Below are 40,717 nucleotides of genomic sequence, written 5' to 3' on the forward strand. Positions count from 1 at the left end.
ACGTCTGTCTTTGACAGGCTTATATAGATGCGCCTAAAAATCACTTCCCTTCATGGTTCTTAGAACTCGAAAGAGTGCTTGACATTAGATAGCTGGTCTCTTTGGGGCTATTGAATCGACATGAGCGACGCGCAACAAAGCTTTCGTCACGGCGACGTCGCCTCAAGAAACCACTCCGTCGGAACCTCGTGACCAAGCCCACGCGCCTCAGCGAGTTCGAGCACACGCGCCCCGACGGCGGCAAATTGCAGCCCCATACCTGTGTTATTCGCAAAAATCGTAATGTCTTCAGGACTCGTCCTTCCGCCAATCCTACCCAACAACAATTCTCCGATTTCACCGATATCCTCATAGTTTTTGAGACCGCGCTCGACGGGACCCAAAATGTCAATCTGATTGTCATGATGAATCTGCTCGCGCGAAAAGACGACAATTTTGTCTGCCCTGTCGAACGTGGTATCGTCCAACTCCCGCCGATTGGCCGTGCCGTCTGGGCTCGTAATAGATGTAACGTGCGTGCCTGGCTCCAACCAGCGGCCATCAAAACATGGGTCGTAGGCGGCAGTGGCGCACGTCACAATTTGACATCCTTGAACTGCGTCCCGCGGATGGTCCACAGCGATAATCCGCTTACCCGTTCGCTCGCTCCATTCTTTTGCAAACCGTTCCCGGTTGTCCTTCGTGGGGCTGTATACCCGCACCTCTTCGATACTCGGGCGCACGAGCAACATATACTCGAGGTGTGAGGAGGCCTGCCAGCCTGACCCGAACAGCCCCGCCACCCGAGCATCCGGGTTTGCAAGCGCCCGAATCCCAAGTGCGGAAGTGGCGCCAACCCGCATTTTTTGCATATAACTATCATGAATGATGGCAAGGGGCTCCAAATGATGGAGCGAGTACAGCGTCACCAGACCGCAGTATCGGTTGCCACTGGCCACCGGCAACAATCGCCGCCGCTTCACGCCACCTGCAAGCGTCTCGGTTCCCACCATATCGGACGTGATGCGCAGCGCCCACACGCCACTCGTGATGTTGCCGCCTTCTTGAGACTTAAAACGGAATTGAAACCCTGGAAACCGTTCATCCATCACCGGAAAATAGGTGTGATTGCGCGGCCGGTTTGCCGCCTTTCCCAATGTGTACTCCTTATAAGCGACCTCCAGTGCCTCTATGCACTCCTCCAGCGTCAGCACTTGTTGCACATCTTCGTTACTTAAAATTCGCATGATTCACACTCCATTCTTTGGAAGATATCACAGCAAATTGAGCTTATTTTTCATTGGGTTGATATCGCACAATCGGCAAATCGCCTGTCAAACGGGTTGCGCCATGTTCTTCGACTGCAAACGTATCCGCCATCACAGCTTCTGTGCCATCGGCAAACGTACAAACGAGGCGCAATCCGACGACGGACCCCGCTGGGATAGGTCGAGCCAGTTCGTCTGGTAGGCGATAATCGCCTTGTGTTTCAAGATCTGTGTGATGAATCAAATCTACTTTCCAAGACAGGTTGTTTTCTTCGGGAATCACGGCACCCAATTGCGCGTACAGGCGATTTAGGTCCGTGCCCGCACGAAGTTCCTGAACAAGCACGCCATACATCACGTCCATCAGATTCGCCCAATCCGCAGATTCGCTCGCAATCACCCGCGCGGCAGTGGTCCAATAGCCGCGATATTCTGAAATCACCTCCACCGTGTCTGCCTGCGCCCCACTTTCATAGCAATACACGAAGACATCCTCTACCCCCGCCATACGGGCAACTCGCTCTGCGGCGCCAGCCCGCGCTGGATTGGACAAGGCACCATCTAATCCGGCCTCCACCGCTCTGGCACTCACTTTTGCGCTCTCCAAGAGCAGCTTCTGCTCGGACGCAGATGGAACTTGCCGCTTTTCGCGAATGGCACTCTGCAAATCACGCAGTTCCCATCCAGGAAGCTTTGCACGCAACGCTTCAACCACCGAAGCAGGCCACCAGTTCATCTCGGAGAGTCCAATCACACCAGCCGGTTGCGCTTTGACGTAATCCGCGACCAACTGAGCTAAGTCGGGGCCGCTTCGAAGGTCCTCGATGATGGAATTTGCGCGCATCCACGGGTGTACACGCCGCGACAACTTCGTTAAAAATACAGGGTCTTGCTTGGCAGGTACCAGAAGCACCCCTTCATTCCAGTAGATACACAAATTCGAAAGATACGTAATATCGCCGGAACGATAGACATCCCCATAAATGAGCGCGAAATCAATCCCTTGCTCCTGCAATAATCGTTGACAATCGGCTACTCGCGCCTTCAACTCCTCGGTCGTGGTCTCCGTCGGATCTAGTAAAACCAGTCCGCGTTTCATGGCCATCCCTCCATACCTTATACAGCTGCCGTAAACAACACGCGTTCTGTACTCGTCAACAATTCGTATCCATCGCCTTTCACGACGACAGGGTCTCCCAATACGTGATACCCTGCCAACGGTGTATACGTGTTCGGGTGGACAATGACGACAGAATTTTCCTCCAATTCAGTCTCGTCACCTTCGACAATCATCGGCACCTCGTCTAAATACAATCCGTGCCCATGACCACGAACACGGGTATATTGGCTGGTGCAATATTCGCCATAACCATATTTTCGAAACACGTCATTCTCCGCGCGGGCGATATCGTGACCTGTCGCACCAACGCGCACGGCAGCCAAACCGGCCTCCAATGCCTCCTTGAACAACTCAAACGAGCGCAGTTGGCCTTCATTCGGCGGTCCAATCACAGCTGACCTACACAGTTGAGCCCAATAACCATTTCGTTGCGGCGTCAGTTCGGTGCGTACCATATCGCCCAACTGCAGGCGGCGATTCCCCGGCGGTGTCATCCCCATGACCTCGGTTTTTCCGGAGGCAAACAACATAAAGTTGTCCTCAGCACCGAGGCTCTTCATCTCTGCCTCCACCGCTGCAACAACCTCGTATTCCATGACGCCAGGCTTGAGCGCCTCGACAAACGTCTTCCATCCTGCTGAGCAAATGACACCCGCGCGACGAATTTGCTCTAATTCCCAGTCGCTCTTAGCCAATCGAACTTTGGTCATCAATTTTGTCGCAGAGACGATTTCCGTGTGCGGTAAGGCCTGTTGAATCGCAGTCAGTAACAAACTTGGCATCAGTTCTAGGTAGGCAACCCCTAACTTGGCCGGTGGACCAGCTTCCGTTAAGCGATGGACAATTTCTTGACAATCCGGAAAGGAGAGTGGCCGGACATCCTCAACCCATCCTTGTTCGGTAATAGATTGAGTGTCCTGTAAATTTTGCGTAAACGCTGTCGCCATTCCGCTGTAGGGCAAATAAGCGACCGTCAAGCTACCTCGTAAGCGAGCGCCCGTCAGATAGCGAACGTTCTCACGGCGCCAACCGGGTGCATAAGCGAGCAACCCCTCCATCTCGCTTGCTTCCATTGCCTTGCGAATGCGCGCCAGACGCCAATCTCGTTCTTTCAGCACATATATCACCTGCCAAATAATTTATGAATACTGATAGAGCATTAAGATTATAAATTTGGAAATCCGAGTGAAACACATCGAGCACGGGCGCAGTGACTATCCAGCGACCACGCTTGAATATGTTCATCGATTGCGACGAGTATCCCCCATCACCCCCTCTCCGATGAACCGACGTTATTGAGCTAACTCCTGGTCAATCTGTTCGAGCGATTTTCCAACGAGCTCGCGCGTCATGACCAAAGACACGAGTCCACCGATTAGCCACAATATCCCCAGGACGATGAAGAAGGCGAAGTTTGGCACGTGTAACCCAATCAAGATGCCAATCGCGCTCGGCGCGATAATCCCACCCACGCGCTGCCAAAGACCGCCCCAGGCGACGCCCGTCGCACGTACCGAAGTCGGGTACAAGGAACTTAAATAAGCAAACACGACACCCCCGGCCCCTACCCCGAACAGCGCAGAAAACGCACCAACGACAACGATAACTGTTGGGTTTGTGGCAAGCGCCCAGACAATCAGCAAAATTCCACCCACCGTAAAGCCGAGAACCAACAGCCACCGATAGCCCACTCGTTCGATTAGCAGAGCGCCAACGAGACTGCCGATTGCACCAGAACCTGTGATGACCGCACTAAACAAAAAGCTGTGCACCATGCCAAACCCCATGTTTTCAAAGATGCTTGGCAGCCACGTGGAGAGCCCATACAGCACAATGCCGCTGATAATCTCCATAATCCATACGCCGGCCGTTAAACGGGCGTATTTCCCTGAAAAGATTTTCGCCACAGATACATGTTTGGCTGGCTCATCGTCAAGCCGCGTCGTACGAACGTCCCCGAAGGCGACATCTTCGCGTTTCGCCACAGTGGAAAGTCTATCGACCACCTGCTCTGCGGCCTCCCACTTTCCCCGCTTGATAAGATAGCGCACACTCTCCGGCATAAAAAACCAGAGGAGAAACACGATAAACGCTGGCACGGCGGCGACAATAAACATCGCCCGCCAACCAAAGTTGGGAACCAATGCGGCGCCGACACCTCCAGCCAATAGCGTCGCGCCCGACCAGAAGAAAGTCGACAACGTGAGCGCCCGACCCCGTTGCTTGACTGGCATAAACTCGCTGACGTAAGTTCCAGTTATCGGCACATACATACCAAGGCCGACACCTTGGAATGCCCGAAACCAAACCAAACTCGAATAACTCGGAGCCATGGCGCATAGCGCACTAAACACCGTAAACAAACCAATCGCTAGCATGAATCCTCGTTTGCGCCCAATCTTATCTGTCAACGGTCCAATGACAAATGCACCGACAGCCATGCCAATTGATCCGCCCGACGCAAGAAATCCCGATTGCGAGGGGTGCAAGGAAAAAGTCATCGTAATGCTGGCCAATACATAACCAATCATGCTAATGCCAAAACCATCGAACATGTGGCCCAGGATAACAATGACATACAGTCCGCCGTGACGTGGTGTCATCGACGAGTGATCTAATCTGCCAGTGAGCCCAACTGCGTGGTTCTGAGACGTCGTGACAATCTCACTCAATGATTTCGCCTCCTCGAAAACCGCTGATATGATTGCGCTTTCAAACACAACGAGTATCTGCTATCGTTCGTAGTCCCAGATTATCTATGAATGCGTTTACAAACAATCTGCGTTTCAGATACACTCTATAAGTAAAAGTGATAGCCCACCATCCACCATCCGCCATCGTTGTTACCGGAGGGATTTATTCATGGAAATCCACCAGTTGGAATACTTTCTCGCAATCGACAAGTACGGGAGTTTTTCGAAGGCCGCATTGGAATTGTGTGTATCACAATCATCCATTTCGCAGCAAATTCAGAAATTAGAGGCTGAAATGGGTACGAGGCTATTTATACGCGAACCACGCAAGGTGAGGTTGAGCCCAGCCGGCGAGGAATTCCGGCACTACGCCCAGAAGATCATAACCGATTTAGAACACTGTGCTGACGCCATGCAACAATTTAAACAATGCGCAGCCGACCGAATCCGAATTGGCGCTATCGCGACGATGGCTTATCTCGGATTTGACAGAATCATCAAGGATTTTTTAGAGCGATATCCTGCCGTCTCCGCCGAAGTCGAGGAAGGCACGACGGACGACCTTATCCATTGGCTCCGCGAATCTCGAATCGACGCAGCATTTATCTCCGCACCCACGACCAATGAGCAAAGCGTGAGCTTTCACCCACTCGTCAACGATGAAGTCGTGGCACTCCTGCCCGCCCGCCACGCGTTAGCAAACAAACCCTCGATTCAGTTAAAGGACCTTGCGGACGAAAAATTCTTATTGGCCAAATCCAGCACCGGTTTTAAGCGCGACATGGTGCAAGCCTGTCACGAATCTGGCTTTAATCCGAATGTCATTCTCAACAGTAATCATGAAATCTTGCGCCACTTTGTTGAAGAAGAGATGGGTGTCAGCTTGATGGGCAGGCGAATCGCACGCCTCCTGTGTAGTCCAAACACCGCCATCGTCTCGATTCATCCTCCATTAAAGCGAGTGAGCGGCTTAGCCATACCATCCAAACGCACCATCTCACCGACTGTCAAACGGTTCCGCGACTTTGTCATCAATTACAAGCCCCGTAGTAAGCGGTGATTGTCCATTGCAACCGACCAAAATACCCAAAGTAATCGGAATAAAACATCCCTGTCCCGTCACCGCCTCGACAACATAATCGCGACACCGACCAAACAAATTGCTGCTCCAACCCATTCATTGACATCCGGAAATCGTTTATCGACAATCCATCCCCACAACACGGCCATCGCGATAAAAATCCCGCCGTACGCCGCATACGTCTTGCCGAAGGAAAACTCCTGCCGCGTCGCAATGACACCATACAACACCATGACGATGGCACCTACAATGCCGACCCAGATGGGGCGGCCATTTCTGATGCACTGCCAAATCAGGTATCCGCCTGTGATTTCAGCAAGGCCTGCCGCCACAAAGAAACCTATGGCCTTCACCATCGTCGCGACCTCCTATAAAGCGCACTGATGTAACTACGCGTTGAAATACATCTTCACACAAAACACGTAAAAGGGCATCCTGCCGTATGTAACACAGCAGGATGCCCTTTCAATTCGAATTCGTTTTTACTTATTGAGCGCAGACTTCGTGATGTTGTATACGTTATCCACAGTAAAACCATATTCTTCGATGACGCGGTCGCCCGGTGCAGACGCGCCAAACTTGTCAATGCCGATAACTTCTCCATCGAGACCAACGTACTTGTACCAGCTCATCGGATGTGCCATTTCTACCGCAACGCGCTTTTTCACGCTCTTTGGCAGAACAGATTCCTTGTATGCTGCGTCCTGCTCTTCGAAGACTTCGAGCGACGGGAAGCTAATGACACGCACTTTGACACCTTCGTTCGCCAATTTCTTAGCGACTTCAAGCACCAAGTGAACTTCTGAACCAGCGGACAACAGGGCCAAATCCATACCGTCGCCGTTCTGGTAGATGACGTACCCGCCTTTTTCGAAGTTGTTCTTGTTGTCCTTGATTTCTTTAAGCGTCGGCAGTTTTTGCCGCGTCAGCGCCAAGGCGACCGGCGCATCGCGGTGCGTCAAGGCAAACTTCACAGACAACGCCGTTTCCGTCGCATCTGCTGGACGCAGCACCCGCAGACCCGGAATAGCGCGCAACGAAGCCAATTGTTCTACAGGTTCATGCGTCGGGCCGTCCTCACCGACTGCGATACTATCGTGCGTGAGAACGTAAAGCACAGGTTGCTTCATCAGCGCGGACAAACGAACAGCCGGGCGCAGGTAGTCGACAAACACGAGGAACGTACCAGCGTATGGGAAAACGCCGCCATGCAGTGCCAAACCGTTGAGCGCTGCACCCATCGCGTGTTCGCGTACGCCGTAGTCGACGTTCTTGCCGGAGTAATCCGGTTGCTGAAAGTGTTCGGAGCTCTTGATAAAGGTCTTGTTCGAACTGGACAAATCAGCTGATCCGCCCAAGAGCGTCGGCATGTGCGGCGCAATGGCGTTGATGACGGTGCCAAACGCGTCACGCGTTGCCGTCGCGTCCGTGAACTCTGGCAGCACGGCATCAAAATCGACACCCACCTTGCCAGCGACGACGTCCTGGAACAGCTTCGCATCTTGTGCATAAGCGCGCTCGTACGCCTTAAACTTCTCGTTCCACTCTGCCGCTTCAGCCTGGCGCTTCGCCTTCAAATCAGCAAACAACTGGCGCACTTCGTCTGGGACGAAGAATGGCTCGTACTTCCAGCCGTAAGCTTCCTTCGCCAACTTGGCCTCTTCTGCGCCGAGCGGGCTGCCGTGTACGCCGTGCGTGCCCTGTTTGTTCGGTGCGCCATACCCGATGATGGTCTTGACCTCAATCAGTGTTGGGCCATCCGTAAACGTCTTCGCCTCAGCGATTGCGCGTTCGATTTCATCCAAATTGTTTCCGTCTTCGACGCGCAGTACGTTCCAGCCGTACGAGCGGTAGCGCATTTTGACGTCCTCGGTAAACGCCTGTTTCGTCGGACCGTCGAGGGAAATATCGTTGGAGTCGTAAAGCACAATCAACTTGTTCAAGCCAAGGTGACCTGCCAGGGAACTAGCTTCCGCCGCAACGCCTTCCATCAAATCGCCATCACCGCAAATCACGTATGTATAGTGATCAATCAAATCGTGACCTTCGCGGTTAAAGGTAGCCGCCATGAAACGTTCCGCCATAGCAAAACCAACGGCCATTGCAACACCTTGTCCCAAAGGACCGGTGGTCGTGTCAACACCTGGCGTGTGGCCGAATTCTGGATGTCCTGGCGTTTTTGAACCCCATTGACGGAATGACTTCAAATCATCCATCGAGACATCGTAGCCTGTCAAATGCAACATGCTGTACAACAACATGGAACCGTGACCAGCTGACAAAATAAAACGATCTCGGTTGATCCACGATGGGTTTTCCGGATTAAACTTCATGAAACGGCTCCACAGGACATAAGCCATCGGCGCCGCACCCATCGGCAATCCAGGGTGACCCGAATTTGCCTTCTCAATCGCGTCAATGGAAAGCGTGCGTAGGGTCTTCACTGCCAATTGATCTTGTTCTGTAAATGGCATAATTCCACTCCCGTTTTCTACAGATTTCATTCGTTATAATACCACATCAAATCATTTTCACTTACATCCAATCAAAGAAAACGTACAAAGGCGGAGCATTCACGCAGTTTCAACAGATTTGAGGTTGCGCCAACGGCTCGTCAGGCCGCCCGACATACGATAGGATAGTAGCGTACGAAAGGAGTATCGCGATGTCTGCCAAGACAACAGCTACACCCGCCAAACACTGGATTTGGGATATTTTGGCGCTCAATCTGATTTTCCGGGGTGTCTGGCTGCTCTACATGCACCCGCCCCAGAAAGCGGATTTCCTCTGGTATTTTCAACATGCGCAACTGTTAGCGACCGGTCAAGGGTACGTATGGAACGGCCACCCGACTGCGTACTGGCCGATTGGCTGGCCGTTTTTCCTATCACTCATCTTTCGCGTCACCGGCGCGCACGTGATGGTGGGTTTGGCGGTCAACGTCATGCTCAGTACGTGTATTGTCGGTCTCATCTACCTTATCAGCATGCAACTGTTCCATCGCAAGTCGATGGCATTCGCGGCTGCCGTCGTCTATTCACTGTTGCCGAGCCAAATCGTCTGGAACGCAGTCCTTGGCTCCGAAGAATTGTTTTCGGCACTACTGTTGGTGTCATTATACCTGTACCTCTTGGCGCGCAATGGCGTTGGTCGCATCGCCCTGCGATGGATTACTGCGTCCGGACTCGTGCTGGGCCTCGCTGCTGACGTTCGGCCAATTCCGCTACTATTCCCGGTCTTCGTCCTGTTGTACGAACTTTTCATTCAGCGGCGGCGCGTGGCAACTGGATTCGGGCGGGCCATCACGTTGTCCATCGCGATGTTTATCACCATTCTACCAGTGACCATCCGCAACAAAATCGCCATGCATCACTTCGTCCTCGTCTCGACCAACGGCGGCACGAATCTATGGCAAGGAACCCATACCAACGGCGGCTATTATTGGTCATGGAATCCGAACATCAACCCGTTGCTCCATATCAATAATGAAATCGTCAAAAACCAAGTGGGTGAACACGCCGCGCTCGACCATATCATTCACCACATTCCAACGACGATTCTCAACGGATTCATCAAGATGTACGACCTGTACAAGAATGACGTGAACGCAAACTGGTACACATTTCACGCCGTGCCCAGTCTACAACATCTGACGAACCTAATGGATACCATTAGTAACGCAGGGTACTACTTATTTATCGCTGCCACTTTCATCGGCATCGGCGTCGTGGTAGTGCGCCGCTTTGACGGGTTCAAAGCAAGCTTGTTCCTGTTGACGTTTGCCTTGTACAACACCTGTTTCTTCTTCTTCTTCCCGGCCTGGGATAGATTCCGCTACCCAGTGATGCCGCTGTTCGCCGTCTTCGCCGGCGTCGCCATCGTATGGCTGTGGCACAAGATGCGCGAGCGCCATCCAGAGGACCCATAACGTTCACAAGTTCAATCGCAAAAAGCGCCGCCGACGGGAATTCCCACCTGCGGCGCTTTTATGCTAAAGATGCGCTCCCTCTTTAACGCGAGGATACAGCAATAAACACTCCTATCACCACAACTGCACACAGACCTGCGAACAGAAAATCCCACAGGCGAAAAGGAATACGTCGAAAATACGTGCGGCCGTTCCAATGATTCGCAGGTTTACCATAAAAACCTCGCGCTTCCATCGCTGTAGCGAGGCGCTCACTGAGGCGAATCGACTGGCTGAGCATGGGTAACGCGTAACTGACTGGTCGCGTCACCCACCACCCTTGCCGGCCACGCACACGTCGAGCCATGCGAAACGTGCGCAACTCATGATTCACTCGCTGCAAAAATCCGGTTCCAGCCATGACGCCGTACGCAAGTTTGGGCGGCAAGTGAAACGATTGGCTGAGACTGACGACAAAATCCGTCCCATCTGTCGTCTCCACGAAGGCATACGCCAGTACCACCGTCGAAAACGTACGCAGCGCGATGATAAGCCCCTGCCATAAGCCATACAAGCTCAAGTGGAACCAAAGGACGTTTTCATAGTGATAACCAGGCGGTGTCGCCGCATTCGCCGCAAACGTCCACAAGTAAATCACATACATTGCCAGCACAACCGAGAGTCGTTTCAACGCGCGCCACGGATTACACCAACCCAGGCCAAATGTCACGACGAGCGTCACCACCCACATCACGGCAAGCTCCCGAAACGAATTCGTGAAAAGCGTGAATACCGCAATATACACCAGCGTGAGTAACTTCACACCTGGATGAATCGCCGCGAGCGGTGAACGCGCTGCCGCTTTGCGGTCGCGCGGATGCATCTCATCATTTCGCTCTACACGCACAGGTCTCGCCGTCGCTGCCACAGATTGGCGCACGAGGGCGCCATCTTCCTTCACACCTACGTGAAGCGGACGCACGTCATCGAGCAAATGGGCGCGTTGGAGGATGTCTTCACGCGCATATAAATCTTTCACCGTACCGTCAAATAGCAATTGCCCATCCGCCAGCACCAAGACGCGCGTCGCATAACGTTTGACTAACGCCATGTCGTGCGTGATGGTCACCACGGTTTTTCCAGCCGCCTGCAGTTGTTGAAGACGACAAAGAATCGTCTCCTCCGACGCCTTGTCCTGTCCATACGTTGGTTCGTCAAACAAAAACAAATCGTGATCATCACGCAACATCACGCCAACGGCAAGACGCCGCTTTTGCCCTTGACTGAGTGCATAAGGAGACGCTGTGGCGTGATTTTCCAAACCAAATTCAGCCAACTGGGCCAACACCTTAGACGGAACGTCATCCCCGACCACTCTGCCCGCCATCTCATCCGCCACGCGTTCAAACAAAAATTGATACTCGGGATTTTGAAATCCATAAGCAATCGTTTGATAGCGCGTTGCTTCGCGAATTCGTCCGACCGGCGTATCCCACAAGCGCACTTCACCAGAAGTCACAGGCAAAAGCCCGCCCATCACCTCGAGTAAACTCGACTTGCCAGCCCCGTTCGGCCCGACAATCGCCACGAACTCCCCCTTGTGCAAAGTAAAGGAAACCCCAGACCAAATGGTTTTATCGCCATAACAAAGTGCGGCATCCGCCACCGCCAAGAGCGGCTTGCCAGCGGGCCGTGGCATCGCCAGCGCGCCCATCTCAGCACCCCATGCGATAGCCAAATGATTCTTGCCAATCTCTACCGCCATCTCACCGTTAGTTGAAGGGCGTCCCAAAGTGCGCGACAGTTCGCCTGGCCGCAACGACGTCACCCGTCCGTCCGCGTCCACCCGAAGCACCTTGTCGACAAACGGTAGAAGCGGAGAATACTTGTGCTCCACAATCAGCAAGGTCCGCCCCATGCGCCTGAGTGCGACAATTTGTTCGAATATTTGGCGGGTTGCCAGCGGATCGAGATTCGCAGTCGGCTCGTCGAGAATCAGGAATTCACAATCCATCGCAAGCGCCGAAGCAATGGCAAGTTTCTGCTTCATTCCCCCGGAAAAGTTGGCATGATGGTCGCTTGGCGCGACATCTAAGTCGACGCGGCGCAAAGACGCCTCGGTTTTGGCAGGCATCTCTTCGCGAGGTATCTGCAGGTTTTCCAGACCAAAAGCGATTTCATCCGCCACGGTCAGCATACAAAACTGCGCGTCAGGATCTTGAAACACGTAACCGATTTTGCCCGGTTGCTGGAGTGACGATTGCCAAATCATCTCACCGGAGACCTCTGCCTCAATGGACCGCGGAATGATGCCCGCAAGCGCCATCGCAAGGGTACTTTTGCCACTGCCGCTCGGACCTGTAACCAAAACACATTCTCCTGGGAATACGTCAAACGTGCAGTCGACGATGGTTGGCGTCGCATCATCCCCATACGTCACTGACAAATTGTGTACAGATAGAACCGGTAGCACATCTGCCACCGGTCCTTGCTGATGCCGATTCATCGGGCCATCGCTCGCTGCCGGGCGATAGCGAAGTTCCGCAAGACCCCCGCTTTATAGAGCGCGTCCGCGACAAGTTTCGGCAGAATGCCTCCGAGGACGGCGCCACTGCAAAGCGCAATGACGATATACGCCACTTCTGTGCCCGCTGTAAGCTCATTGCCACCGTACTGAAAGTACCACTGCAGAACAGCTGCGGCGCTCGCCAGGACGCCTGATAATATGCAAGAGACGATATGGTAGCCGCGATAGAAAAATAGACAAAATGCCAGTTCTGCGCCGATGCCTTGAATCAGGCCGGCCACCAAATTAGACAAACCCCACTGCCCGCCGAGCAACAATTCGACCGACGCCGCAATGAGTTCGGCCAAGAGTGCGGCACCCGGGCGGCGAATGATATAGGCCACCAACACCGAGGCAATCAGCCACAGCCCTGTCATCGTCGCTTGACCGGCGTACGCGGTGGTCGGAATGACCGCATAAAGAATGTCCCACACCTTGTACAATGCGCCGGTCACAATCGCCAAGACGACCATGACGATGACGTCTCTCAATTTCCAAGCCGTCATACTTCAATCCTCCTCCAGTGCGAGAGTGGACTCATGTGCGCGCCAGAACCGAGGGTGCCTTAGACACATCAAAACAGCACCCTCGTCACGACGTGCGCGTGAAAAGGGTGCTGCTGTATCGTCGAATGGGCACTTCCTCCCGCTGGTATGACCCAGATCGAGTCCCAGGGTTAGCGACACAACTGTCGCTTCTCAGCCAATACGCGGCACCCCTAGCGCCCCTCTTCACATCGTTCAATTGTCAGGGACAGTGTAACACCACCAAAGTCCCACCGCAAGCGCAAACACGTTGCTATTCGAGCGCCTGTGCACAAAATGAAAATGGGACCTTAACGCTCCCAACCCATTTTCAGATTCAAGTTGTGATACGCCTCCACAAAGCGGACTGTGCCGGTCTTTGCCCGCATCACGAGCGTTTGCGTGCGCGCGCGGTTGTTTCCAAGAAAACGCACACCGTCGAGCAATTCGCCATCGGTAATCCCCGTCGCCGAGAAGATGGCATCGTCGCCGCGAACGAGGTCGTCCAATTCGAGGACGTGATCAACATCGCCGATACCCATTTCCTCACACCGCCGGCGCTGTTCGTCGTTTTCAGGGAGCAAGCGGCCAATCAATTCCCCACCCAAACACTTCAGGGCGCATGCGGCAAGTACCCCTTCTGGTGCCCCGCCGGAACCTAATAGAATATCGACGCCCTTCTCCGGAAATGCGGTATACAGCGCACCTGCGACGTCACCTGCTGGTATCAACTTGATGCGTGCACCTGCTTCGCGTACCTCCTGAATAAGTTTCGCATGCCGCTCCCGATCTAAAATCACCGCGACGACATCCTTGATGTCTTTGCCGTTAGCCTCGGCAACGGCCTGCAAATTCTCGCGAACAGTCTTGCGAAAACTGACTCGTCCCTTGGCGTTCCGTCCCACGGCAATCTTGTCCATATACATGTCTGGCGCATGTAACAAGGAACCTTTTGGCGCAATCGCGACAACCGCCATGGAATTGGCCGCACCAGCTGCCACAGTCTCTGTTCCCTCAATCGGATCTACCGCGACATCGACTTCTGGCTGAACCCCTGTGCCCAGTCGCTCACCAATGTAGAGCATCGGGGCCTCGTCCATCTCCCCCTCGCCGATGACGACGGTGCCGTCCATCGAGACGGTATCAAACATTTTGCGCATGGCTTCTGTCGCCGCGGCATCGGCAGCCATTTTGTCGCCGCGCCCCATCCACGTCGCACTCTTCAGTGCTGCAAATTCAGTCACGCGCACGAGTTCCATCGCTAATTCTCTTTCCATTGATCCACTTCCTAACATCGTATAGTAAAAATCCCGGTTCAGGTTTGATGGTTTTATATTTAGAATGCATGCATACCTGCAAACCGACCCACGCTTGTTAGGTTACGCCAAGCAATGAATAATGTCCAAATTGTGTCCACCCACACGCGAAAAATCCATCCTTTCCAACGCCCATGACCAGCTACCTTCCACTCAGCCCGAAGTTTTTGGCGCAGTCGCCTCTTCTAATGCGGTCAAGATAGCAAAAGCCGCCTCGTTTGAATCGCCACACATCTCCCTGGATGCCTGTAGCGACTGGCAGACCAATGGGCGCTCTGGTTTCCCAAACAATCGGCACCGATTGTCCTCGGTGAGTTGGACACAGCGCACACCTGCGGGTTTGCCGTGCTCCATGCCAGGGATTGGCGAAGAGATGGATATCGCAATACAACAAGCCGCGCAACCAATCCGGCACTCCATCTTGAGACAACTCCTTTTATCGGGATGAAACATCTATCGACTGCTTCGACTGTACGACTTCCTTATGCCGGCCAAGGTATAATGCGACCAGTATCATGAAAGCGCCAATGTAAAAATAGAGCGTAGGGTGCGTCTTCAAAATGAGAATGGACAACAACACGCCAAAAATCGGTTGTAGGTACAGTGTAATCGCCGCACGGGCGATATCCTGGTCTTGCAGTACAAACAACCAAATCAAGTAAGCGCCAGCCGTGGCCAAGAGCGCAAGAAACACCAACGCCAATAGCGGCCCAGGTGACAAACGATGAGGCCAGGCGCCACCACTGAGAAGCCACAGTGGCACACACCCCAGAAACCCCGTCAGGAGCATGATGGACATCGCCGCAGATGCGGGCAAATCGTCGGTCAGCCTCGATGACATCGCATTGTAACAGGCATAACACAGGACGGCCAACAGTAAGAGGGCATCGCCGAGCGCGTAACCTTGCACGCCTGGCCGCGGACACCCTGCAACCACGTAGGCACCGATAGCCGCGAGGGCCATGGCGAATTTTCGCTTACCGCTAAGCGTTTGCTGTAAAAAAAGCGCGGCGACAAGCACCGTGAACAACGGTTCCAGCGCGATGGATACGGCGCCAAGTGCCGCAGTCGAAGCATGAATACCAATCGTCTCCAACGTCACCGGAAACGTAAATCCAATCAGCCCCAACAACGCACTTTTTGTCAACGCGCTCCGCGAAAACGCCGCACGATTGCGGCGAAACGCAATCAGTACGAACGGAAACAAAACGACGCCGCCGACGAACATCCGGGTCATCGTAAGAAAGGTCGGGCTCATTTGACGAGTGGCAATGCTCGTTGCGACAAAACTCCCAGACCAAACGAGGTTTGCGAGAATTAATAATCCAAACAAGATGGTACGCGGCGGTTTCAAACATTCATCATCCTTAAGCGCTTTTGTAAGTAGCCTACGAATTTGCATTGATGCAGACGCACCCCTACAATCGAAGTACACGTCCAGCGAACGGACGCCATCAAGGGAGGGTTACCATGGAAAAACGCAAACTGGGTCAACAGGGCCTCGAAGTCTCGGCAATTGGGCTCGGATGTATGGGCATGTCCGACTTTTACAGTAACCGCGACGACGAAGAATCCATTCGTACGATTGAACGTGCACTTGAATTAGGTGTGACTTTTTTTGACACAGCCGATATGTATGGCGTCGGCGAGAACGAACGGCTCGTCGGTCGCGCGCTGAAGCCACATCGTGACAAAGTCATCATCGCGACCAAGTTCGGCAATGTTCGCTCCGAGAAAGATGGCAGTTTCCTTGGTATCAACGGCCGACCAGAGTACGTCCGCGAAGCGGTCGACAAGAGCCTGTCCCGACTCGGTATCGACTATATCGACTTGTACTACCAACATCGGGTTGATCCGTCCGTGCCCATTGAAGAAACGGTCGGCGCGATGGCAGAACTCGTACAAGCCGGCAAAGTGAAATACTTGGGCCTTTCCGAAGCGGCCCCAGACACCATCCGCCGCGCGCACAAAGTCCACCCAATCACGGCACTCCAAACCGAGTACTCCTTGTGGAGCCGCGACGTTGAGGATGAAATCCTGCCAACCGTTCGCGAACTAGGTATCGGCTTTGTCGCGTACAGTCCACTAGGCCGTGGCTTTCTCACGGGCCAAATCAAGCGCTTTGAAGACCTCGCTGAAGACGATTATCGCCGCTTCTCTCCACGGTTCCAAGGTGAAAACTTCGCAAAGAACTTGCAACTGGTCACGAAAATCGAAGAATTGGCGCGCGAGAAATCATGCACGCCAGCTCAGCTCGCCATCGCCTGGCTACTTGCGAAGGGGGACGACATCGTGCCTATCCCTGGTACCAAACGGCGTAAATACCTCGAGGACAACCTCGGTGGCGTCAATGTCAAACTTTCTGCAGAGGAACTGCGTGCCATTGACGAAATCGCGCCAAAAGGCATCGCTGCAGGAACACGCTATCCCGAGTCGAGCATGTCAACCATCAATCGCTAACCAACGACATCAACCAACGAACAAACGACACGAGGGCCGGCTGCCAGTCGCGCCCTCGACTATGTTCGCTGTACCGACCGATAAATCCGCTCTGGGCGCCCGACGACGCCATAAGCAAAATCAAGCTTGTACCTGATCTTGCGCGACCAAATACTCTAAATATCTCCGGGCCGTCGTACGACTGCAGCCAATTTTTTGGCTCAATACTTTGCATCAATTCATCGATAGCCTGCTGGTCTACCTTGGGATTCTCCTTCATCAATGCATCCAACCGCTTGCGAAAAGAGCGATATCTCGATAACGTCTCTGGAAATTGCAATAGCTCAAATCCATCCATATCCGGAAAGTAAATATCGAGAAGTACCAAATCCGGATGTAGGATAGCCAAGTGTTCCTTCGCTTCCGGTTCATTCGTCGCAATCCCCACGACTTGATAGCCATCGACGCGTTCTACGAATCTGCGATTGATTTCAGCAATCCTTACATCGTCTTCAATGACAAGAACCTGTATCGCAGTGTCCTGTTTCATCCATCGTACCCCATCTTGCCAGCGTAGCCCTTCGGAATCACGACTGTAAAAATTGTCCCGCACCCGGGCTTCCCTGTAAACGTAAGTCTATCCACTGCCTGCGGCACGTCGCGAAAACTGCTTTCCCGAATCAATTCAAACGTTACTTTGAGTTCCTGTGCCCGATGAAATTTGCCGAGAATCAACCCGCCAATCATCGGATCTGGGATCCCGTCCATCACAAAGCGAATCAAAATTTATGGTATAAAGCTTATTGGAATATTCATGCGTCTGGGCTCTAAGTGCATCCGCATACGTCCGAACTTGAGAAAGTTTGAAGACGGAATTGATAAAACAAGCGCAGTCGTCGCAGATGACCAGTTGATTGTCATTCGCGAAAACTACCGATTTCCACACTCTTTAAACGGGCATTCGCCAAACGAACGACAATGCTCTGCGTATTTCATATTCTTCAATCTATCAGATACTACGGCTTTGGTACGCTCGTTCCTATCGTTTTAGCGGCAAAAAGTTACACCGTGACCCACTCCCTAGAGTACACGGCCATTTCGTTCATCGGCTGCCCTATCGGATCGCTCATTTCACTGCCAATTATTGAACGCATCGAGCGTAAGTGGTTAATTATTGGCGCCGCGTTCTGCATGGCGCTATTCGGGATACTGTTCGGCATGTCTACGTCGTCTGCGACGATTATGTTGTGCGGATTTTTGTACACATTGGTCAGCAATGTGTTCTCGAACGCATACCACGTCTTTCAAGCCGAGATCTTCCCAACCTCCATTCGGGCGACCGCGACTGGAAGCGCATACAGCCTAAGTCGTCTGATGAGTGGGTTAATGCCGTTCATCCTGTTGCCTATCCTCAAACAAGATGGCGCAACCGCAATGTTTTGTATCGTAGCCGTTGTCATGGTCGTCATTATGTTGAACCTCGGGCTGCTCGGCCCCAAAACCACGAGTGTGGCCATGGAACGCGTAAACGAGAGCCAGCTTGCGGAATCATCTGACGTCCGCCAAAACACCCCACCGCTCCAATTGAATTCTTGAACATTCACGAAGTTTTAGGCTGTAATTTCGCTACACCAACGGCGCGGTGCCCCCAGAGAATGCGCTCAACCTCGCTAGACATCGATTGATGGCAGTCCACGATTAAGATGACCTCACTCAATCCGATGGTGTTTTGATTCCTTTTAATCAAAAACAGATCTAACCAATAGCCCAATACGCCTCCCGTCAGGATACCAATCATCCCCCAAAGAACAGGTCCCCACTTAAAGACAAACCCGTAAATTACGCCAAGAAGCATAAAAACAGTTCCAAAAATAAATCCAAATTGAATCCCGATGGGATCACCACGATGAGTGAGAACAATATCATGGGATTTCGTATACTGATTATCAAGGGGTATGACGAGAATATTTTGCTGCTCAATTCCGCGTTGTTCCAGTTCGATAATCGCCATTTCCAGATACATAGAATGTCTAAATGTCGCAAACACATTCATGGTCATTTGACCTCTTTCCTCTGCAGCGTGGACAATTGGATAGCACGATGCTGATAGTTCTCGGAAAGGAATCTGGATTGCTCAGACTTAAACATCTTCGACAATTCTACGGCCTGCAAATAGGCATCATGGGCTGCGAACCCATAAATAGAGGGGAAAAATAATAGCCATTCCGGCTTCAATAAGGTCGTTGCCAGTGCAAAGTGACCTTGAAATGTCGCAAGGATGGCGCGCGAAAGATTCGACTGGTAAAAAACGAGGAGATACCACCCAAGAATGAAGAATCCAGTTGGAATGCGATTGACGTATAAGTGTCCCGCCCCTGGACACAGAAAGGACCATAGGACTACATCGCGCCAATTGCGAAGCGAAAGATAATTGAGTTCCAGAGCACTGATTTTAACCGGTATGATGGGCGCGTCTCCCCGGTCGGAGAGGGTATACAACTGATTTACTTCAATCGCGACGCGATAACTGTCTCGAATTGCGAATCCATACATTCCAACATATAAAAGAATCCACCGTAAGTCGATTGTGATCTTAGCCTGATGAAATTCTCCGAGCATTGTATAAAGTATGGCTGAATTTAAGTGCGCCTTCACATTGATGACCAGTTCCATCCCCATGAGGAGAAAACCAGTGGCATACTTACACATCATGATGTGCCCAAACCCTGGCAGCGCGGCGGACCACCAGGCCACGACGTAGGGGCGACGCAGAACAAGTTGATTCATTAGGTATGAAGATGTAAACGCCCGAGGGCGGCGTATGGCTTGTGACACCCTGCTTCCCAAGTGTGCTTTCACCTCATCGCGTATGCATTCATCGCTATTGTGCGAAAAAGATGAGCATTACATTCTCGTGCTGCTAGAGGCCGACAAATGGTGGGGCTAAAATTGGCGGCACTCGTCAGGAGCGCCGCTTATCCAATTCGAGAAGCACATCCGCAGGGGAGACCTGACTGTAGCGCCAGAGGGCGAACAGATGGTAGAGGAGGTCTGCCGATTCGGATGCGAGCGTCCCGGGGGCGTCTGTGATTTCAGCCCGTAGGGCAGCCAAGGCGACCTCGACGGCCTCTTCCCCCACCTTCTTGCCAATTTTCTCGGCGCCGTGTGTGAACAGGTATGTGGTGTACGAACCTTCTGGGCGAGACTGGAAGCGATGGTCAATCAGCGCCCAAAGTCGTGCGAGCGTCGCAAAGGTATCCGCATCCACTGGCGCCAGTTCGCGCAACGCGCCCTGCGCAGTCGACATCGTCGCCAGCGGCGCATTGCCTGTCTGCGCTTCGCCTTCATCCGCCGCCATTGCAGGAGCCTTGTCTGGTGCAGTAATCGTTTCCGCGTGCGTGACGCGTCGAAAGAAACAAGTCGTTTCACCCGTGTGACACGCTGGCCCCTGCGGCTGTACGAGATATAAAACCGCATCGCCATCACAGTCGACGCGAACGTCTACGACCTTCTGCGTGTGACCCGAAGTCTCGCCCTTGTGCCAATATTCCTGACGAGACCTACTGTAGAACCAGGTCTCGCCCGTCGCCAACGTGCGCTTAATGGCCTCGCGGTCAGCGTAAGCAAGTGTCAGCACGTGGCCTGTGTCGACATCCTGAACGACGACCGGAACCAGCCCTGTAACACTGTCATAACGGACAATCGAGAGATTCACCGTTTCCGTCATTGATAAATCCATCGAACAGGTACCCCCCTCTGCCGAACGTGTGCCTTGACATCGCGAATACTCGTCTCGGCAAAGTGAAAGACACTCGCTGCCAGCGCCGCATCCGCCCGCCCTTCCGTCAAAACCGTGTAAAAGTGCTCTTTACGTCCTGCGCCCCCACTGGCGATGACTGGGACGTTTACGGCAGTCGCAACGCTTCGCGTGAGCTGGATGTCGTAGCCATCCCGGGTGCCATCCTGATGGAAACTGGTCAAAAGAATTTCGCCAGCGCCCAATTTCTCGACGCGGCGGGCCCACGCGATGACATCCATGCCCGTTCCCACCTTGCCACCTTGAATCATTACTTCGTACTCACCCATGGTTTGATTCAAATTCGCGTCAATGGCGACGACCACACACTGTTCGCCAAAGCGGTGCGCCGCCTCTTTGACAAGCGACGGATTGCGCACCGCGCTCGTGTTCATCGACACTTTATCCGCTCCGGCGAGGAGCAGGTTGCGCACATCGTCGACCGACGAAACGCCGCCACCAACCGTCAGGGGAATGTTCGTCTGCGCCGCGACCTCTTCGACGATACGGCGAGTCGCCAACCGCCCCTGCTCGGACGCCGAGATATCAAGTAAGACCAGTTCGTCGGCTCCTGCGTCCGAGTAGATTTTGGCGAGTTCAACCGGATCACCTGCATCCCGGCGATCATGCAAGAACCCGACATGCTTCACGACGCGGCCGTCGAGGACGTCAAAACACGGGATAATGCGCTTGGTCAGCACGCCGACTCCTCCTCTTGCAGGCGTGCCAAAGCCTGCGTCAAATGAAACTTGCCGTCGTACAGCGACTTGCCGACGACAGCACCGGCAAGTCCCGCACGCATCGCCGCGACGACGTCCGCCTCGTCGCGGATGCCGCCAGAAGCGATTGCGCCAAGACCTGTCGCCTGAACTTCGCCGGCGAGAGCCAAATTGGCGCCTGCGAGCGTTCCGTCGCGATTCACATCGGTCACCAACGCGTGGCGAACGCCTGCCTCATACAGTTGTTGAGCCAAGTCGACAATCGGTGTCGCCGTCTGCTCCAGCCAACCGTCTACGGCAAGTTTTCCACCGCGCCCATCAAGACCTGCAACCAATTTGTCAGCGCCAAATGTATCAATCCACGACGCCATTTGCGCGACATCGCGCGAGGCGGTACCCAGCACCACGCGGGAGACGCCTCTGTCAAGCCAATGGGCGATATCCGCCGTCGTGCGAATGCCCCCGCCGACTTCGACGGCTGCACCGTACGTCGCGGCCACCCGCACAATGTCGCAAATCACTGGCGCGTTGACGCTGTGGCCGTCTTTGGCGCCGTCGAGATCGACCACGTGAAGAAAAGTCGCGCCTTGCTCGCACCAGTGCCGTGCCATGGCAGCTGGATTGTCGCTGTACTCCGTCTTCGCCGCGTAATCCCCTTTGTGGAGGCGCACGCAACGCCCGCCAAGCACGTCAATCGCGGGCAGTAACGTGAATGTCATCGGTCGCCACCCCCTGCTTTGTCGTCCTGCTTCGCTGCCAATTGGCACAGATGGCGACAAAGTTATGCAAAATGCGTTCGCCGACATCGCCGCTCTTCTCCGGGTGAAACTGTGCGCCCAAGACGTTACCTTGCCCGACGACGCCCGGCACCGAAACTGAGCCATACGTGGCAGCGGCCAACACACAGTCGCGCTGTTTCGCCTCGACGTAATACGAGTGGACAAAGTACACATAGTCCCCAACTCGGATGTCCCGCAGCAGCGGGTGCGGGCGGACGACGTCTAAATCGTTCCAACCCATATGCGGCACCTTGACATCGTCCCGGAAGCGCACGACTTCGCCCGGCAAAAGCCCAAGGCCCATGTGGCGCCCGTGTTCCTGACTACTGCCAAACAACAACTGCATCCCTAGGCAAATGCCGAAAAGTGGACGCCCTTCGCGCGCGACCTGACGGAGAATTGGGATGAGGCCAGCGGCGCGCAGTTGAAACATTGCATCGCCAAAGGCGCCCACACCCGGCAAGACAACGCCTTGGACCGCATCCCCGTCCCCCGCAGCAATGAGTGCCTTCCAGGCGGCTGCGTCCGGCACGACGACCGTCTGTGCACCGACGCGCTGAAATCCCTTCGTGACACTTTTCAAATTCCCGACGCCAGGGTCCAAGATGGCTATCATTCCAACACCCCCTTGCTGCTTGGCACGCCGCCGTCCACGCGGCTCACGGCTTCGCGTAACGCCGCGCCAAACGCCTTAAACAACCCCTCGACCATATGGTGATTGTTCTCGCCATACAGTACAGCGAGGTGTAACGCCATCCGCCCTTCGTTGGCGACAGACTTGAAGAACTCCGCAACCAGCTCGGTTGGGAACGCCCCGATGCGCTCATTGGTGAACTGCGCCTGAAAGACAAACGCCGGCCTGCCAGACAAGTCGAGAACCGCGCGCGCCAGCGTCTCGTCCATCGGCGTGTGCCGCTCGCCGTAGCGGCGAATTCCCACCTTGTTGCCGAGTGCCTCGGCAATCGCCTTACCAAGGCATAAGCCGATGTCCTCGACGAGGTGGTGGTCGTCTACATCGATATCGCCGTCGGCTTCAATGGTGAGATTAAACTGGCCGTGAACGGCAAACAGATGCAACATATGGCGCAAGAAAGGCACCGGAAAATCGAGTTTCACCTCACCTGTTCCGTGCAGCGCCAAGGAAAGTCGAATGTCGGTCTCACCGGTTTTGCGCTCGACGTCCGCCACAAAGCTCGGTACCGCAACCACCCTTTCAGTTGCCATTTGTGCGCTCCTCCTCCTCGCGGATTAAAACCGCGCGCGCGTGTGCCTCCAGGGATTCCGCACGCGCCAGCGTGACAATGTGCTGTGCGTGTAAAGACAACGTCTCCCGGTTGTACGCGACGACGCTCATGCGCCGCAGAAAGTCGTGTACGCCAAGCCCACTCGCGTATCGAGCACTGCCATGCGTCGGCAACACGTGATTGCTGCCTGCATAGTAGTCGCCAACCGGCTCCGGCGTGTCATGACCAAGAAACACGGCCCCGGCTCGGCTGATAGCCGGCAGCCATTCTGCCGCATCATCCAGCAACAGTTCCACGTGCTCCGGTGCCACATCGTTCAAAAGGTCCATCGCCTGCTCCAGGTCATCGACATGCACCAATGCGCCCCACCGCGCCAGTGCCGCCTTGGCAATGCCAAATCTCGGCAAATCAGCGAGCTGCCGCTCCAATTCGCCCTGTACCGCCTGCAGCAACTTTTCCGACGTACTCACGCAAACAGCCCCCGCCTCCGTATCATGTTCTGCCTGCGCCAGCATGTCGGCGGCGACAAACTTCGGATTGGCCTCCTCGCCTGCGACGATGAAGACTTCGCTCGGCCCAGCGATGCTATCAATGCCGACGTCCCCCATCACTTGCCGTTTGGCAAGTGCGACATAAAGGTTCCCCGGCCCGACAATCTTGTCCACGCGTTCGACGCTCTCTGTTCCATACGCAAGGGCGGCAATGGCCTGCGCGCCCCCCACGCGATACACTTCGTCAATGCCCAAGAGATAAGCAGCCGCCAACACATCCCGATGCGGCAGTCCATCCGGCCCTGGCGGGGAGCAGAGCGCGATGGAGGCAACACCTGCCACTTGCGCCGGAATCACGTCCATCAGCACCGTCGACGGGTACGCGCCCCGTCCCCCCGGCGCATAAACGCCGACGCGGCGCAATGAGCGCCAGACCATGCCCATCTGCTCGCCGTTCTCGCCATAGAGCGTAAAGTCCTCCGGCCATTGCGCCTCATGAAACGTCCGTATCCGATCCGCCGCCGCCCTTAGCGCCTCCAAAGTCTCAGCGGGCGTCGCCTGGTATGCGGCCTCCAGCGCCGCAACAGGCACCCGCAGCGAAAACGCGTCCTCTGCGGCAGACGCTAAGCCATCCAACTGAGCGGTCCAAGCCCGCAACGCAGCGTCTCCTCGCGCGCGAACGTCCGCCACGATATCCGCTACGCGCCGCGCTTCATCCGGTGCGGCAGACGCCGTTCGCTGCCACGAAAACGCTGTACCTTCCACAATTTTTACGGTCATTGCCGCACTGCCCCCCTCTTCGCCATCGCCTCGTTCAACCGCCGCACAACTTCAGAAATCTCCCGCTGTTTCATTCGATAACTCGAACGGTTGGCCACCAAGCGCGCCGAAATGTCGTGCACCGTGTCATAGACCACGAGGCCGTTGGCCTTGAGTGTCGACCCGGTCTGCACCAAATCGTATATCCGATCCGCCAACCCAATAACACTCGCCAACTCAATCGATCCCGACAACGGCACAATTTCCACCGACTGCCCTTGGCTGCGGAAATACGCGTCAGCCAATTTCGGATACTTGGTCGCCACCCGCTCGGGTCGCCTGTCAAAATCCTTCGGCAGGCCCGCGACGCAGAGGCGGCATTTGCTGACGGCGAGATCGATTAACTCATACAACTCCTTCTGCTGCTCCAACAACACATCTTTGCCGACGACGCCGAGATCTGCCACGCCAAAACTCACGTAGGTGGGCACATCGGCGGGCTTGGCGAGTAGATAGCGAATGGGCGAGTACCCGTCCCACGCCACTTCGAAGACGAGCGCGCGCGTATCGTCGAGATCTGCCGGGAGCGGCAATTGCGCCTCCTGCCACAACGGCAGCAAGTCGTCCACTGTACGCCCTTTGGCAAGCGCCACGGTCAGCATCACAATCCCCCTCCCGCGTGATTCACAGCCGCGCCGAGCGAACCTGCCGAAAAAGTATCCGCTGCCGTCATCGGCGCACCGAGCACGGCCAGTACGCGCTCGACTTCAAACGCCAGCCCAACTGCCGGCGCTGCCGAGCCAAATTGCGCCAACAGGTCGTCGTAGCGCCCACCAAGCGCAATCGGCGCGCCCACACCTGGCGCAAACACCTCGAACACGAGCCCCGTGTAATAGGTGATGTCGCGATGCAGCGTCAAGTCAAACATCACCTGCTCCTTGAGCCCGAGGTCCGTCACCGCAGAGGCCAGAAGCACGAGACTGCCCCAAGCCGCCTCCATCTCCTGTCTCGCGGTTTCACTTTGCCAAATTGCGCCCGCCGTCGCGTCCGCCAGACTATCTGGCTCGTACGGCGTGACCGCCTGCAAGATACCAATCACGTCTGGCAATGTGCTGGGCAAGACCGCCCGAAACGCGACATAGTCGCCTCTCGTCAAGCACGCTAACCCATCTGCCACCAATTCCCCCGGTACGCCGAGCGCCTTGAGCAGCGCCGGCAATAAACGCGCGTGGCTGACGACCGTTTGTGTCTCCTGTAACCCGAGTGCAAGCGTGGCCCGATGGCACAAATCCAACACCTGCGCGTCCGCCGTGGCACCTGCTTCGCCAATCCACTCGACGCCCACCTGCGTCGACTCGGCGGCTTTGCCGCTGGCCCACGACAACGAAGCGGGATCATTCGTACGCCGATACACCCGCTCGGCATACGACCAGCGAATCGGCAGCTTGGCCGCTGTCACCAGCGGTGCTGCCATGCGCGCAATCGACGGCGTCATCTCCGGCCGCAGCGCAATCGCGTTCCCCATACCGTCAAATAGTTGCACCCACTCGCGCGCCGCCTCGAAAGGCCGCGCCCTGAGCAATGTGTCGACAAACTCAAACGCCCCACTCGACACGAGTTCATACCCCGCCTCGTCAAAGAAGTCGACCAACCGGTTCTCAATCACCCGCCTGCGTTTCGCAAATCCAGGGTAACTATCCTGCATCCCCATCGGCCTATCGGCAAAGCCACTTGGCACATTTACACTCACTGTCATCACCACACCAATTGTCCGTTACTTTAGTACGCTAATATAGTAAAGCATAGAGCCCAAAGAGAGGCAAGAGGGTATCTGGGGAAATGTGGGCGAAAAATGCCTTATCTCCTTCGCCACCGACCAAAACGCCATAAAACTCTGTCAATTATGAAGACAAGTCCCCCAGCGCATCACGCCGCTCGCGTGCAGCGGTAGCCTTTTTCCATCCCGCCGCACCACAAGCCTATCCCTGCTCGCTCACGCTAGCACTTCCCTGCACAACGAAACGAGGCCCGACGCTCACCGCCGGGCCTCGCCCATCGCCATGCAGAGAAGCCCTTTACACGAGGCTCCCGCGCGACGACCGCAACGCCAACTCAGTCAATCGATCCGGTCTCCTGATAGCGTTTCGCCATCATGTCAATCTCGCGCTTCAATTCAGTGACCAAATCGGCCTCTGGAATCTTGCGCACCACTTCACCCTTGCGGAACAAGAGACCTTCGCCACGCGCACCTGCAATGCCAATATCAGCTTCGCGCGCTTCGCCCGGGCCGTTCACCGCACAACCGAGCACAGACACCTTGATAGGCGCCTTGATGTTTTGCGTATATGCCTCAATCTCATTCGCGATACTAATTAAATCAATATCAATCCGGCCGCAAGTTGGGCATGACACAATCGTGACCGCATCCGAAACGATGTGGAACGTCTTCAACAACTCGCGGGCAACCTTGATTTCCTCCACAGGATCCGCACTCAACGACACGCGCATCGTATTACCGATACCCATACTAAGCAATGTGCCGAGCCCAGCGGAGCTCTTAATCGTTCCACTGAACAATGTACCAGATTCCGTGATACCCAAATGCAGCGGGTAGCGAAACGTCTCCGCGGCCAAGCGATACGCATCAATCGCCATCGGCACATCCGACGCCTTCATGGAAATAATGATATCGTCAAAATCGAGGTCTTCCAGGATTTTCACGTGGTGCTGTGCACTCTCCAACATGCCCTGCGCCGTCGGGTATCCGTACTTCTCCAAAATATGCTTCTCCAAGGAACCCGCGTTCACGCCGATACGAATAGGAATACCGCGCTCTTTACAGGCCTTGACCACCGCTTCTACCCGATCACGCTTGCCGATGTTTCCTGGGTTAATGCGAACCTTATCGATGCCGTTCTCGATTGCCTCAAGCGCCAGCCGATAGTCGAAGTGAATATCTGCGACCAGCGGAATGTGAATCTGTCGCTTGATCTCCTTAATCGCTGCGGCAGCTTCCTTTGTGTTCACTGTCACGCGCACGACTTGGCAGCCAGCGTCTTCGAGTCGGTGAATCTGTTCCACCGTCCCCTTCACATCCGCAGTCTTCGTCATGGTCATACTTTGGATGATGACTTGGTCGTTCCCACCAATGGTGATGTCACCAACCCGCACCGGTTTTGTTTGCTCTCGACGATACATCGCGTTCTCGTCTCCCTATATACATCGTGTGTTGGTGCGCGCGAAAACACAACAAACAAACGACAAAAGATGAATTTACTCTCGAACACACCATTCTGATCTTACCGAAAGTAAACGAGCCATTCAACCTTCAATGTTGTTCGTTTGTCTCGAATTGGCTCCACCAACCCTCCATGAGAAACACATCAATACATGCAACAAGCGGCGCTAGGAGGCTTCTTAGATAAGGCTAATCAGGTTCTTCAAATTTTGTGACAGGATGAAAATAAAAACTTTGCCTGTGGTGGCTATTAAAATTCACAACATCGGTCGTTTAAACGTTTTTTCTGAAGGGAGCTTCTGGAGAATAGGCCCGGGCCTACCCGACCCGCGAGCGGCAGTTAGGCATCCGCGCCCTTCCCCGAACCGGACGTGCGCCTTTCGACGCATCCGGCTCTCCATTCGAAGTTGTTTATACAAATTGAAGTTGTTTGTACAAAACGCAGTTTTCGAGACAGGCCCGCTACGTATTATCTACGTCCCCTATTGCTCTGCCGTAACCTTAACCCTTTGTAACTTTACCTCGACTCCATGTGTTGAATGACACTGAGTGTAACCAAGAGTGAGAGATTCACGGGATCTACCATCACCTTGTCGAGACGAAACGAGTTCCGAGCAGCATTTGCACAATCTGTTCAGGTTCCAAAATCGGTGATTGCCAACCATCTCCTGTCTGCCGCCGTGCGTACGGGTCACACTATGCACGAGGTGATGTGTGATGGGAGAGCGATCTGAATTTAATCCCGGCTACAAAGTCCCAAACACGGGTGTTTACATCGAAGTTGGCGAGCACCCAGACAGCGACGGCCTAACCGCACCCAAACGCGTCCGTCTGCACAAAGGTGACAGGTTCCCAATGACGACCAATGAGAACCGCAAGTGGCATCGGGTGAAGACGCCGCTCAAACATTGAGTGAGCACCGACGTTCACGCTGACACATCGTCTTGTCCGGGCAGGCCCATAGCGCCGTGGGGTCTGCCCATTTCCAATGTCCCACCAAACTTGCGCTTGCTGGTGGACTCATCGAGTGCATATAGTGCACATCATGATGATGACAACGCGTATTGGCCCTATTCGCTAAACCGTCACCCGATGCACAGTGTAGACATCTATGTGAGGGGGAACTGTCGTGAGCAACTCGTCGTCACCAACGCAGCAATTCATCGATTTGACCAACCGATACGGTGCACATAACTATCAACCACTCCCCATCGTCATCCATAAAGCAGAACGGATTTGGGTGGAAGATCCGGAAGGCAACCGCTATATGGATATGCTCAGTGCCTACTCGGCGTTAAATCAAGGACACCGCCATCCGCGTATCATTCAAGCGCTGCGAGATCAGGCTGATCTTGTCACACTGACCTCCCGCGCCTTTCACAGTGACAAGCTCGGCCTATTTTACGAAAAATTGTCGCAGTTGACGAAAAAAGATATGGTTCTGCCGATGAACACGGGCGCGGAAGCCGTGGAAACTGCAGTAAAGGCCGCACGTCGCTTTGCGTACGACGTCAAAAAGGTGCCCGATGGGCAAGCCGAGATCATCGTCAGTGAAGGCAACTTTCACGGGCGTACAGTGACCGCCGTATCGATGTCTTCGCACCCAGAATACCAACGTGGATTTGGCCCACTGACGCCAGGATTCAAAGTGATTCCTTATGGGGACATCGATGCACTCAAAGCAGCCATTACCCAACACACTGCCGCGTTTATCACCGAACCCATTCAAGGCGAAGCGGGAATTGTCATTCCGCCCGAAGGATTTTTGCGAGAAGCGTTCGAAACGTGCAAGGAAAACAACGTGCTATTTATCGCGGATGAAATTCAAACGGGCTTTGGTCGCACAGGCAAGTTGTTCGCCTGTGACTGGGAAGGCGTGGAACCCGACGTCTACATCCTCGGAAAAGCGCTGGGCGGCGGAGTCTTCCCCGTATCGGCCGTCGTTGCGAACCACGATGTGCTCGACGTGTTCGAACCAGGGTCGCATGGATCGACGTTTGGCGGCAACCCACTCGGTGCGGCGGTCGCTATCGCGTCGATGGACGTGATTGTCGATGAGAACTTGGCGGATAAGTCACGCCATCTCGGCACGTACTTTATCCATCAACTGAAAACGATTCAAAACCCGCACATTGTCGACCTGCGCGGGCGCGGACTGTTTATTGGCCTCGAACTGGATGTCCCTGCCCGCCCGTACTGTGAAGCGCTGATGCGAGAAGGGCTACTGTGCAAAGAGACACACGAAAACGTCATCCGCTTCGCACCACCGCTGATTATCGAACAAGACGAACTGGACGACGCCGTTCGCCGCATCCGCAAAGTCATGGAGACATCACTTCACTGAATCACCTGCGATGAGACGCGTGCCTTGCTTGGCCCGTCTCATCTGCCAAGTTGGTACACCGTATAGCCGGCATACTGTGCAAACGGCTGGTGCGCCTGTAAATCAGACACAATGCGTGGATACTGCGCAGTATCTTCAACGACAACCACAACTGCCCCATGTTGTTGTTTATCCGCCAGCCAACCACGAAAGGCACGCGGGTTGTCACTACTCAACCATCGCCAGCCATCTCGTTTCGCATAATCAAAAATCATCGGATCCGGCCCCACCCACACAATGTCAGCCGTTTTCGGCAGTGTGCGCGCCAAGTGGAGGCCAAGCGCATAGGGTGCGGCTTCCGCTGGCGTATACATCGGCGGTGTGGCGTACGCACAAAACGCGACCATCCCTGCAACAAGAACAGGTACGACCGTTCGGGTGAAACGGGATGCACGCGTCCACAAGGTGACCAGCGCATTGGCGCACAACAAGGCGGCAGGAACCGTCATGACCATGTAGTAATAGTGCAGCGCATTGTTTGTCGCCACCCATGTGACAAAACAAAATCCGCAAAGCGCCCACCACGCACTCACGCGGTTAAACAACCGCACGGCTTGTGTAGACGGTGCAGATTTGGCCAGAGCGGATGTATAAAACAGTTGCCCAAGTGAAATCAGTGCGCCTAGGGTCACCGCATACCCAAGCGCGTTGGTCGCCATGAAGATGAACGCTTGTGCATATTTACTCGGATGCAAAATCCCTCCGATGTGTTTTAAAAAATAGGCGTCTGTATCGCCGCTCACAAACGTGTGCGCGGCGTTTGCACCTTCGTATGCCATATAGCCATAGACGATACCAATGCTTACCACGATACACACAAGCGCTTTCCACGAAGCCAGTGACCGCCAACCACAGCGCCCGACAACGAGTGCCAAAACACCTGGCAAAACCGTCACTGCGGGAAGTTTGGCGAGCATCGTGAGGGTCAACACGCCCGTGCAATAGAGCGTCGTCGTCCACGACGGTTTGCGTGTCCATCTGTCAAACGCAAGCACCAACCACAGCATGCACGTCGTCATAAACACTTCCGGCATCAATGCCTGCCCATAGTAAATATCGTACGGAATGAGCAAATAGCAAAGTGCTGCGACGAGGCCGATTCGAGCATTGGCCAGGCGTGCGCCCAGATGGTAGACGAGCCAAACGTTGATGGTAAAACATAGCGACGGCGCGACGTGCAGCAACGGTACGTGCCAGCCAAATAACCGCATCACTCCAGCGGTCAGCCACGGAAGGACTTGCAGTTCGAGTTGCACGCTCTGGCCGCTTGAGCCATCGTAAAAAAACTGCGGATGGAGGATGTTCATCGTGTCATGCACGAAATGAAACACGACGCTTTCTTCATCCGTCTGTCGCCAAGCATCAATCGTTATCAATGGATTGTGCAAGGATGGCAGGTGAACCAGAATCGAAACCACAAGTAGCCCCCACAACGCCACGCGCTCCAAGGGTTGTGCACGAATCCACGTATATGAATACACTGGCAATGCCAACCGCATGTACGACCTGCCTCCTCGACTGTTCACCATTCGCCTAAACTCTTCAAAAGATTCGTAGATTCGCACCCAAGATAAAGATAGCCAAAACCGCAGCGCTCAAACAAGTCTCCTTGTCTGACTACGATTTTGGCCATCGCTTGCCGATGATGTCATTCCCTTGCGATTCAAAAGAGACCCATAAAGAAATCCATTAAAAAACGGATACTGACACCACAAGAACAACACAGAGAGCCATCAAGTAGACCAGCGAAAACCGAAATAATTTGTTGGCCCAAATGAGGTCTTGTTCCTCAGGAATAAAGAGTCCGCGAATCGCTTGGACGAGAAAAATAATGCCCAAGACGGCCATGACGATAAAATAAATCCAACCCTCGTAATGTAACGTGGTCAGCATCAAGGACACAGGTAACATCGCGGCTGTGTAGATGGCAATCTGGCGTTTCGTCTCACGGAATCCAGCCACGACAGGCAACATAGGAATGCCCGCCGCGCGATAATCCTCCGTCTTTTTCATCGCCAGCGGCAAAAAGTGTGGCGGCTGCCACAAGAAAAACGTAAAGAACAAAGCCCAAGCGCCTAACCCTAATGACCCGTCACTGCCCGCAGCCCAGCCGATGAGCGGCGGCATGGCTCCAGATACGCCGCCAAGCACAGTATTGAGCGTCGTGTGTCGCTTAAACCACACCGTGTAGAGATACGAGTAGACGAACAGTCCAACAAAAGCACAGGCTGCCGCCTGCCAATCAATAAGGAAGAAAAGTACGCCGAGTCCGACTGCGCTCATCGACAGGCCTATCGCTAACGCTGCCCCTGGTGCTACCTTCCCTTGCGCAACTGCACGCTTGTGTTTGGTGCGGTCCATCAATTGGTCAATATCGCGATCATAATAGTTGTTCAGTGCTGCCCCACCAGCCACGACCAAAGCCGTCCCGACGAGCGTGAATAAAAGAGCCAAGGGCGATGGATGTCCGTGCGAGGCCACCCACATACCCGCAAACGTCGCCAACAAATTGGCGATGGTGATGCCCCACTTCATGATGGACATATAATCGCGAAATGTGGCCTTTGCCGCGAGTTCCTGAGCGCGCGACTCATCAATCGCCATCCCATTTGCCTGCATGCAAATCACTTCCTTTTCAAAACGAAACTTGAAGGCGGTAAAAAGGCGGTAAACACCGCACTATCGCCGCGAACTGTACAGTAAACTCGAAACTCTATCTACATTGCAGCATACAGACGCCGAGCGCTCCTGACGCACACGACAACTATCTTTGCAAAGATAGACAAGAAACACAACTAAACCGTCCGATTTGTCATCTAACCGACAAACATAGCAGTTTATTGGCACCAATGGACACATTGCAGTATAGCCTGCTGAACAATGGTTTAGTATAATTCCTGGTGAGTTGCGTTTAACGGATGCTGTTTTTGGCCGACTGAATCGCCGACTGAACCACGGTTTCTCGCGTTCGGGCCATCTCTTACCCTTATACCTAAGGAGCGAATCCGAATGCCTCTATGGCTGTCGGGCGTGATCGCATTTTTGGTCGCCTTTGCGCTAGCACCTCGAATGCGCGCGCTGGCCATCAAGTGGAAATTTGTAGATCTCCCCAACGAACGAAAAATTCACCATGATCCTCTGCCGCTATTGGGCGGCGCAGCAATGTTCGCCGGTATTCTGGCTGTAGCGCTGGTGGCCTTCTTCTGGAACAACTGGTTGAAAACGCCGTATGCCGGTGTCATGATTGGTGCAATATTACTGTTCGCAATTGGTATCCTCGACGACTTCTTCAAGACGCGAGGCAAAGATTTTTCGGTCTCCATTCGCTTTGGCGTGCAAATTCTCTCCGCCCTCTTGATTCCCTTGTTCGGCGGCGGTATTCAAGGATTTACAGCGCCGTTTGGCGGTCATCATTTCGTGGCATTTTCGACGGTTTTATCGGTGGTTATCACCGTTGTCTGGATTGTCGGCGTGACCAACGTCTTTAACTTTCTCGATGGCGTGGACGGCCTGGCAGCGGGTATTGCGGCGATTTCCGCCACGACGTTGTTCTTTATCGCCATCGTCAAAGGCGACGCACTCTCCGCCTGGTTTGCTATCGCGGTGACTGGCGCCGCAGTCGGCTTTCTGCGACATAACTTCTACCCTGCGCGAATTATCATGGGTGATGCGGGTTCGACTGTCCTTGGCTATTTGCTAGGTGCCATCGCATCCGTCGGTGCCTTTAAATCAGCAACAGTGATTTCGATTGGCGTGCCTGTCCTGGCACTCGGCGTCCCCATTTTCGACGCCGTGGTCGTCGTACTGGCGCGCGCAAAAGCAGGGAAACCTGTCTATAAGCCAGATCAGAGTCATGTGCATCACCGCTTGCTGCGCGCTGGCTTATCGCAAGTGCAGACCGTCACGGTGGTATATTTAATCAGCGCCTGTTTTTCACTCGTGTCGATGATTGTCCTATTGCTGACGCGCTGACGCACATGGTACTCGAACAAAAGAGCGGCGTTTGCCGCTCTTTTGTCATGTATCGCCTTGTCGGCTATCCTCGGACGTAATCGAATGAAAAGGAGATTTTTATGCAATCTTGGAACCTTGTTGCGACCTGCGCCTTTGGCTTAGAAGCCCTGACGGCGCGCGAACTGCAAAACTTAGGATACGAAACCAAAAGTGAGAACGGATTTGTCCGATTTACGGGCGACGACTCCGCTATCGCCCGCAGCAACCTCTGGCTGCGTACGGCAGAGCGCGTCTTCATCGAACTCGCATCATTTGAGGCGAAAACCTTTGAAGACCTCTTTCAGGGTGTAAAAAACATTCCCTGGGAAAATATCCTGCCGAAGAACGCGGAATTTCCGGTCGTCGGTAAATCCGTAAAATCGATTTTACATAGTGTGCCCGCCTGCCAAAGTATCACCAAGAAGGCCGTCGTCGAACGGCTCAAGCAGGCATACCACCAAGAGACGTTCGAAGAAAGCGGCGCACTCTACCGCATCGAAGTGTCGCTCATCAAAGACGTCGCGACGATTCGACTCGACACGAGTGGCGATGGCCTGCATCGCCGTGGTTATCGGCGCCTGAACGCCACCGCACCTCTGCGCGAAACGCTCGCTGCGGCACTCGTTTTGCTCAGCCGCTGGGATGCGCACCGCCCATTCTGGGACCCCATGTGCGGCTCCGGCACCATCGCCATCGAGGCTGCGTTATACGGACTTCGTCGCGCACCGGGCGCACTCCGCGCATTCGCTGCAGAGTCTTGGCCGACGCTCGATGACGCCGCATTCCCGGAAGCCCGCGATGAAGCCGCGAGCATGGAACGCAGCGTCCCGCTCAACATCATCGCGTCGGACGTAGACCCGAACGTGCTCGATTTAACGTACCGCCACCTCGAACTCGCTCACCTGGACGGGCGCATTGAGGTGCGCAAGGAGGATGCACGGCGCATCCACCCCACCGACGAATACGGCTGCATTATCAGCAATCCGCCATATGGCGAACGGTTGATGAGTATTGATGAAACAGAACGACTCTACCGTGCTATCGGCAAAACGTTTTGCACGCTCGACACGTGGTCGGTGTTTATCCTCACGTCGAACCCGGGCTTTGAGCGCCTTTATGGCAAAAAGGCCGACAAGCGGCGAAAACTGTATAACGGCCGCATTGAGACGCAACTCTTTCAATACCTTGGCCCACTACCACCGCGGCCCCCGCGCGCGTAAAATCCGTATAAAACGGCGTTTCACATGGCCACTTCCACCCCGGAGTTCTTGCAACATCTCCTAATTGGTAGTAGAGTGACAAAGGACTGTTTTTCTGGGAATAGCAGTGAGGCATAAGGGGTGCGAAGTGGCATGCGCGCGACGGATGCCCTGCTACCCTTTCTTCACGGCAATACCACGCGTCACACGGGAGAATGACGAATCCTGATAGCCACATCGGCATTCCTGATGGACTCGAGACTTCTCCTCCTCATCCGTTGCACAATGAAAGCATGAAAGACAAGGAAGTTACGCAGTAAAGGAGTGAACCACATGGGAACCAATCACAATCTGTTTGGCTCCAAACAGACCTTGAACGTGGGTCAGCAATCATTTACTTACTATCGTCTGAAATCGCTTCAGGACGAAGGCGTTGCTGATATCGCCCGCCTGCCGTTCTCCATCAAAATCTTGCTGGAAGCCGTTTTGCGTCAGTATGACGGTCGTGTCATCACCGAAGAGCATATCCGGCAATTGGCCAACTGGAACGCAAAGTCTCCAGAGAAGGCGGACGTTCCCTTTAAGCCCGCTCGAATTCTTCTGCAGGACTTCACCGGTGTACCTGTGGTCGTCGATTTAGCGGCACTGCGTTCCGCAATGCACCGCCTCGGCGGCAACCCGGACCGCATTAACCCGTTGGTTCCTGTCGATCTCGTCATTGACCACTCCGTCCAAGTCGACGCCTTTGGTTCAGACGCCGCGCTCGAATTCAACATCAACCGCGAATTTGAACGAAACGAAGAGCGTTATAAGTTCCTCCGCTGGGCTGCCAAGTCGTTTGACAACTTTAGCGCTGTCCCGCCTGGAACCGGTATCGTCCACCAAGTAAACCTCGAATATCTGGCAAAAGTCGTCCAACAGCGCCAAGTCAATGGCGATGTCGTCGTCTTCCCGGATAGCCTCGTCGGCACCGATTCGCACACGACGATGATCAACGGCCTCGGCGTACTCGGATGGGGCGTTGGCGGAATTGAAGCGGAAGCGTGTATGCTTGGCCAACCGCTCTACCTGTTGCAACCAGAGGTCATCGGCTTCAAGCTGACTGGCCGTTTGCCAGAAGGCGCAACCGCAACCGACCTGGCGCTCACCGTCGTCAACATGCTCCGCAAGAAGGGCGTCGTCGGCAAATTCGTCGAGTTCTACGGATCTGGCCTCTCGAACATCAGCCTGGCTGACCGTGCGACGATTGCCAACATGGGCCCTGAGTACGGCGCGACCATGGGCTTCTTCCCTGTCGACCAAGAGTCGCTCGACTACCTGCGCAGCACGGGCCGCAGTGAAGAGCTCATCGCGCTGGTTGAGAAATACACGAAGGAACAAGGTCTATTCCGCACGGACGACATGGTAGACCCGGTCTTCACCGACACGCTCGAACTCGACCTTGGCGATGTGGAACCATCGATGGCCGGTCCGAAACGCCCACAGGACAAAATCTTCCTGAAGGACATGAAGTCGACCTTCCAGAACGCCATGAAAAAGCCGGTCAGCGAAGGCGGATTTGGTCTGAGCGAAGAAGCGCAGAAAAAAGTGGGTACGGTGAAGTACGCGGACGGATCGACTGCAGAACTGCACCAAGGCGCTACGGTCATCGCAGCGATTACGAGCTGCACCAACACCTCGAACCCGTCTGTCATGATTGGCGCAGGTCTGTTGGCTAAGAAGGCCGCAGAAAAGGGCTTGACGACGCCGAAGTACGTGAAGACGAGCCTCGCGCCGGGGTCACGCGTCGTGACGGATTACCTGGAAAAAGCACAATTGCTGGAGCCACTCGCGGAATTGGGCTTCGACGTCGTCGGTTACGGCTGCACCACTTGTATCGGAAACAGCGGTCCGCTGCCGGATGAAGTGAGCACGGCGATTCAGGAAAACGACTTGCTCGTATCCGCCGTTCTCTCGGGTAACCGGAACTTTGAAGGCCGCATTCACTCGCTGGTCAAAGCCAACTACCTCGCATCGCCGCCGCTGGTCGTGGCTTACGCGCTGGCTGGCACGGTCGACATCGACCTGACAAGCGAGCCGATTGGCAAAGATAAAGACGGCAACGACGTCTTCTTGAAAGATATCTGGCCAAGCAACCAGGAGGTTCAGGAGACCATCCGCAACGTCATCAGCCCGGAGATGTTCCGCAAGCAATATGAAGGCGTGTTCGATGGCAACGAGCGCTGGAACCAGCTGGAAACCGCGCAAGGCCGTCTGTATGATTGGGACGAACAATCCACGTACATTCAGGAACCGCCGTTCTTCGTCGGCCTGACTGCGGATGTTCCGGACATCGCTCCAATCAACAACGCGCGCGTACTGGCCCTGCTCGGAGACTCAGTCACGACAGACCACATCTCGCCGGCCGGCAATATCGCACAAAAGAGTCCTGCTGGCCAATACCTGCAGGAACACGGCGTTGAACCGTACGACTTTAACTCTTACGGATCTCGCCGCGGCAACCACGAGGTCATGATGCGCGGCACCTTCGCAAATATCCGCATCCGCAACCAAGTGGCACCGGGTACGGAAGGTGGCTACACCACCTACTTCCCAACAGGCGAAGTGATGTCTATCTATGACGCCTCCATGAAGTACCAAGCGGAAAACCAACCGCTGGTCGTCATCGCAGGCAAAGAGTACGGTACAGGTTCTTCCCGTGACTGGGCGGCAAAGGGTACCTTCTTGCTCGGTGTCAAAGCGGTCATCGCAGAGAGCTTCGAACGCATCCACCGCAGCAACCTAGTCGGCATGGGCGTACTGCCACTGCAATTCAAGAACGGCGAAAGTGCTTCGAGCCTCGGCATCACAGGCACAGAGAAGTTCACCATTCAAGGGCTCTCGAACGACTTGCAACCTCGTTCTGAAGTCACCGTGGTGGCAACGCGCGAGGACGGATCTTCATTTACCTTCCAGACGGACGTCCGCCTGGATAGCGACATCGAAGTCGAGTACTACCGCAACGGTGGTATTTTGCAAACAGTGCTTCGCAACTTCGTCCGCGAAGAGCAAAACGCGTAAGACAGCCATATCATACAAAAGCGGCGCATACCCCTTTGGGTTATGCGCCGCTTTTCATTTGAATCCAATGTGATGCATCTCCGTATCGTGCGATGAGATGTGCGTCTTACAGTGCCGCCTTCAAGATATTGTAGACGTCGTCCTTGCCCAACTTCTTAAATTGACCAATTTCGCCGAAGCGCACAGCTTGAGCTGCCATCCTCTCCAAGTTCTCGTCGCCGATGTCGTAATCCGCAAGCCGTTGTGGCGCGCCGATTTCCTTGTAGTACTCGCGAACTTTCGCAATCGCAATGTCTGCGAGCTCATCCGTGGACTTACCTTCCGGGTTCACGCCAAATGCCTCTGTCGCAAGACTCGCGAAGCGCGAAGGATTCTCACCCTTCACGTATTCCATCCAGTGCGGGAAGATAATCGCCAAACCGCCACCGTGTGGAATATCGTAAATGGCACTGACTTCGTGTTCCATCGCGTGGCAAGCCCAATCGCCGCGCAGCCCCATGTTAATCATTCCGTTGAGCGCCATCGTGCTACAGTACATCAGCGTCTCCCGCGCATGGTAGTCGTTCGGGTTGTCCAGCGCTGCCTTCGTGTTATGGACAATCGTCTTAATAACGCCTTCAATCAGGTGCTGCTGCAACTCAGTGTGTTCCGTCTTATGGAAATAATGCTCAAAACAGTGCGCAAGCATGTCGCAGGCGCCGTACACAGTCTGATCACGCGGAACCGTATAGGTATTTTCCGGATCGCAGAAAGAGAATTTCGGGAAGGTATACGGCGAGCCGCCCCCCAACTTCTCCTTCGTCTCCCAGTTGGTAATCACACCGCCGGAATTCATCTCTGACCCGGTCGCGGCCAAGGTCAGAATCGTACCCAACGGCAATGCCCCTGTGGCTTGCCCCTTACGCGCGTAAATCTCCCAGACATCGCCTTCGTATTTGACGCCCATCGCGATAGCTTTCGAGCAGTCGAGGACGGAGCCGCCGCCGACGGCGAGGATGAGATCAACATGTTCTGTACGGCAGATATCGACCCCTTTATGCACAGTGGTCAAACGCGGGTTCGGTTCGACACCGGACAACTCAAAGGTCGTCACCCCTGCCCCGTGTAAAATGTTCATCACCTTGTCATAGAGGCCGTTTCGCTTAATGCTGCCTCCACCATAAACCACCAATACGCGTTTCCCATACTTTAAAACTTCCTCGGCGAGGTGGGCTTCAATTTGGCCCTTACCATAATACAGCGCCGTTGGATTCTGAAAACGAAATGCATCCATTCTCCTGCGCCCTCCTTCATATGTAAACAGCTCTATTATTGTATCAAGTCCATTCAAGTTTACAAAATGTAAGCGTAGGGTGCAGTCCACCTGCATACCGCACAAATAAACTTGCTCTCGCCAGCCCACTTCACTAGACTAAATCTTGAAGCGCCAACGATGGATTGGAAGTATGAACGAAACGAATGAACTGAACTGATGGATGAGGATGAGTCGGTTGAAATATGACGTCATTGTCGTAGGTGCAGGCCCTGCTGGCCTGATGGCGGCTATCGCCGCCAAGGAAATGGGCGCTCGTGTCGCCCTAATTGAAAAAGGAAATAAGCCTGGTCGCAAACTCGGCATTTCTGGAGGGGGCCGCTGCAACGTCACCAACGCCAAGCCACTGCCAGAACTGATGGAGAACATCCCTGGCAACGCCCGCTTTCTCCACTCCGCGCTGACCCGCTTTTCCAACCAGGATATTATGATATTTTTCGAGGGACTCGGCATCCGCTTGAAAGAGGAAGATAGGGGCCGCGTCTTTCCCGTATCCGATAAAGCGGCTACCGTCGTCAAAGCCATTGTCGATGCAGTCTACACCTCTGGCGTCGACGTCATGCTCGACACACCTGTGGCACGCTTACTCGCGCGCGATGGGCAGATAACTGGCGTGCGCCTGACTCGCGGACAAACGGTGGAAGCGCAAGCCATTGTCATTGCGACAGGCGGCTGTAGCGTCCCCAAAACAGGCAGTACTGGCGACGCATATCCGTGGGTACAGGCATTCGGCCACACGATTGTCGCGCCTTTGGTATTAAGTCAATAGAACGGACACCCCAAACAGAGAATTTGTAAGTTTTAATATTCTGATACGGACCTACTCAGCTTGCTTTAACCTGTTGCGTGTG

The 40,717-nt window shown here is 54.4% G+C and carries 34 protein-coding genes, 3 pseudogenes and 1 riboswitch; of the genes and pseudogenes, 10 read left to right on the plus strand and 27 right to left on the minus strand.

All coding sequences use genetic code 11. The features are described from left to right. Positions 1-146 precede the first annotated feature (146 nt). The 4 genes from J3482_RS13690 to J3482_RS13705 form a co-directional block, all read right to left on the minus strand. Complete coding sequence (locus tag J3482_RS13690; RefSeq protein ID WP_146822347.1) at positions 147-1,226, minus strand: ornithine cyclodeaminase family protein; 1,080 nt, start codon at positions 1,224-1,226, stop codon at positions 147-149. A gap of 43 nt (positions 1,227-1,269) precedes the next feature. Beyond that, on the minus strand, positions 1,270-2,346 hold the full coding sequence (locus J3482_RS13695; RefSeq protein ID WP_188332188.1) for an aminopeptidase P family N-terminal domain-containing protein: 1,077 nt from the start codon (positions 2,344-2,346) through the stop codon (positions 1,270-1,272). A gap of 17 nt (positions 2,347-2,363) precedes the next feature. Then, the gene (locus tag J3482_RS13700) at positions 2,364-3,485 is read right to left on the minus strand and encodes a M24 family metallopeptidase (protein ID WP_206922561.1); all 1,122 of its coding nucleotides are present in this window, start codon (positions 3,483-3,485) and stop codon (positions 2,364-2,366) included. A gap of 174 nt (positions 3,486-3,659) precedes the next feature. Further along, positions 3,660-5,039, minus strand: a complete 1,380-nt coding sequence (locus J3482_RS13705; protein WP_206922562.1) for an MFS transporter — start codon at positions 5,037-5,039, stop codon at positions 3,660-3,662. A gap of 190 nt (positions 5,040-5,229) precedes the next feature. On the opposite strand from J3482_RS13705, the gene J3482_RS13710 reads away from it, so the two are divergent. Continuing rightward, positions 5,230-6,120, plus strand: coding sequence for a LysR family transcriptional regulator (locus J3482_RS13710; RefSeq protein ID WP_146822342.1), 891 nt, complete (start codon positions 5,230-5,232; stop codon positions 6,118-6,120). Between the two features lie 59 nt (positions 6,121-6,179). Here J3482_RS13710 and J3482_RS13715 read toward each other — a convergent pair whose 3' ends face one another. Further along, a complete protein-coding gene (locus J3482_RS13715) occupies positions 6,180-6,497 on the minus strand; it encodes a YnfA family protein (RefSeq protein WP_206922563.1) in 318 nt (105 codons plus the stop codon). 126 nt (positions 6,498-6,623) lie between these two features. Further along, positions 6,624-8,615 carry a transketolase gene (gene tkt / locus J3482_RS13720; protein WP_206922564.1) on the minus strand — a complete coding sequence of 664 codons (1,992 nt, stop codon included), beginning with the start codon at positions 8,613-8,615 and terminating at the stop codon, positions 6,624-6,626. Between the two features lie 191 nt (positions 8,616-8,806). On the opposite strand from tkt, the gene J3482_RS13725 reads away from it, so the two are divergent. Beyond that, positions 8,807-10,069, plus strand: coding sequence for a glycosyltransferase family 39 protein (locus tag J3482_RS13725; protein ID WP_146822339.1), 1,263 nt, complete (start codon positions 8,807-8,809; stop codon positions 10,067-10,069). 82 nt (positions 10,070-10,151) lie between these two features. Here the strand turns inward: J3482_RS13725 and J3482_RS13730 are convergent, their stop codons facing one another. The 5 genes from J3482_RS13730 to J3482_RS13750 all read right to left on the minus strand — a co-directional run bounded on the left by J3482_RS13730 (position 10,152) and on the right by J3482_RS13750 (position 15,808). Next, positions 10,152-12,554: an ATP-binding cassette domain-containing protein gene (locus tag J3482_RS13730; RefSeq protein WP_206922565.1), complete on the minus strand. Its 2,403-nt coding sequence runs from the start codon at positions 12,552-12,554 to the stop codon at positions 10,152-10,154. Beyond that, positions 12,551-13,120: an ECF transporter S component gene (locus J3482_RS13735; RefSeq protein ID WP_146822337.1), complete on the minus strand. Its 570-nt coding sequence runs from the start codon at positions 13,118-13,120 to the stop codon at positions 12,551-12,553. Before J3482_RS13735 ends, J3482_RS13730 begins: the two co-directional genes overlap by 4 nt. Before the next feature lie 117 nt (positions 13,121-13,237). Next, positions 13,238-13,344, minus strand: a riboswitch (TPP riboswitch). 105 nt (positions 13,345-13,449) lie between these two features. Further along, a complete protein-coding gene (glpX, locus tag J3482_RS13740) occupies positions 13,450-14,415 on the minus strand; it encodes a class II fructose-bisphosphatase (protein WP_146822336.1) in 966 nt (321 codons plus the stop codon). Positions 14,416-14,607: 192 nt separating this feature from the next. After that, positions 14,608-14,874 (minus strand): YkgJ family cysteine cluster protein, encoded by a 267-nt coding sequence (locus tag J3482_RS13745; protein ID WP_146822335.1) that lies wholly within the window; start codon positions 14,872-14,874, stop codon positions 14,608-14,610. Positions 14,875-14,890: 16 nt separating this feature from the next. Beyond that, the gene (locus J3482_RS13750; protein ID WP_206915495.1) at positions 14,891-15,808 is read right to left on the minus strand and encodes a DMT family transporter; all 918 of its coding nucleotides are present in this window, start codon (positions 15,806-15,808) and stop codon (positions 14,891-14,893) included. Positions 15,809-15,924: 116 nt separating this feature from the next. Between J3482_RS13750 and J3482_RS13755 the strand changes: the two genes are divergently transcribed. Next, the gene (locus J3482_RS13755) at positions 15,925-16,914 is read left to right on the plus strand and encodes an aldo/keto reductase (protein WP_146822333.1); all 990 of its coding nucleotides are present in this window, start codon (positions 15,925-15,927) and stop codon (positions 16,912-16,914) included. Positions 16,915-16,973: 59 nt separating this feature from the next. Here J3482_RS13755 and J3482_RS13760 read toward each other — a convergent pair. Beyond that, positions 16,974-17,443, minus strand: a pseudogene (locus J3482_RS13760) (response regulator). Between the two features lie 86 nt (positions 17,444-17,529). Continuing rightward, positions 17,530-17,758: pseudogene (locus J3482_RS13765) on the minus strand (sensor histidine kinase); the annotation flags it as partial. 71 nt (positions 17,759-17,829) lie between these two features. Here J3482_RS13765 and J3482_RS13770 point away from each other — a divergent pair. Next, positions 17,830-18,489, plus strand: coding sequence for an MFS transporter (locus tag J3482_RS13770; protein ID WP_438938623.1), 660 nt, complete (start codon positions 17,830-17,832; stop codon positions 18,487-18,489). Positions 18,490-18,493: 4 nt separating this feature from the next. Here the strand turns inward: J3482_RS13770 and J3482_RS13775 are convergent, their stop codons facing one another. The 11 genes from J3482_RS13775 to ispG all read right to left on the minus strand — a co-directional run bounded on the left by J3482_RS13775 (position 18,494) and on the right by ispG (position 27,879). After that, complete coding sequence (locus J3482_RS13775) at positions 18,494-18,946, minus strand: hypothetical protein (RefSeq protein ID WP_146822330.1); 453 nt, start codon at positions 18,944-18,946, stop codon at positions 18,494-18,496. A 2-nt stretch (positions 18,947-18,948) separates the two neighbouring features. Further along, the gene (locus J3482_RS13780; RefSeq protein ID WP_146822329.1) at positions 18,949-19,740 is read right to left on the minus strand and encodes a hypothetical protein; all 792 of its coding nucleotides are present in this window, start codon (positions 19,738-19,740) and stop codon (positions 18,949-18,951) included. A 115-nt stretch (positions 19,741-19,855) separates the two neighbouring features. Further along, the gene (gene hisIE / locus J3482_RS13785) at positions 19,856-20,632 is read right to left on the minus strand and encodes a bifunctional phosphoribosyl-AMP cyclohydrolase/phosphoribosyl-ATP diphosphatase HisIE (RefSeq protein WP_223204080.1); all 777 of its coding nucleotides are present in this window, start codon (positions 20,630-20,632) and stop codon (positions 19,856-19,858) included. After that, positions 20,617-21,390, minus strand: coding sequence for an imidazole glycerol phosphate synthase subunit HisF (hisF, locus tag J3482_RS13790; protein ID WP_146822328.1), 774 nt, complete (start codon positions 21,388-21,390; stop codon positions 20,617-20,619). Before hisF ends, hisIE begins: the two co-directional genes overlap by 16 nt. Beyond that, positions 21,384-22,127, minus strand: a complete 744-nt coding sequence (gene hisA / locus J3482_RS13795) for a 1-(5-phosphoribosyl)-5-[(5-phosphoribosylamino)methylideneamino]imidazole-4-carboxamide isomerase (RefSeq protein WP_146822327.1) — start codon at positions 22,125-22,127, stop codon at positions 21,384-21,386. The genes hisF and hisA overlap by 7 nt, the downstream gene beginning before the upstream one ends. Further along, the gene (gene hisH / locus J3482_RS13800) at positions 22,099-22,803 is read right to left on the minus strand and encodes an imidazole glycerol phosphate synthase subunit HisH (RefSeq protein ID WP_146822326.1); all 705 of its coding nucleotides are present in this window, start codon (positions 22,801-22,803) and stop codon (positions 22,099-22,101) included. The genes hisA and hisH overlap by 29 nt, the downstream gene beginning before the upstream one ends. Then, a complete protein-coding gene (gene hisB / locus J3482_RS13805; protein ID WP_146822325.1) occupies positions 22,800-23,411 on the minus strand; it encodes an imidazoleglycerol-phosphate dehydratase HisB in 612 nt (203 codons plus the stop codon). Before hisB ends, hisH begins: the two co-directional genes overlap by 4 nt. Beyond that, a complete protein-coding gene (hisD, locus tag J3482_RS13810) occupies positions 23,401-24,702 on the minus strand; it encodes a histidinol dehydrogenase (RefSeq protein ID WP_206915504.1) in 1,302 nt (433 codons plus the stop codon). The genes hisB and hisD overlap by 11 nt, the downstream gene beginning before the upstream one ends. Continuing rightward, positions 24,699-25,343: an ATP phosphoribosyltransferase gene (gene hisG, locus J3482_RS13815; protein WP_146822323.1), complete on the minus strand. Its 645-nt coding sequence runs from the start codon at positions 25,341-25,343 to the stop codon at positions 24,699-24,701. Before hisG ends, hisD begins: the two co-directional genes overlap by 4 nt. After that, the gene (locus J3482_RS13820; RefSeq protein WP_438938556.1) at positions 25,343-26,437 is read right to left on the minus strand and encodes an ATP phosphoribosyltransferase regulatory subunit; all 1,095 of its coding nucleotides are present in this window, start codon (positions 26,435-26,437) and stop codon (positions 25,343-25,345) included. Before J3482_RS13820 ends, hisG begins: the two co-directional genes overlap by 1 nt. A 356-nt stretch (positions 26,438-26,793) precedes the next feature. After that, positions 26,794-27,879: a flavodoxin-dependent (E)-4-hydroxy-3-methylbut-2-enyl-diphosphate synthase gene (gene ispG, locus J3482_RS13825; protein ID WP_146822322.1), complete on the minus strand. Its 1,086-nt coding sequence runs from the start codon at positions 27,877-27,879 to the stop codon at positions 26,794-26,796. Between the two features lie 757 nt (positions 27,880-28,636). Between ispG and J3482_RS13830 the strand changes: the two genes are divergently transcribed. Further along, positions 28,637-28,831, plus strand: a complete 195-nt coding sequence (locus J3482_RS13830) for a YjzC family protein (RefSeq protein ID WP_146822321.1) — start codon at positions 28,637-28,639, stop codon at positions 28,829-28,831. A gap of 217 nt (positions 28,832-29,048) precedes the next feature. Further along, positions 29,049-30,263, plus strand: coding sequence for an ornithine--oxo-acid transaminase (locus tag J3482_RS13835; protein ID WP_206922567.1), 1,215 nt, complete (start codon positions 29,049-29,051; stop codon positions 30,261-30,263). A 38-nt stretch (positions 30,264-30,301) separates the two neighbouring features. On the opposite strand, the gene J3482_RS13840 is transcribed toward J3482_RS13835, so the two are convergent. Beyond that, entirely contained in the window at positions 30,302-31,801 is a 1,500-nt protein-coding gene (locus J3482_RS13840; RefSeq protein WP_206922568.1) for an ArnT family glycosyltransferase, read from the minus strand. Positions 31,802-31,991: 190 nt separating this feature from the next. After that, positions 31,992-32,921: a heme o synthase gene (gene cyoE, locus J3482_RS13845; RefSeq protein ID WP_146822318.1), complete on the minus strand. Its 930-nt coding sequence runs from the start codon at positions 32,919-32,921 to the stop codon at positions 31,992-31,994. Between the two features lie 390 nt (positions 32,922-33,311). On the opposite strand from cyoE, the gene J3482_RS13850 reads away from it, so the two are divergent. From J3482_RS13850 to acnA, 3 genes are all read left to right on the plus strand, one after another. After that, positions 33,312-34,274, plus strand: a complete 963-nt coding sequence (locus J3482_RS13850) for an MraY family glycosyltransferase (protein ID WP_146822317.1) — start codon at positions 33,312-33,314, stop codon at positions 34,272-34,274. A gap of 101 nt (positions 34,275-34,375) precedes the next feature. Beyond that, positions 34,376-35,515 (plus strand): THUMP domain-containing class I SAM-dependent RNA methyltransferase, encoded by a 1,140-nt coding sequence (locus J3482_RS13855; RefSeq protein ID WP_146822316.1) that lies wholly within the window; start codon positions 34,376-34,378, stop codon positions 35,513-35,515. Between the two features lie 312 nt (positions 35,516-35,827). Then, a complete protein-coding gene (gene acnA / locus J3482_RS13860) occupies positions 35,828-38,554 on the plus strand; it encodes an aconitate hydratase AcnA (RefSeq protein WP_146822315.1) in 2,727 nt (908 codons plus the stop codon). 106 nt (positions 38,555-38,660) lie between these two features. Here acnA and J3482_RS13865 read toward each other — a convergent pair whose 3' ends face one another. Continuing rightward, a complete protein-coding gene (locus J3482_RS13865; RefSeq protein WP_146822314.1) occupies positions 38,661-39,827 on the minus strand; it encodes an iron-containing alcohol dehydrogenase in 1,167 nt (388 codons plus the stop codon). A gap of 202 nt (positions 39,828-40,029) precedes the next feature. Between J3482_RS13865 and J3482_RS13870 the strand changes: the two are divergent. Beyond that, positions 40,030-40,608: pseudogene (locus J3482_RS13870) on the plus strand (aminoacetone oxidase family FAD-binding enzyme); the annotation flags it as partial. Between the last annotated feature and the right edge of the window lie 109 nt (positions 40,609-40,717).

Source organism: Alicyclobacillus suci (genome assembly GCF_017329615.1).
Lineage (GTDB): Bacteria > Bacillota > Bacilli > Alicyclobacillales > Alicyclobacillaceae > Alicyclobacillus > Alicyclobacillus suci.

What these genes read in the sequence shown, in the direction of transcription:
- J3482_RS13715 (WP_206922563.1), bottom strand. Translation starts at nt 6,497, where the DNA reads ATGGTGAAGGCCATAGGTTTCTTTGTGGCGGCAGGCCTTGCTGAAATC.
- J3482_RS13690 (WP_146822347.1), bottom strand. Translation starts at nt 1,226, where the DNA reads ATGCGAATTTTAAGTAACGAAGATGTGCAACAAGTGCTGACGCTGGAG.
- hisIE (WP_223204080.1), bottom strand. Translation starts at nt 20,632, where the DNA reads ATGGATTTATCAATGACGGAAACGGTGAATCTCTCGATTGTCCGTTAT.
- J3482_RS13725 (WP_146822339.1), top strand. Translation starts at nt 8,807, where the DNA reads ATGTCTGCCAAGACAACAGCTACACCCGCCAAACACTGGATTTGGGAT.
- J3482_RS13755 (WP_146822333.1), top strand. Translation starts at nt 15,925, where the DNA reads ATGGAAAAACGCAAACTGGGTCAACAGGGCCTCGAAGTCTCGGCAATT.
- J3482_RS13710 (WP_146822342.1), top strand. Translation starts at nt 5,230, where the DNA reads ATGGAAATCCACCAGTTGGAATACTTTCTCGCAATCGACAAGTACGGG.
- J3482_RS13865 (WP_146822314.1), bottom strand. Translation starts at nt 39,827, where the DNA reads ATGGATGCATTTCGTTTTCAGAATCCAACGGCGCTGTATTATGGTAAG.
- hisA (WP_146822327.1), bottom strand. Translation starts at nt 22,127, where the DNA reads ATGACATTCACGTTACTGCCCGCGATTGACGTGCTTGGCGGGCGTTGC.
- hisH (WP_146822326.1), bottom strand. Translation starts at nt 22,803, where the DNA reads ATGATAGCCATCTTGGACCCTGGCGTCGGGAATTTGAAAAGTGTCACG.
- glpX (WP_146822336.1), bottom strand. Translation starts at nt 14,415, where the DNA reads ATGGAAAGAGAATTAGCGATGGAACTCGTGCGCGTGACTGAATTTGCA.
- acnA (WP_146822315.1), top strand. Translation starts at nt 35,828, where the DNA reads ATGGGAACCAATCACAATCTGTTTGGCTCCAAACAGACCTTGAACGTG.
- J3482_RS13695 (WP_188332188.1), bottom strand. Translation starts at nt 2,346, where the DNA reads ATGAAACGCGGACTGGTTTTACTAGATCCGACGGAGACCACGACCGAG.
- cyoE (WP_146822318.1), bottom strand. Translation starts at nt 32,921, where the DNA reads ATGCAGGCAAATGGGATGGCGATTGATGAGTCGCGCGCTCAGGAACTC.
- J3482_RS13850 (WP_146822317.1), top strand. Translation starts at nt 33,312, where the DNA reads ATGCCTCTATGGCTGTCGGGCGTGATCGCATTTTTGGTCGCCTTTGCG.
- J3482_RS13775 (WP_146822330.1), bottom strand. Translation starts at nt 18,946, where the DNA reads ATGAATGTGTTTGCGACATTTAGACATTCTATGTATCTGGAAATGGCG.
- tkt (WP_206922564.1), bottom strand. Translation starts at nt 8,615, where the DNA reads ATGCCATTTACAGAACAAGATCAATTGGCAGTGAAGACCCTACGCACG.
- J3482_RS13745 (WP_146822335.1), bottom strand. Translation starts at nt 14,874, where the DNA reads ATGGAGTGCCGGATTGGTTGCGCGGCTTGTTGTATTGCGATATCCATC.
- J3482_RS13730 (WP_206922565.1), bottom strand. Translation starts at nt 12,554, where the DNA reads ATGAATCGGCATCAGCAAGGACCGGTGGCAGATGTGCTACCGGTTCTA.
- ispG (WP_146822322.1), bottom strand. Translation starts at nt 27,879, where the DNA reads ATGTATCGTCGAGAGCAAACAAAACCGGTGCGGGTTGGTGACATCACC.
- J3482_RS13830 (WP_146822321.1), top strand. Translation starts at nt 28,637, where the DNA reads ATGGGAGAGCGATCTGAATTTAATCCCGGCTACAAAGTCCCAAACACG.
- J3482_RS13855 (WP_146822316.1), top strand. Translation starts at nt 34,376, where the DNA reads ATGCAATCTTGGAACCTTGTTGCGACCTGCGCCTTTGGCTTAGAAGCC.
- hisG (WP_146822323.1), bottom strand. Translation starts at nt 25,343, where the DNA reads ATGCTGACCGTGGCGCTTGCCAAAGGGCGTACAGTGGACGACTTGCTG.
- J3482_RS13840 (WP_206922568.1), bottom strand. Translation starts at nt 31,801, where the DNA reads ATGCGGTTGGCATTGCCAGTGTATTCATATACGTGGATTCGTGCACAA.
- hisD (WP_206915504.1), bottom strand. Translation starts at nt 24,702, where the DNA reads ATGACCGTAAAAATTGTGGAAGGTACAGCGTTTTCGTGGCAGCGAACG.
- hisB (WP_146822325.1), bottom strand. Translation starts at nt 23,411, where the DNA reads ATGGCAACTGAAAGGGTGGTTGCGGTACCGAGCTTTGTGGCGGACGTC.
- J3482_RS13735 (WP_146822337.1), bottom strand. Translation starts at nt 13,120, where the DNA reads ATGACGGCTTGGAAATTGAGAGACGTCATCGTCATGGTCGTCTTGGCG.
- J3482_RS13820 (WP_438938556.1), bottom strand. Translation starts at nt 26,437, where the DNA reads ATGACAGTGAGTGTAAATGTGCCAAGTGGCTTTGCCGATAGGCCGATG.